52 protein-coding genes and 1 tRNA gene (1 of these 53 only partly in view) are annotated in these 56,727 nt (G+C 66.8%); 17 read left to right on the top strand and 36 right to left on the bottom strand.

The window, feature by feature from the left end:
* Positions 1–237: 237 nt before the first annotated feature.
* Positions 238–714, top strand: a complete 477-nt coding sequence (locus tag K0S66_RS09510; RefSeq protein WP_301075115.1) for a pyridoxamine 5'-phosphate oxidase family protein — start codon at positions 238–240, stop codon at positions 712–714.
* Positions 715–765: 51 nt separating this feature from the next.
* Here the strand turns inward: K0S66_RS09510 and phaZ are convergent, their stop codons facing one another.
* Entirely contained in the window at positions 766–1,983 is a 1,218-nt protein-coding gene (phaZ, locus tag K0S66_RS09515) for a polyhydroxyalkanoate depolymerase (protein WP_301075116.1), read from the bottom strand.
* Between the two features lie 130 nt (positions 1,984–2,113).
* On the opposite strand from phaZ, the gene K0S66_RS09520 reads away from it, so the two are divergent.
* Positions 2,114–3,892, top strand: coding sequence for an ABC transporter transmembrane domain-containing protein (locus tag K0S66_RS09520; RefSeq protein ID WP_301075117.1), 1,779 nt, complete (start codon positions 2,114–2,116; stop codon positions 3,890–3,892).
* Positions 3,893–3,902: 10 nt separating this feature from the next.
* A complete protein-coding gene (locus tag K0S66_RS09525; RefSeq protein WP_301075118.1) occupies positions 3,903–5,063 on the top strand; it encodes a saccharopine dehydrogenase NADP-binding domain-containing protein in 1,161 nt (386 codons plus the stop codon).
* A 66-nt stretch (positions 5,064–5,129) separates the two neighbouring features.
* On the opposite strand, the gene K0S66_RS09530 is transcribed toward K0S66_RS09525, so the two are convergent.
* The 3 genes from K0S66_RS09530 to parE are packed head-to-tail and all read right to left on the bottom strand — an operon-like array spanning position 5,130 to position 9,725.
* Positions 5,130–5,441, bottom strand: a complete 312-nt coding sequence (locus tag K0S66_RS09530; RefSeq protein ID WP_301075119.1) for a hypothetical protein — start codon at positions 5,439–5,441, stop codon at positions 5,130–5,132.
* Positions 5,441–7,714: a VacB/RNase II family 3'-5' exoribonuclease gene (locus tag K0S66_RS09535; RefSeq protein ID WP_301075120.1), complete on the bottom strand. Its 2,274-nt coding sequence runs from the start codon at positions 7,712–7,714 to the stop codon at positions 5,441–5,443. The genes K0S66_RS09530 and K0S66_RS09535 overlap by 1 nt, the downstream gene beginning before the upstream one ends.
* A 31-nt stretch (positions 7,715–7,745) precedes the next feature.
* Complete coding sequence (gene parE, locus K0S66_RS09540; RefSeq protein WP_301075121.1) at positions 7,746–9,725, bottom strand: DNA topoisomerase IV subunit B; 1,980 nt, start codon at positions 9,723–9,725, stop codon at positions 7,746–7,748.
* Between the two features lie 161 nt (positions 9,726–9,886).
* Between parE and K0S66_RS09545 the strand changes: the two genes are divergently transcribed.
* Positions 9,887–10,753, top strand: coding sequence for an outer membrane beta-barrel protein (locus K0S66_RS09545; RefSeq protein ID WP_301075122.1), 867 nt, complete (start codon positions 9,887–9,889; stop codon positions 10,751–10,753).
* A gap of 146 nt (positions 10,754–10,899) precedes the next feature.
* Here the strand turns inward: K0S66_RS09545 and K0S66_RS09550 are convergent, their stop codons facing one another.
* A complete protein-coding gene (locus K0S66_RS09550; RefSeq protein ID WP_301075123.1) occupies positions 10,900–11,637 on the bottom strand; it encodes a GcrA family cell cycle regulator in 738 nt (245 codons plus the stop codon).
* Positions 11,638–11,706: 69 nt separating this feature from the next.
* Between K0S66_RS09550 and K0S66_RS09555 the strand changes: the two genes are divergently transcribed.
* Positions 11,707–12,573, top strand: coding sequence for an ABC transporter permease (locus tag K0S66_RS09555; protein ID WP_301075124.1), 867 nt, complete (start codon positions 11,707–11,709; stop codon positions 12,571–12,573).
* Between the two features lie 31 nt (positions 12,574–12,604).
* On the opposite strand, the gene K0S66_RS09560 is transcribed toward K0S66_RS09555, so the two are convergent.
* From K0S66_RS09560 to K0S66_RS09660, 21 genes are all read right to left on the bottom strand, one after another.
* On the bottom strand, positions 12,605–13,783 hold the full coding sequence (locus tag K0S66_RS09560; protein WP_301075125.1) for a deoxyguanosinetriphosphate triphosphohydrolase: 1,179 nt from the start codon (positions 13,781–13,783) through the stop codon (positions 12,605–12,607).
* Positions 13,780–16,056: an SPOR domain-containing protein gene (locus K0S66_RS09565; RefSeq protein WP_301075126.1), complete on the bottom strand. Its 2,277-nt coding sequence runs from the start codon at positions 16,054–16,056 to the stop codon at positions 13,780–13,782. Before K0S66_RS09565 ends, K0S66_RS09560 begins: the two co-directional genes overlap by 4 nt.
* 131 nt (positions 16,057–16,187) lie before the next feature.
* Entirely contained in the window at positions 16,188–17,723 is a 1,536-nt protein-coding gene (gene ftsZ / locus K0S66_RS09570) for a cell division protein FtsZ (protein WP_301075127.1), read from the bottom strand.
* 108 nt (positions 17,724–17,831) lie between these two features.
* Entirely contained in the window at positions 17,832–19,091 is a 1,260-nt protein-coding gene (ftsA, locus tag K0S66_RS09575) for a cell division protein FtsA (RefSeq protein ID WP_301075128.1), read from the bottom strand.
* Positions 19,092–19,142: 51 nt separating this feature from the next.
* Positions 19,143–20,072, bottom strand: a complete 930-nt coding sequence (locus K0S66_RS09580; protein ID WP_301075129.1) for a cell division protein FtsQ/DivIB — start codon at positions 20,070–20,072, stop codon at positions 19,143–19,145.
* On the bottom strand, positions 20,069–21,034 hold the full coding sequence (locus tag K0S66_RS09585; RefSeq protein WP_301075130.1) for a D-alanine--D-alanine ligase: 966 nt from the start codon (positions 21,032–21,034) through the stop codon (positions 20,069–20,071). Before K0S66_RS09585 ends, K0S66_RS09580 begins: the two co-directional genes overlap by 4 nt.
* Positions 21,001–21,930: a UDP-N-acetylmuramate dehydrogenase gene (gene murB / locus K0S66_RS09590; protein ID WP_301075131.1), complete on the bottom strand. Its 930-nt coding sequence runs from the start codon at positions 21,928–21,930 to the stop codon at positions 21,001–21,003. Before murB ends, K0S66_RS09585 begins: the two co-directional genes overlap by 34 nt.
* A gap of 5 nt (positions 21,931–21,935) precedes the next feature.
* Positions 21,936–23,354 carry a UDP-N-acetylmuramate--L-alanine ligase gene (murC, locus tag K0S66_RS09595; protein WP_301075133.1) on the bottom strand — a complete coding sequence of 473 codons (1,419 nt, stop codon included), beginning with the start codon at positions 23,352–23,354 and terminating at the stop codon, positions 21,936–21,938.
* A complete protein-coding gene (gene murG, locus K0S66_RS09600) occupies positions 23,351–24,496 on the bottom strand; it encodes an undecaprenyldiphospho-muramoylpentapeptide beta-N-acetylglucosaminyltransferase (protein ID WP_301075134.1) in 1,146 nt (381 codons plus the stop codon). The genes murC and murG overlap by 4 nt, the downstream gene beginning before the upstream one ends.
* Positions 24,493–25,710 carry a putative peptidoglycan glycosyltransferase FtsW gene (locus K0S66_RS09605; RefSeq protein WP_301075273.1) on the bottom strand — a complete coding sequence of 406 codons (1,218 nt, stop codon included), beginning with the start codon at positions 25,708–25,710 and terminating at the stop codon, positions 24,493–24,495. The genes murG and K0S66_RS09605 overlap by 4 nt, the downstream gene beginning before the upstream one ends.
* Before the next feature lie 5 nt (positions 25,711–25,715).
* On the bottom strand, positions 25,716–27,020 hold the full coding sequence (gene murD, locus K0S66_RS09610; RefSeq protein ID WP_301075135.1) for a UDP-N-acetylmuramoyl-L-alanine--D-glutamate ligase: 1,305 nt from the start codon (positions 27,018–27,020) through the stop codon (positions 25,716–25,718).
* Complete coding sequence (mraY, locus tag K0S66_RS09615) at positions 27,017–28,087, bottom strand: phospho-N-acetylmuramoyl-pentapeptide-transferase (protein WP_301075136.1); 1,071 nt, start codon at positions 28,085–28,087, stop codon at positions 27,017–27,019. The genes murD and mraY overlap by 4 nt, the downstream gene beginning before the upstream one ends.
* Entirely contained in the window at positions 28,087–29,460 is a 1,374-nt protein-coding gene (gene murF, locus K0S66_RS09620; RefSeq protein WP_301075137.1) for a UDP-N-acetylmuramoyl-tripeptide--D-alanyl-D-alanine ligase, read from the bottom strand. Before murF ends, mraY begins: the two co-directional genes overlap by 1 nt.
* 77 nt (positions 29,461–29,537) lie before the next feature.
* Entirely contained in the window at positions 29,538–29,666 is a 129-nt protein-coding gene (locus tag K0S66_RS09625) for a hypothetical protein (RefSeq protein WP_301075138.1), read from the bottom strand.
* Complete coding sequence (locus K0S66_RS09630) at positions 29,656–31,077, bottom strand: UDP-N-acetylmuramoyl-L-alanyl-D-glutamate--2,6-diaminopimelate ligase (RefSeq protein ID WP_301075140.1); 1,422 nt, start codon at positions 31,075–31,077, stop codon at positions 29,656–29,658. The genes K0S66_RS09625 and K0S66_RS09630 overlap by 11 nt, the downstream gene beginning before the upstream one ends.
* Positions 31,074–32,789: a penicillin-binding protein 2 gene (locus tag K0S66_RS09635; RefSeq protein ID WP_301075141.1), complete on the bottom strand. Its 1,716-nt coding sequence runs from the start codon at positions 32,787–32,789 to the stop codon at positions 31,074–31,076. Before K0S66_RS09635 ends, K0S66_RS09630 begins: the two co-directional genes overlap by 4 nt.
* A gap of 5 nt (positions 32,790–32,794) precedes the next feature.
* Positions 32,795–33,460 carry a hypothetical protein gene (locus K0S66_RS09640; protein ID WP_301075143.1) on the bottom strand — a complete coding sequence of 222 codons (666 nt, stop codon included), beginning with the start codon at positions 33,458–33,460 and terminating at the stop codon, positions 32,795–32,797.
* Complete coding sequence (gene rsmH / locus K0S66_RS09645; RefSeq protein ID WP_301075144.1) at positions 33,457–34,449, bottom strand: 16S rRNA (cytosine(1402)-N(4))-methyltransferase RsmH; 993 nt, start codon at positions 34,447–34,449, stop codon at positions 33,457–33,459. The genes K0S66_RS09640 and rsmH overlap by 4 nt, the downstream gene beginning before the upstream one ends.
* On the bottom strand, positions 34,446–34,949 hold the full coding sequence (locus K0S66_RS09650) for a division/cell wall cluster transcriptional repressor MraZ (protein ID WP_301075146.1): 504 nt from the start codon (positions 34,947–34,949) through the stop codon (positions 34,446–34,448). Before K0S66_RS09650 ends, rsmH begins: the two co-directional genes overlap by 4 nt.
* 309 nt (positions 34,950–35,258) lie before the next feature.
* Positions 35,259–35,549, bottom strand: coding sequence for a hypothetical protein (locus K0S66_RS09655; protein ID WP_301075148.1), 291 nt, complete (start codon positions 35,547–35,549; stop codon positions 35,259–35,261).
* 50 nt (positions 35,550–35,599) lie between these two features.
* Positions 35,600–36,580 carry a cysteine synthase A gene (locus tag K0S66_RS09660; RefSeq protein WP_301075149.1) on the bottom strand — a complete coding sequence of 327 codons (981 nt, stop codon included), beginning with the start codon at positions 36,578–36,580 and terminating at the stop codon, positions 35,600–35,602.
* A gap of 102 nt (positions 36,581–36,682) precedes the next feature.
* Here K0S66_RS09660 and K0S66_RS09665 point away from each other — a divergent pair, with 102 nt between their 5' ends.
* Entirely contained in the window at positions 36,683–37,210 is a 528-nt protein-coding gene (locus K0S66_RS09665) for a DNA-deoxyinosine glycosylase (protein WP_301075151.1), read from the top strand.
* Here the strand turns inward: K0S66_RS09665 and K0S66_RS09670 are convergent.
* Positions 37,207–37,911, bottom strand: a complete 705-nt coding sequence (locus tag K0S66_RS09670) for a glutathione S-transferase N-terminal domain-containing protein (protein WP_301075152.1) — start codon at positions 37,909–37,911, stop codon at positions 37,207–37,209. The genes K0S66_RS09665 and K0S66_RS09670 overlap by 4 nt on opposite strands.
* Before the next feature lie 161 nt (positions 37,912–38,072).
* On the opposite strand from K0S66_RS09670, the gene K0S66_RS09675 reads away from it, so the two are divergent.
* Complete coding sequence (locus K0S66_RS09675) at positions 38,073–38,618, top strand: hypothetical protein (protein WP_301075153.1); 546 nt, start codon at positions 38,073–38,075, stop codon at positions 38,616–38,618.
* A gap of 99 nt (positions 38,619–38,717) precedes the next feature.
* Here K0S66_RS09675 and alaS read toward each other — a convergent pair whose 3' ends face one another.
* Positions 38,718–41,381 carry an alanine--tRNA ligase gene (gene alaS, locus K0S66_RS09680; protein ID WP_301075154.1) on the bottom strand — a complete coding sequence of 888 codons (2,664 nt, stop codon included), beginning with the start codon at positions 41,379–41,381 and terminating at the stop codon, positions 38,718–38,720.
* Between the two features lie 156 nt (positions 41,382–41,537).
* Between alaS and K0S66_RS09685 the strand changes: the two genes are divergently transcribed.
* Together K0S66_RS09685 and K0S66_RS09690 are read left to right on the top strand one after the other, a co-directional pair.
* Positions 41,538–41,861: a YnfA family protein gene (locus tag K0S66_RS09685; RefSeq protein ID WP_301075155.1), complete on the top strand. Its 324-nt coding sequence runs from the start codon at positions 41,538–41,540 to the stop codon at positions 41,859–41,861.
* 212 nt (positions 41,862–42,073) lie between these two features.
* The gene (locus tag K0S66_RS09690; RefSeq protein WP_301075156.1) at positions 42,074–43,423 is read left to right on the top strand and encodes a dicarboxylate/amino acid:cation symporter; all 1,350 of its coding nucleotides are present in this window, start codon (positions 42,074–42,076) and stop codon (positions 43,421–43,423) included.
* A gap of 62 nt (positions 43,424–43,485) precedes the next feature.
* Here the strand turns inward: K0S66_RS09690 and K0S66_RS09695 are convergent, their stop codons facing one another.
* The 6 genes from K0S66_RS09695 to K0S66_RS09720 all read right to left on the bottom strand — a co-directional run bounded on the left by K0S66_RS09695 (position 43,486) and on the right by K0S66_RS09720 (position 49,590).
* Positions 43,486–44,154 carry a hypothetical protein gene (locus K0S66_RS09695; protein WP_301075158.1) on the bottom strand — a complete coding sequence of 223 codons (669 nt, stop codon included), beginning with the start codon at positions 44,152–44,154 and terminating at the stop codon, positions 43,486–43,488.
* 6 nt (positions 44,155–44,160) lie between these two features.
* The gene (locus tag K0S66_RS09700) at positions 44,161–44,793 is read right to left on the bottom strand and encodes a glutathione S-transferase (protein WP_301075159.1); all 633 of its coding nucleotides are present in this window, start codon (positions 44,791–44,793) and stop codon (positions 44,161–44,163) included.
* A complete protein-coding gene (locus tag K0S66_RS09705; RefSeq protein ID WP_301075160.1) occupies positions 44,790–45,635 on the bottom strand; it encodes a class I SAM-dependent methyltransferase in 846 nt (281 codons plus the stop codon). Before K0S66_RS09705 ends, K0S66_RS09700 begins: the two co-directional genes overlap by 4 nt.
* A gap of 184 nt (positions 45,636–45,819) precedes the next feature.
* On the bottom strand, positions 45,820–46,893 hold the full coding sequence (gene recA / locus K0S66_RS09710) for a recombinase RecA (protein WP_301075161.1): 1,074 nt from the start codon (positions 46,891–46,893) through the stop codon (positions 45,820–45,822).
* 148 nt (positions 46,894–47,041) lie between these two features.
* Positions 47,042–48,790 carry a lytic transglycosylase domain-containing protein gene (locus K0S66_RS09715; RefSeq protein WP_301075274.1) on the bottom strand — a complete coding sequence of 583 codons (1,749 nt, stop codon included), beginning with the start codon at positions 48,788–48,790 and terminating at the stop codon, positions 47,042–47,044.
* A gap of 47 nt (positions 48,791–48,837) precedes the next feature.
* Positions 48,838–49,590, bottom strand: a complete 753-nt coding sequence (locus K0S66_RS09720; protein WP_301075162.1) for a uracil-DNA glycosylase — start codon at positions 49,588–49,590, stop codon at positions 48,838–48,840.
* A gap of 112 nt (positions 49,591–49,702) precedes the next feature.
* On the opposite strand from K0S66_RS09720, the gene K0S66_RS09725 reads away from it, so the two are divergent.
* The 6 genes from K0S66_RS09725 to K0S66_RS09750 all read left to right on the top strand — a co-directional run bounded on the left by K0S66_RS09725 (position 49,703) and on the right by K0S66_RS09750 (position 55,454).
* A complete protein-coding gene (locus K0S66_RS09725; RefSeq protein ID WP_301075163.1) occupies positions 49,703–51,361 on the top strand; it encodes an electron transfer flavoprotein-ubiquinone oxidoreductase in 1,659 nt (552 codons plus the stop codon).
* Positions 51,336–52,940, top strand: a complete 1,605-nt coding sequence (locus tag K0S66_RS09730) for a tetratricopeptide repeat protein (protein WP_301075164.1) — start codon at positions 51,336–51,338, stop codon at positions 52,938–52,940. Before K0S66_RS09725 ends, K0S66_RS09730 begins: the two co-directional genes overlap by 26 nt.
* Entirely contained in the window at positions 52,937–53,803 is an 867-nt protein-coding gene (locus K0S66_RS09735) for a 4-(cytidine 5'-diphospho)-2-C-methyl-D-erythritol kinase (RefSeq protein ID WP_301075165.1), read from the top strand. The genes K0S66_RS09730 and K0S66_RS09735 overlap by 4 nt, the downstream gene beginning before the upstream one ends.
* Positions 53,800–54,498, top strand: coding sequence for an enoyl-CoA hydratase/isomerase family protein (locus K0S66_RS09740; RefSeq protein ID WP_301075167.1), 699 nt, complete (start codon positions 53,800–53,802; stop codon positions 54,496–54,498). The genes K0S66_RS09735 and K0S66_RS09740 overlap by 4 nt, the downstream gene beginning before the upstream one ends.
* Positions 54,499–54,528: 30 nt before the next feature.
* On the top strand, positions 54,529–55,056 hold the full coding sequence (gene moaB, locus K0S66_RS09745; protein ID WP_301075169.1) for a molybdenum cofactor biosynthesis protein B: 528 nt from the start codon (positions 54,529–54,531) through the stop codon (positions 55,054–55,056).
* A 158-nt stretch (positions 55,057–55,214) separates the two neighbouring features.
* Positions 55,215–55,454, top strand: a complete 240-nt coding sequence (locus tag K0S66_RS09750; RefSeq protein ID WP_046409335.1) for a hypothetical protein — start codon at positions 55,215–55,217, stop codon at positions 55,452–55,454.
* Positions 55,455–55,595: 141 nt separating this feature from the next.
* Here K0S66_RS09750 and K0S66_RS09755 read toward each other — a convergent pair.
* Positions 55,596–55,672 (bottom strand) — tRNA-Pro (locus K0S66_RS09755).
* Between the two features lie 48 nt (positions 55,673–55,720).
* Positions 55,721–56,026 (bottom strand): antibiotic biosynthesis monooxygenase, encoded by a 306-nt coding sequence (locus K0S66_RS09760; protein WP_301075170.1) that lies wholly within the window; start codon positions 56,024–56,026, stop codon positions 55,721–55,723.
* Positions 56,027–56,165: 139 nt separating this feature from the next.
* Here K0S66_RS09760 and yajC point away from each other — a divergent pair, with 139 nt between their 5' ends.
* Together yajC and secD are read left to right on the top strand one after the other, a co-directional pair.
* The gene (gene yajC / locus K0S66_RS09765) at positions 56,166–56,504 is read left to right on the top strand and encodes a preprotein translocase subunit YajC (RefSeq protein ID WP_301075171.1); all 339 of its coding nucleotides are present in this window, start codon (positions 56,166–56,168) and stop codon (positions 56,502–56,504) included.
* Between the two features lie 14 nt (positions 56,505–56,518).
* Positions 56,519–56,727, top strand: partial view of a protein translocase subunit SecD gene (gene secD, locus K0S66_RS09770; protein ID WP_301075172.1) — the start only. Its footprint extends 1,396 nt past the window's final position; only the first 209 of its 1,605 coding nucleotides appear in the window; it begins with the start codon at positions 56,519–56,521; the stop codon falls past the right edge of the window.

Genomic DNA, 56,727 nt, shown 5'->3' on the forward strand with positions numbered 1-56,727 from the left:
CACGATGTGCGTTGGCGGCGGCATGGGCGCAGCAGGCCTGTTCGAAGTCCTGTGATCCCCAGCGTCGGGGCGGCCGATTGAGCCCGCCCCAACGCTGCCATGACCGATCATCAGAAGCCCCGGTCGCCGCAGCGACCGGGGCTTTTGTTTGTGCGCCCGCTGGCCGCGTGACGCGGCGGCGCAACCAACCGTGTCGCGCCTCGTTCTTCGGCTTGATCCAAAGCAGGAGAGAGTCGCATGGCCGATAAGGACAGTCCGCAGGAAGTCGCCGAAACGTTCCTGAAGAAGCTTGAAGACAGCCCCTATGTGATGATTGGCCTGATGGACGGCCAGCATTCCGAACCGATGAGCGTGAAGCTTGACGAAGCGCAGCCGAACACGCTGTTCATCTTCTCCGCGCACGACAATCGCATCGCCAAGGGTGGTGAGGCCATGGCGCAATTCGTCGGCAAGGGTCATGACTTCTTTGCCTGCCTCGCCGGCCGCGTCTCGCAGGAGACCGATCAGGCGACTTTCGACAAATTGTGGGACAATCAGGTCGAGGCCTGGTTCCCGAACGGCAAGGCCGATGCGCGGCTGAACCGCTTCGACATCACCTCAGCTGAACTGTGGGAAACCGACGTATCGATCGGCGGGCGGCTGAAGATGCTGTTCGGCGGCACGATCAACTCCTCCGAATCCTCGAGCCACGCCAAGGTGGGCTCGGTCGCCTGAGGCCCGCGGGGCGGTTTCGACCGCCCCTTCCGCCTTTGCGTCGCCGCCCCGTCAATCGTGGGCGGCGATCCACTCCTCGACGATCGGCGCGATCCGATCACGCCACTTTGATCCGTTGAAAATGCCGTAATGGCCGACGCCTTCGGCCATATAGTAACGCTTCTTCTCTTCCGGCAGCTGCGTCGCGATCGTCAGCGCCGCCTTCGTCTGGCCAAGCCCCGAGATATCGTCGCGCTCGCCCTCGATCGCCAGAATGCCGATGTCCGTGATCGCTGCCGGATCGACCGCGCGCCCGCGGTGAGTCATCACGCCGCGCGGCAGGGCATGCGCCTGGAACACCTGATCGATCGTCTGCATGTAATATTCCGCCGTCATGTCGCAGACGGAGCGATATTCGTCGTAGAAATCCTTGGTCGCGTCCGCGCTTTCGCCGTCACCGCGGACGAGATGTTTGAACATTTCCCAATGGCTCATCATGTGATTGCCAAGGTTCATCGTCATGAAGCCGGTGAGCTGCAGGAAGCCGGGATACACCCGCCGCCCCGCGCCCGGGTAAGTCGCCGGCACCGTTGCGATGACATTCTGTTCGAACCATGCGTGCGGCCGCTCGGTCGCCAGCGTATTGACCGCGGTGGGCGCCTCACGCGTATCGATCGGGCCGCCCATCATCGTCAGCGTGCGCGGGCGACAGGGGTGATCGTCCGCGCTCATCAGACATGCGGCGGCGTAGCTGGGCACTGACGGCTGGCAGACCGCGAGCATGTGCGCGCCGGGGCCGATCTTCTCCAGAAACGCGACCAGATAATCGACGTAATCGTCGAGATCGAACTGGCCGTCCGCCACCGGCACCATCTTCGCGTCGCGCCAGTCGGTGATATAGACGTCAGCGAACGGCAGCATCCGTTCCACCGTGCCGCGCAGCAGCGTCGCGAAATGCCCCGACATCGGCGCCACGATCAGCAGCCGGGGGCCGCTCTCCACCCCCTCACGCACGAACCGCTTCAACTGCCCGAACGGTAATTGGAGTACGATCTCCTCGTGCACCGGCACGTCGCGACCGTCGATCGTCGTATGGTCCAGCCCGAACGCCGGCTTGCCCCGCGCAGCCGCAGCATGGGCGAACACCTCGAGCGCGGAGGCCATGATCTGCCCGCCGCCGAAATAGGCGAATGGGTTTGCCGGGTTCTGAAGCATTCCCGCGCCAAGATTGGCCATTACGCTGGCCCCTGCGAGCAGCGAACGCTGGAACTCATAGGCATCGTAGAGCATCGGGTATCCTCAAACGCAACGATCGCTCCGGCACCATATAGCTATTGTGCACCCGCACAACGAAGCATTGATCCGATTGAACAAGATGGTGGCCGTTGAGCCACACCGGCCCGGCTGCTAGGTGCCGCGCATGGCCAGCAAAGCGTCGGTGGAGCCGCAACCAACCCGCCGGATCGGCAACCTCGCCCTCGTGTGGCGGCACGCGAAGCGATATCCGTTGCAGATCGCTGCCGCCTGGGCCGCGCTGGCGGTAACCTCGGCGGCGACGATCGCGATCCCGTACAGCTTCAAACGGATCATCGACCGCGGCTTCGCGGCAGATGGCGGCGCAGCGGTGGCCAGCGCGTTCCATTATATGCTGATGATCGTCGCTGTGCTGGCGATCGGCACGGCGATCCGGTTCTACTTCGTCTCCTGGCTGGGTGAGCGAGTGGTGGCGGACATCCGCGAGACGGTGCAGCGCCATTTGCTGAGCCTCAGCCCGCGCTTCTTCGAGGAAAATCGCCCGTCGGAGATCGCCTCGCGCATGACCGCCGACACGGCGCAGATCGAGATGGTGGTCGGCACTACCGTGTCGGTCGCGCTGCGCAACGCGTTCACCGGGATCGGCGGGCTGATCTACCTGTTCGCGATCTCACCCAAACTGGCAGGGCTGCTGTGCCTCGGCATCCCGCTGGTGATCCTGCCGATCATGCTGCTGGGGCGGCGGGTCCGCACCTATTCGCGCACGTCGCAGGACCGGGTCGCCGACGTGGGGTCGATGGTGACCGAGACGCTGGGCGCGATGAAGATCGTCCAGGCATTCGGGCAGGAGAAGCGCGAGAGCGACCGCTTCACCGGCGCGGTCGAAGCGACCATGGTGGCCGCGCAGAAGCGCATCATGCTGCGTGCGCTCATGACCGCGATCGTCATCGCGCTGGTCTTCGGATCGATCACGCTGGTGTTGTGGGAAGGCGCGACGGACGTGGCCGCGGGGCGCATCTCGGGCGGGTCGATCGCTGCGTTCGTCCTGACGGGCGGGATCGTCGCCGGCGCGTTTGGCGCGCTGACCGAAGTATATGGCGAGTTGCTGCGCGGCGCCGGGGCGGCCGGACGGCTGGCGGAACTGCTGTCGGAGACGCCAGAGATTGCCGCGCCGGCAACCCCGGTAGCGCTGCCCGAGCCGCCGCAAGGCGCGGTGACATTCGAGCATGTCGAATTCCGCTATCCCACGCGACCAGACACCGCCGCGCTGCACGATTTCTCGCTGGCCGTGTCGCCTGGTGAGACGGTGGCGCTGGTGGGCCCCTCGGGGGCGGGCAAGACCACCTTGTTCCAGTTGCTTCAGCGCTTCTACGATCCGTCGAACGGCCGCCTGATGGTTGATGGTGTCGACCTGCGCGACGCCGATCCCGCCGCCATTCGCGCCCGAATCGCCATGGTGCCGCAGGAAACGGTGATCTTCGGCGCGTCCGCCCGCGACAATCTGCGCTACGGCCGCTGGGAGGCCAGCGACGCCGAATTGTGGGCGGCGGCGGAGGCGGCCAATGCCGCGGCATTCCTGCGCGACCTTCCCGACGGGCTCGACACATTCCTTGGCGAAGGCGGCGCCCGTCTATCGGGCGGCCAGCGGCAACGGGTTGCGATTGCGCGCGCGCTACTGCGCGATGCGCCGATCCTCCTGCTCGACGAGGCGACCAGCGCGCTGGATGCCGAGAGCGAGCGGCTGGTGCAGGAAGCGCTCGAGCGGTTGATGGCGGATCGCACCACTTTGGTCATTGCCCATCGACTCGCCACGGTACGAGCGGCCAATCGCATCATCGTGATGGACGGGGGGCGGATCGTCGAGCAGGGCAATCATGCGTCGCTAATGGCCCGCAGCGGCCTGTATGCTCGCCTCGCCAGCCTCCAGTTCAGTGAAGCCGCATAGGAGAGACATGATGACGACCGACTTCGACGTGATCGTCTATGGCGCGACCGGCTACACCGGGCGCCTGGTGGCCGAATATATCGCGCAGACCTATCCGACCGGCGTACGCTGGGCGATGGCGGGGCGTTCGCTCACCAAGCTTGAGGAAGTCCGCAGGGAGATGGGGATCGGGGCCGATGTGCCATTGATCACCGCCAACGCCGACGATCCGTCATCGCTGCGCGCGATGTGCGAGCGGACTGATGTGGTGATCAGCACCGTCGGGCCGTATCAGCTGTATGGCAGCGATCTGGTGGCGGCCTGCGCCGCCACGGGGACCGCCTATGTCGACCTGTGCGGCGAGCCGGCGTGGATGCGCCAGATGATCGACGCGCATGAAGCCGAGGCGAAGCGCACGGGCGCACGCATCGTCTTCTCCTGCGGGTTCGATTCGATCCCGTTCGACCTCGGCGTGCTGACGCTGCAGGAAGCGGCAATCGAGCGGTTCGATCGTCCGGCGCCGCGCGTGAAATGCCGCGTGCGCACGATGAAGGGCACGTTCTCGGGCGGCACGGCGGCGAGCCTGAAGGCCACGCTGGCGGCAGCGGCGCGCGACCCGTCGCTCGTACCCCTGCTCGCCAGCCCGTTCGCGCTCACACCGGGCCATAAGGGACCGCATCAGCCGACCGGGCTGATCCCCGAATTCGACAACGCGATCGACGCATGGGTCGCCCCCTTCGTCATGGCGCCGATCAACACCAAGAATGTCCACCGTACCAATTTCCTGCTCGCGCAGCGGTATGGCGCCGATTTCGTCTATGATGAGATGGTCGTCACTGGCCTTGGCGAAATGGGCAAGGCGGCGGCGGAAGCGCTGACGAAGCTGAACCCGTTCGCCGACGACAAGGGGCCGAAGCCCGGCGAGGGCCCATCCAAGGAAGAGCGGGAGGCCGGCCATTACGACGTGCTGTTCATCGGCCTGATGCCCGACGGCACGCGCATCGATGCGGTCGTCACCGGCGATCGCGACCCCGGCTATGGTTCGACCAGCAAGATGCTGGCCGAAAGCGCCTTGTGCCTGGTGCGCGATGTCGAGGGCGACGGCGGCATCTGGACGCCAGGCGCATTGATGGGCGGGGCGTTGCGCGAGCGCCTGATCGCCAATGCCGGCCTGACCTTTACCGCCGGCTGAGTCACGGGATGTCGCAGGCGGGGCCACCCGCCTGCGACATCCATCCTGTGAGGTATCTTCGAGACGTCAGCGCCCGAGGGCGAGTGCCCCTGCCGCGGCAAACCCCGCGACCGCCACCGCGCCCAGCATCCGCGCCAGTTCTTCCTTGCGGAAATGGATCAGGGTGCGCTCATCGAGCCAGTAACGATCATCCCCCTCCGCCACCACGGCGCGGAACTGAACCATCCGGGCGAGCAGCCGCGCCTCGCGGCCGCTTAACTGCTCCATCCTGGTCGCATTCGCCGGCTTGATCGCACCGGCGGCGCGCAGCCGCTCCACCAGCCGATTTTGCGCGCGGGTGGTATAACGCTCCCCCAGGCGCATCACGATGTTCGCCATTATCGTTTTCCCCCCTTGTGCCGGATGTTGCCCGGCCGGCCGCGACGCTTCAGCACGCGCGGCGCATTCGGTTTCGTGCCGTCGCGCCGCTGCGGGCGACCGCCTTTCCCTTCCTCCAGTTCGAAGCGAAGCGCGCCGGAGACCGGGTTCGCATCCGCCAGCCGCAGTTTCAGCCGCATCCCCAGCGTATATTCCTCACCGCTGGTTTCGCCGACCAGGCGCTGGCCGGTTTCGTCGTAGCGGAAATATTCGTTCCCGAGATCGCTGATCGGCATCAGCCCGTCACCGCCGACGCCCTCCACAGTAGCGAAGAAGCCGAAGTTCTGGATGCCAGTGATGCGCGCATCGACTAGCTCCCCAACGCGCTCAGCGAGGAAGGCAGCGACGTACCGATCGATGGTTTCGCGTTCAGCCTCCATCGCGCGCCGCTCGAGCTTGCTGATCGTCTCGCCCAGCCGCTCGAAATCCTCGTCGCCGTTCAGCCCGCCGGGGCCGAGCCCATAGGCGCTGGAGAGCGAGCGATGGACGAGAAGATCGGCATAGCGCCGGATCGGCGAGGTGAAGTGGCCATAGGAGCCGAGCGACAGGCCGAAGTGGCCGTGATTGGCGGGCGCGTAATAGGCCTGAGTCTGCGAGCGCAGGATCTGCTCCATCACCTGCGGACGGAAGTCCGCGTCGCCGATCCGCTCGATGATCCGGTTGAAGGTCGCCGGCTTGACCACCTGGCCCAGCGCGAAGGGCACGTCGAAGGTGTCGAGATACTCCTTGAGCGCGACCAGCTTGGCGCGAGCGGGCGGCTCGTGGACGCGGTACATGACCGGCGCCTTCTTCGCCTCCAGCGCCTTGGCAGCCGCCACATTGGCAGCGATCATGTAATCCTCGACCAGCCGGTGCGAATCCAGTCGCTCACGCGGTGCGACCGACAGCAGGCGGCCCTTTTCGTCCAACGCCACCTGCCGTTCGGGCAGATCGAGCGCGAGTGGCTCCCGCTTGTCACGCGCAGCGGCGAGAAGCGACCAGCAGGCCCAGAGGTCCTTCAGCGCGGCCAGGATCTGCCGATCGTCACCGTCGCCGGCAGCGGGCGATGAGGCGTCGTCACGGCCCGATTGCAGCGGCAGCGGCGAATCCGCGTCGATGGCAGCCTGCGCATCCTCATAGGCGATGTTCTGCGCGATCCGGACCACCGCACGCGAGAAGCGCCAGGACTTGAGCGTGCCGGCCTTGCTGACCTGAAGATGGCAGACCAGCGCCGCGCGGTCCTGCCCCTCTTTCAGCGAGCAAACGTCGGCGGACAGAACCTCGGGTAGCATCGGCACGACGCGATCCGGGAAATATACCGAATTTCCGCGCAGCCGCGCTTCGCGATCGATCGCGCCGCCGGGCCGCACATAGAAACTGACGTCGGCGATCGCGATCAGCGCGCGATAGCCGCCCTCATTCAGGGGATCATCGTCCGGCGCGGCCCAGATCGCGTCATCATGGTCACGCGCGTCGGCGGGATCGATGGCGACGATCGGCAGATGAGTGAGGTCCTCCCGCCCCTCGCCCAGCGGCTGGCCGGCCACGCGCTGGGCCTCCTGCAGCGTGGCCTCATCAAAGACATTGGGGATGTCGTGCTTGTGGATCGCGATCAGCGAGAAGCTGCGCGGGGCAAATGGATCGCCCAGCCGCTCGACCACGCGCGCGGTGATCCGGGGCGGACGGCCGGTACGCTCTGCCAATACCAGATCGCCCGCCTGCGCACCGCCGGCGTCGGAGACGGGGAACTCGCGCCGCTCCTTCTTTTCGACGCCCTGGAGCCAGAGCCGGTCGCCCTCGCCGCGCAGCACGCCGATGATCTGCTCGGCCGCCGGCGCCAGCACCTTCATGGGATGGGCGACCCAGCCGCTGCCGACCTCCTCGGTCCGGGCAAGCAAGCGCATGCCGACGCCCAAGTCACCGCGCCGCCGTTCCCGCACGCGAAGCCGCGGGGCGGGAACGTCCGCCTCCCAGCGATCCGGCATCGCCCAGATATTGCCGCCATCGTCGACATCGACGATGCGCAGAACGGTCACCTTGGGCAGACCGCCCATCTTGTGGAACGCGCGGCCGGGTGCGCTGTCGATCAGCCCCTCGTCGGCCATGTCCTTCAGCAGCGCCTTGAGGCCGATCTTCTCCTGAGCGGTCAGCCCGAAGGCACGGGCAATTTCCCGCTTCCCGGCGGGAATGTCGCTAGTGGCGATGAAATCAAGGATCTGCTGGCGGCTCGGTAGCCCTGCCTTCGGTTTGCGCATCTATACTAGATAGGAACTTGCGCCCCGCGGGTCACGCGTCGATCGCTTCTTCGTCCATTCGCGCCGCATTCTCCTGAATAAAGGCGAAGCGATGGGCGGGGTTCGTACCCATCAGACGATCCACCAGATCCTTCACGCCAGCGCGTTCCTCATATTCCTGCGGCAGCGTGATGCGGATGAGACTGCGGCTTTTCGGGTCCATCGTCGTTTCGCGCAGCTGAATCGGGTTCATCTCGCCCAGCCCCTTGAACCGAGAGACTTCCACTTTCTTGCCGCGGAAAGCTGTGCGCTCGATCTCTGCGCGGTGCGCGTCATCGCGGGCGTAGAGCGACTTCGCGCCCACAGTGATCCGGTAGAGCGGCGGCTGCGCCAGATAGAGGTGACCGCGGCGCACCAGATCGGGCATTTCCTGGAAGAAGAAGGTCATCAGCAAGGTGGCGATATGTGCGCCATCGACATCTGCGTCGGTCATGATGACCACGCGTTCGTAGCGCAGATTGTCGGGACGGCATTCCTTGCGGGTGCCGCAGCCCAGCGCCTGGACGAGATCAGCGATTTCCTGATTGGCGAGAATCTTCGCGCTGGTAGCCGAGGCGACGTTCAGGATCTTGCCCCGGATCGGCAGGATCGCCTGCGTCTTGCGGTCGCGCGCCTGTTTCGCGCTGCCGCCGGCGCTGTCGCCTTCCACGATGAACAATTCAGTGCCGCCGGGTGCACTGGCCGAGCAATCGGTGAGCTTGCCCGGCAGGCGCAGCTTGCGGGAGGACGTCGCAGTCTTGCGCTTGACGTCGCGTTCCTCCTTGCGGCGGAGGCGATCGTCCATACGTTCCAGAACATAGCCCAGCAGCGCGCGGCCACGCTCCATATTGTGGGTCAGAAAGTGGTCGAAATGGTCACGAACGGCCTTTTCCACGAGGCCCGCGGCCTCCGGTGAGGTCAGCCGGTCCTTGGTCTGCGACTGGAATTGCGGTTCGCGGATGAACACGCTGAGCATCAGTTCGCTGCCAACCATGACGTCGTCGGCGGTCAGATCCTTGACCTTCTTTTCCTTCACCAGCTCGCCAAAGGCGCGCAGGCCGCGGACCAGCGCCTGGCGCAGGCCCTGCTCGTGGGTGCCGCCATCGGGGGTCGGGATGGTGTTGCAATACCAGGAATAGCTACCGTCGGACCACAGTGGCCAGGCGACCGCCCATTCGACGCGGCCCGCCTCGCCGGGAAAATCCTGCGAGCCGGTGAAGAAATCGGCGTTGGCACATTCGCGCCCGCCGACCTGTTCTCGCAGATGATCCGCGAGGCCGCCGGGGAACTGGAAGATTGCCTCCGCCGGCGTATCGTCGGTGATCAGTTCTGGCGCGCATTTCCAGCGGATCTCGACCCCGGCGAACAGATAGGCCTTGGACCGGGCGAGCCGGTAAAGCCGCGCCGGCTTGAAGAGCAGATCGGGACCGAAGATCTCCTCGTCAGGTGTAAAAGTGACCGACGTGCCGCGGCGGTTGGGCGCGGCGCCGACATTTTCCAGCGGCCCCAGCGTCTGCCCCTTCGCAAAACGCTGACGGTACAGCTGGCGATCGCGCGCGACCTCGACCACCGTATCGGATGACAGCGCGTTGACCACCGACACGCCGACGCCGTGCAAGCCGCCGCTGGTGGCGTACGCCTTGCCCGCGAACTTGCCGCCCGAGTGAAGCGTGGAGAGGATGACTTCCAGCGCGCTCTTGTCCGGGAACTTCGGGTGCGGATCGACCGGAATGCCGCGGCCGTTGTCGACGACCGTCAGGCGATTGCCCGGCGCCAGCGTGACTTCGATCCGGGTGGCATGGCCGGCCACCGCTTCGTCCATGGCATTGTCGATCACCTCGGCGGCGAGGTGATGGAGCGCGCGCTCATCAGTGCCGCCGACGTACATGCCAGGCCGCCGCCGCACCGGTTCCAACCCCTCCAGAACCTCGATCGACGATGCGTCATAGGCGGGTGAAGGAGCGGCAGCACGGAACAGATCTGGATCAGCCATGTCGTCCATATAGCAGAGGCGGAAGGCATCGCGACCTGTTGCCGCATTGCAACACATTTTCGCGGATCCCGCCCCGGGACGCGTCAACATGCATCCTTTCGACCCGCTTCGCCGTTCGGCCCCCGCATGTGTTTGTTGTGTTTGTAACGAAAGGGTAGCGTATGAAGACCTTGTTTTTGGCGGGTATTGCCGCCGCGTTTTTCGCTCCGTCGATCGCCTCTGCGCAGTCCGCCGATGGCGAAGACGGCTTCTCCGGCGTCTATATCGGCGCAGCTGGCGGCTATGATGTCCAGCCGAACGATCGTGGGTCTTCGATCCTGTTCGACACCAATCTGGACGGCCGGTTCGGCGACGGGGTGAACACCTCGGGCGGCACCAACGCGTTCGCACCGCCGGTCGGCGGCTTCTGCAACGGCCGCGCGCTTGCAGGTACGTCGCCGACGAACCCGACGAACCCGGCGGGTTGCGCCAAGGACAAGGATGGCTGGGCCTATTACGGCCGCGTGGGCTACGACTATCAGCGTGGCGGCCTGGTGGTCGGTGCCGTTGGTGAGTTCGGTAAGAGCGAGATCACCGACAGCGTTTCGGCATTCTCGACCACGCCGGCAGCGTACGTCATGACCCGCTCGATCGACTGGGAAGCATCCATCCGCGGCCGCGTGGGCTACACCCCGAACAACCGCACGCTGTTCTACGGCACGTTCGGCCCGGGCTACGCACGGATCGATCGTGAGTTCACCACCACCAATGCAGTGAACGGCTTCTCCGAATCGGGCAAGCGCAACCACTGGGGCATCACCGGCGGTGGCGGAATCGAGCAGAAGCTCACGAACAACGTCTCGCTCGGCCTCGAGTATATGTACCACCAGTATAAGGACGACGACTATCGCGTCCGTGCGGGCAACAGCGGCACGACCGCTGGGACCAACCCGTTCCTGCTGGTGAACGGCAGCGGCACCGACTTCCGTCGTAGCGACGACAAGTTCCGCTGGCACTCGATCCGCGCGACGGCGGCTTACCGCTTCTGATCGAAACACCGGTGACCGGGCAGCCCATGCTGCCGGGTCACCGATGATCTGTCCCCGCCGTGCGGAGCGACCGATCCAGGACAAGAAAAGGGCCGCAGCGAAGGATATTCGCCGCGGCCCTTTCTTATTTCAGCCTGAGCGATCGCTCAGCGCATGCGCGGACCACCGAAAGGCAGCGGCGCCGCACGACGATCACGGCGTGGCAACTGTGCCTGATAGGCATGGCCGCAATGCTCGACGCAATAAGGGAAGCCCGGGTTCACCTTGTCACCGCAGAAATGGAAATCCGGTTCACCCGGATGACCCAGCGGCCACTTGCAGACCTTGTCGCTCAGATCGAGCAGGCTGGTCTTGCCAGCGATCTCCGGCGACGGCTTCGCCGGCACCAGTCGACGGGGCGGCGCGGGCGAGCTGGGCGGCTGCTGCTCACCGGGTGCCTGGCGGACGAACCCGCCCGGCCCGACCGATCGGACCATGCGCATCGACTCGGGTGACCGCTCGGGTTCGAGCGGAGTCGTGATGGTGATTGGCTTGGGCGCCGACACCTGCGTCACCGCCGGCGTCGGCGAGGCCGCGCGGGTGGGCGGCGGAGCGGGTGGCGCCGGGGGCGGCGGCGCTGGCGGCGGCGGCGCAGGCGGTGCGGCTACGACAGGTTCGGGTGCCGGCGCCGGCGCGGCCGCAGCCGCAGCAGCGGCCGCAGCAGCCTTCGCCTCGGCATCCTTCGACACGACCGGTGACGGGCGGGACTGCAATCCCAGCCGGTGCGCCTTGCCGATCACGGCATTACGGCTGACGCCGCCCAGCGCTTCTGCGATCTGGCTGGCCGTCTGGCCGCCTTCCCACATCTTGCGCAGTGTATCGATCCGTTCCTCGGTCCAGGACATCGGTCTTGTCGTTCCTTCACTTCTTGCGCCGGTTGCAGCGAGCGGCGGCAGCGCCTACGCCATCAAGCGATGAGCAGCCACCCCCCACTTGGCCGGACGTCCGCCGACCATCACCGTTCCTTGATCAGGAGCGCGCCTGGTGTTCCGTTGATCCGCAACGTGAACTGGGGCGGCCTGAAGACCTTATATGTGAAGGAGGTGCGGCGGTTCTTCAAGGTCCAGCTGCAAACGGTGTGGGCGCCGGCGATCACCACCTTGCTGTATCTGGTCATTTTCACCGTTGCGTTGGGCGGACGAAGCGAAGTCCACGTCGGCGGGTCCACCGTTGCCTTTGCCGATTTCGTCGCGCCGGGGCTGATCGTGATGGGGATGCTCAACAATGCCTTCGCCAACGCGAGTTTCTCGCTGCTGGTAGGTAAGATCCAGGGCACGATCGTCGATTATCTGATGCCGCCGCTGTCAACCGCCGAGCTGCTGACCGCGCTGACCGGCGGCGCGGTGACTCGCGCGTTCCTTGTGGGTCTGACGGTGTGGCTGGCCATGTCGCTGTGGCCGGGGGTGCACGTAATGCCCGCGCATCCGCTGGCGGTGCTGTGGTTCGGGCTGCTCGGGTCGGTATTCCTCGCGCTGATCGGGGTGCTGACGTCGATCTGGGCCGAAAAGTTTGATCACGCCGCGGCGGTGACCAATTTCGTGGTCGCACCGCTGACCCTGCTGTCCGGCACCTTCTACTCGGTCGATCGCCTGTCGCCCGTGTTCCAGGCGATCAGCCACGCCAACCCGTTCTTCTACATCATCTCGGGCTTCCGCTACGGGTTCCTGGGCATCGCCGACTCGCCGGTCGCGCTGGGCAGCGCCGTGATCCTGGCGCTCGACATCGTCCTGGCACTGGTCTGCTACACGCTGCTGCGGCGCGGGTGGCGGCTGAAGAACTAAGCCGGGCGCGGCCGCGGCGATACAATAGCGGTCAGAAGCCCTCGGGCATGTCGATCGGCCCGATGACTCGCCCATATTCGCGCACGGCATAGCGATCGGTCATGCCCGCGATGTAATCGGCGATGTGCCGGCTGAGGCCCGGTTCATCGCCGGGCAGCGTGCTCCGCCACTCCGCGGGCAGCGTCTCCGGATCAGCGCGGAAAGCGGCGAACAGGCCCGCCACGATCTGATGGGCAGCCTCAGCGGCCTCCAGTTGGCGCGGGTGGTGGTACAGGTTGGCGTACATGAAGCGCTTCAGGTCGCGCTCGGCCGTGCGCATCGTATCGGAAAAGGCGACCAGTGCCCTGCCCGCGGCGCGGACATCGTCGACGCTCTGGACGCCGGAGCCCTCGATGCGGGCCCGCGTCTCGGCGATCAGATCGTTGACCATCACGCCGATCTGGCTGCGGACGAGTTCGCGCGCCTGGCGACGTTCGCTGACATCGGGGAACAGCGATCGGACGCGATCCCAGCCGGACGCGACGAGCGGCACCGCGAGAAGCTGCTCGACGCACAGCAGCCCGGCGCGCAACCCATCATCAATGTCATGATTGTCGTAGGCGATGTCGTCCGCCAGTGCCGCGACCTGCGCCTCGAGGCTGGCGTAGGTGCCCAGTTCGAGCTGCGCCTCCTCATCGGCCAGCCGAAGCGCCCATCCCGGGTGGCGGGCGGGGCCGTTGTGCTTAGCCAGCCCCTCCAGCGTGTCCCAGGTGAGGTTCAGGCCATCGAAGCGGGGATAGGCGCGCTCGATCCGCATCAGTGTGCGCAGCGTGTGGCCATTGTGATCGAACCCGCCAACGTCGATCATCGCCGCCTTTAGCGCATCTTCACCAGCGTGGCCGAAGGGCGGATGGCCGATGTCGTGCGCCAGGCACAAGGCTTCGGTCAGATCCTCGTTCAGTGCCAGGGCACGCGCGATGGTGCGGCCGATCTGGGCGACCTCCAGACTGTGGGTGAGCCGGACGCGGAAGTGATCGCCGTCGGGCGCCAGAAAGACCTGCGTCTTGTGACGCAGGCGGCGGAACGCGATCGAGTGGACGATGCGATCGCGATCGCGCTGGTAATCGTCGCGCGGCCCGCGCTCTCCGGCCGCCCCGGACTTGCTTTGTTCTTTATGAAGGCGGCCTCTGCTGTGCGCCGGGTCGGAGGCCCAGGGCGCAAGCACCGTCACTTGGCGGGCAGCCTCGTCATCTTCTGGCCCTTCTCGCTGGTGAAGGTGAAGGCAGAGATCCCCTGTTTGGCCAGGGTGTTGACGAACTCGCGCGCCTCCGCATCGGTTTTGAACGGACCGGTCACGACACGATTGGTGAAGCGCAGCGGGGTCGTATAGGCCGTCTTGCCCTTCAACGCGTCCGCCTTCTTTTGCGCCGCGGCCCACGCTTTGGGCAGATCATCCTTGTTCGCGCCGCCAGCGACCTGGACCCAGGTTCGCGCCGGATCCGCCTTGGCGGCCTTGGCCTCCTCGGCAGCTTTTTTGGTCTCTTCCGCCTTCTTCGCGTCCGCAAGCTTCTTGGCGGCCGCCGCCTTGCGCTCGGCAGCGAGTTTCTTGGGATCGGGTGCGGGCGTTTTTTTTTCCTTCGCCGCGGGCGTGGGTTTAACGTCCGGCTTGGGAGACGCAACGGTTGCCTTGGCCGATGCTGGCGACGAGCTGGTCGTCGGTGTCGGCTTTGGCGCCGGCGTGTCGACGCGGGCGGGCAGCGGGTCGGGCGCCGTCGTGCCTACCGATGCGGACACGGCCGGGCGCGGCGGTTCGGGCGGACGGATGGGCGCGACGCCAAGCTCTTCGCCGGGGATGGTGATACCGGCCATGATCCGCGCCAGGATCGTATCCTCGCTGACCGCCGGGCGCGTCGGCGTCGGCGCGACGGCGGCGGAGGGGGCGCCAGGCGCGGCGGCGGTCGAAAGGGCCGTGGTGGTCGAGGGCGAGGTGACCGGCGCGCGCGTCGTGGCAGCGTAGGACGAGGGGGCAGCGCTGGGTGCCGTCGATATAGTTCCGGTCGGCGGAGACGAGACCGGCGACCGCGCGGTGGCAGCGTAGGCGGGCGGCGGGCTGGCGGGTGCTGGTGCCGTCGTGACGAAGCGCGTTGGCGCGGGCACCGAACTGGTCGACGCGCCGGCTGCGCTGCTGGTCGACGGGGCTGTCCGCGCCGGCTGCCAAGCAGGTGTCGGCGCTGCGGCGACCTGCGCGCGCGCGGGCGGCACCGTAGACGGCTTCCATGCCGGCTGGGGCGTGCGCGCGGGCGGCACCGCGGACGGAGTCCATGCGGGCTGCGGCGTGGGCGTGTACGGTGCTGCCGGTGTTGGTTGACGGCTGGCTACTGCGGCCGGCGGCGGTGATGCGAGGGCCTGTACGACCGGCTTTGACGCGGCGAATTCCACGCCGGCATAGCGCGGCGGCTGGAGCGTTTCGGCCGATTGCGGCGCCGACCCGGCCTGCTGCGCGCTTGCCAAGGCCACTGCGGGCGCGGTCGTGCGCGTTGGACGCGAGCGGGCCGCCCGGGCGTCCGCCGCGCGCTGACGCTGCTGCGCCATGGCGAGCTCGCGGGCGCGCTTTGCCTCTTCACGCGCAAGCCGGCGCTTGGTGCGCGCGTCCATCGGCTTGGCGGGGGCGGCTGCCGGAGTCGCGGCTGCGAGCTGGACCGCCGGGCGCGGCTCGGGGGCGAGAGGCGGGAGCGCAGGGGCCATGCGGGCGTCAGCCAACCGCTGCGGCGTCGCGCGCAGTTCGCCAAAGTGGACCGCGAACGCTCGGTCGATCGGCGGCAGCGCCTCAAGCCGGGTGAAGAACGGCGACAGCGCTGCCCCCATCCCCTGCGGCATCATGGTACTTGCAATCTTCTGAGCGCCCGGCACGTCGCCGGTCATCGCAAGAACAAAGGCACGCACGCGCCAGGCGCTGCGATCATTGCGGCGCAGCTGCGCGTCGATCACATCGAGCGCTTCCTTGCGACGCCCGCTGATGCCGAGCGAAAGCGCATAACGGCGCTGAATTTCCTCGTCGTCTGCTGCCTTCAGTGCGACGCGGTAATCGCGCTGGGCCCGTTCCTGTTCACCGATCAGGTCGTACGCAAGGCCGCGATCGCCGGCGAACGTTGTGGCGCTGAGGCCGTAGCCGACCGCCTGGTCGAAATAGCGCAGGGCCTCGCCCGGGCGCTGCTGAGTGACGAGGATGCGTGCCATGCCGGCCTTTACCCGGCCGTTCATCGGATCGACGTTCTCGGCGCGCTTGAACAGCGAGGCGGCGGCGTTGACGTCACCCAGCTTCAACGAGAGCTCGCCGGCGGTGATCAGCGAATTGAGGTCGCGCGGATTCGCACCGATGCGGCGCATCGCGTCGGCAAGCGCATCAGCATCGGGCGTCGCCCGGGGGACGGTCTGCACCATCTGCCCCGGGAAGCTCTGCGCGAGCGCCGGAGCCGAGCCGGCGAGGGCCGCGGCAAGAATCAAAGGGCGAGAAAAAGACATGAGCTCGTTGCGTTAGAGACGAAGCGGGATGAACGGGCAATGAGTCCCGCACCCGCCCGCGCCAAGACGCACGAGGCGGCCGACGAATGCCGGCCGCCCCAAGCTTCGGTTGGTTACTGGTTGTTCTGGCGGTGCAGGAAGCGCGGAATGTCGACCGGATCCTTGCCGTCGCCATCCTCCGCACGCGGCGTACCGCGCGAGGCGTTCTGCATCCGCTCGAACAGCGTGCCGCCGAGCTTCACGCGCGGCTGCGGGGGCACGTCCTCGGCCGCCTCGCTGCCACCCGACAGCCAGCGACGACGCGGCGCGGCTGCGGGTTCTTCCTCACCGAACACACGCGGCTGCGCGGGCGTACCCGACGCGGGCGAGGATGCGGCGGGAGTCGGCACAACCGTGTCGCTGCCCAGCAGCAGTTCGTCCGCAGCCTCGGTCTCGACCGCACGCGCGGTTGGCGACGGTTCGACCGCGGGCGTGGCGCCCGGAGTCGGTACACCACCAGCCATCGCACCAGCAGCCGCGCCGGTGGGCTGCGGTGCAGGCGCCTGCACTGATGCCGGCGCGGCGGGTGCAGCCGGCGTTGCAGCGGCGGCAGCCGCAGCAGCCGGTGCCGGCGTATCGGTACGGCGCGGTGCCGAGAAGCTGAACGCGCGCGCAGGCTCTGCCTCCGGCGTTTCGCTCTGCGGCATCGCCTCGATCCCCGTGGCGACCACGGAAACGCGAATCCGGCCTTCCAGCTCAGGATTGAACGCCGAACCCCAGATGATGTTGGCTTCGGGATCGACCAGTTCGCGAATGTGGTTCGCCGCCTCGTCCACTTCGAGCAGGCGCATGTCCTCGCCACCCGTGATCGAGATGATGACTCCCTTCGCGCCCTGCATCGACACACCGTCGAGCAACGGATTGGCGATCGCCTTCTGCGCGGCCACCAGCGCACGGTCGTCGCCGTCCGCCTCGCCCGTACCCATCATCGCCTTGCCCATCTCCTGCATCACCGAACGAACGTCGGCGAAATCGAGGTTGATGAGGCCAGGCATGACCATCAGGTCGGTGATGCCACGAACGCCCTGCTGCAGCACCTCGTCAGCAAGCTCGAACGCCTGCTTGAAGGTGGTGTTGGCATTGGCGATCAGGAACAGGTTCTGGTTCGGGATGACGATCAGCGTGTCGACGAACTTCTGCAGTTCCTCGATGCCTTGGTCGGCCGACTTTCCGCGACGCTTGCCCTCAAAGGCGAACGGCTTGGTCACGACGCCCACGGTCAGGATGCCCATGTCGCGCGCAGCCTTGGCGATGACCGGTGCGGCGCCCGTGCCGGTACCGCCGCCCATCCCGGCCGCGATAAAGCACATGTGCGCGCCCTCGAGCAGCTTTGCCACCTGCTCGATCGTTTCCTCGGCCGCTGCACGGCCGATCTCCGGCCGGCTGCCTGCACCAAGACCCTGGGTGATCTTTGCTCCCAGCTGGATCTTCTGCGGCGCGATCGACTGCTTCAGCGCCTGCGCATCGGTGTTCGCGACGAGAAACTCGACGCCCTGCACATCGGCACGCATCATGTTGGCAATCGCGTTGCCACCAGCACCACCGACGCCGATCACGGCAATCTTCGGGGTAAGCTCGTCCACGTCGGGTGCAATGAATTCGATGCCCATCGCCAATTTACTCCGTCATTTCGGGCACGAAACACTGGCCCGTCATCGCCATTAATCTTAGTGCAGCATCACGACGCTGCGTGCCAGCGCAAAAGCAGCGTCGCGCAATCAATAATTTGCCTTCGCCGCCTGGAACAAACGCTTCAGCGCGCCGAGCCCCTTCTGCCGCACCACCATCTGCTGCTGCGGCACCAAGCCGCGCAGATCGACGGGATCGGAGGCGGCGAAGAACGCAAGCCCAGCGAGGGTCGCAAAACCGGGTCCGCCATGAGCGTCGGGCAGACCGACAAGGCCGCGCGGGCGGCCGACGCGCACGGTGCGGCCAAGCACCTGCTGCGCGTAATCGGCGATGCCCTTCAGCTCCGCACCGCCGCCGGTGAGAACCACCTGACGACCAACTGGGCCTTCGAACTTCAGCTCCTTCAGCGCGACCTGCACCTCGTTGATCAAATGTTCCAGCCGGGTGCGGATCACCGAGATCAGCGCCGCCTTGGTGATCTGCAGCGGATCGGTGTCGTCGTCCGCGCGACCGGGCCGAACCGCGATCATCTCGTGATTGTCGCGCGGGCTCGCGTTGGCCGAGCCGTGGAAGCACTTCATCCGCTCCGCCTGGCTGCGCGAGGTGCCAAAGGCAGAGGCGATATCGTCGGTGATGTCGCACGCCCCAACTGGGATCGATTTCAGCCCGACCAGCATCCCGCCAGCGAACAGCGAGACGTTGGTCATCCCCGCACCGATCTCTACCAGTGCGACGCCAAGGTCGCGCTCCTCCTCGCTGAGGCAAGCGAGCCCGGTAGCGATCGGCGAGGCGATAATCGACTTCACCTCCAGGTGCGCCGAGCGGACGGTGAGGTCGAGATTGCGGACCGGCGATCCATCGGCGGCGATGACATGGATGTGGACGCCGAGGCGATCGGCATGAAGACCGAGCGGCTTCTTCACGCCGGTGAGGCCGTCGAGCGTGTAGAGCGCCGGCTGCGCGTGGAGTACCATGCGGCCCTGCGGGTCGATCGCGGAGCGGCCCTCCTGCAACAGTGCGTCGATATCCTGCTGCTCGATCCGGTGGCCGTTCAGCTCCACCTCGATGAACGCCTCATCGCTGACCAGCCCGCCGGCGGAGAAGCCAGCCCAGACATTCTCGATGTTGAAGCCGGCAATCCGCTCGGCCTGTGCAACCGCCTCGCGCACGGCGACCTCGGTCAGCGCCATGTCGGCGATATAGCCGCGCTTCACGCCTTTCGATTCGCGCTGGCCAGTACCCAGCACTACCAGTTCGCCGCCATCGCCGCGCTGGGCGATCATCGCGGATACCTTCGACGTACCGATATCGAGCGCGGTGATGATGCCTTCCGGTGCCGCTTTCGCCATACCCTGTACCCCTGTTCCCTGCCCCGAGAATGTGGCCGATTTGCCCGTATTCTAGACTTCGTCGATCCGTGCCAGTCGCGCGCTCTGGATAGCGGGTCCCGCGCCGGCACCCGCGCCGGATTCCGGCACCGGCTGCTCCATATCCGTCCCAGGTTTTCGCGCCACCAGCTTCGCCGGGTCGCGCATGTCGAAGCGCAGCCACCCTTTGCCCAGCAGCGAGCGGGCGCCATCAAGCTCAGCGAACTTGACCAGCGCGGCGGCGGCACCTTCCTGCGGCAAGGCCAGTGTCTCGCCAGTGTCGAAGGTGAGATCCCAACGGCGATTTCCGACCCAGCTTGCCGCCTTGATCCGCGGCTTCAGCGCCGGTGCGGCAGCGAGCAGACGCTGATAATTCGCCTCCTGCCGATCCGCGCCGGGGCCGATCACGAGCGGCAGATCGGGCATATTGTTGCGATCAACTGGCTCCAGCGGCACGCCCTTCGCATCGATCAGCGTCAACTGGCCGCCATTTTGCCAGATTGCCGCGGGTTCCCGCTCGACGATATGGATGAGCAAGCGATCGGGCAGCCGGCGCGAGACATAGGCGTCGGCGATCCAGCCATAGGCGAGCAGCCGATCGCGAATGAGGTTGAGGTCGACGCGCAGCATCGCCTTTGGCTGATCCTCCAGCGCGACGGCATAGACCGTTTCCCGGTTCATTCGCTTGATGCCGGTGATGTCGACGCCCTCGACATTGAGGCCGAGCCGGCCCGTGCTGTCTGCCACGGCGGTGCCAATGGTCGCCGGCACGCCGAACCAGGAAGCAGTGGCGAGCGCCGCAGCGCCGCCGAGCCCAAGGATCGACCATGTGACCGCGCGGCGCAGAGCGGCTTCGCTGAGCGGCAAGGCCGCGATCAGCCGGTCGCCGAGCGACTTCTTCGGCGGGCCGCGCCGCACCGTCGGCCGGCGCTGCGGCGCGCCGCGGGTGATCGAGCGGCTCATCCCCTCACCTCTTCCTTCATCGCTTCGTCGACGATCGCCTGGACGAGTTCGGGATAGCTGATACCGAGGTGGCGCGCCTGCTCGGGCACCAGGCTGAGCGGTGTCATGCCGGGTTGGGTATTCACCTCCAGCAGGAACAGACCCTCGACGCCGCGCTCGTCGTCCCAGCGGAAATCGGCGCGGCTGCACCCCTTGCAGCCCAGCAGCTCGTGCGCGCGCAGGGCCAGCGCCTTGCACGCCTGGGTGATCTCATCCGGAACCGGCGCGGGGAAGATGTGCTCGGTCAGCCCGTCGGTGTACTTGGACTCGTAGTCGTACCAGCCCAGCTTCGGGCGCAATTCGGTGACGCCTAGCGCCTTGTCGCCGAGCACGGCGGTGGTGAGTTCGCGGCCGCGCACATAGGGTTCGGCGAGAAGCGAATCGAATTCCTGCCACGGCCCTTTGGCGTCGCGACTGATCGGGTCGCCATAATTGCTCTCCGCGGTGACGATCGCGACGCCGACCGACGAGCCTTCATTTACCGGTTTCAGCACATAAGGACGCGGCAGCGGATCGGCGAGGTGGAGCTCCTCGGTCGTGACGATGCGCCCGCCGGGCATGGGAATCCCCTGCGGCACCAGCGCCTGCTTCGTCAGCACCTTGTCAATCGCGATGACCGAAGTGGCGAGCCCGCTGTGGGTATAGCGCAGCCCCATGATGTCCATCAGGCCCTGGATCGAGCCATCCTCGCCCGGCGTGCCGTGGAGCGCGTTGAACACGAGATCGGGCGCCGCCTCAGCCAGCCGCATGGCGACATTGCGATCCATGTCGATCCGGGTGACGCGGTGGCCGAGCGACTCGAGCGCATCGGCGATGCCGGCGCCGGACGAGAGCGAGACTTCGCGTTCCGCCGACCAGCCGCCCATCAGCACGACGATATGCAATTGGCTCACGATGCCACCCCCACACGCTGGATTTCCCATTCGAGGGTCACGCCGCTCTTCTCCTTCACGCGCCGACGCACGTCTTCGCCCAGCGCCTCGATATCGGTGCTGGTCGCCTGCCCGAGATTGAGCAGGAAGTTGGTATGTTTCTCGCTGACCTGAGCGTCGCCGCGGCGCAGGCCCCGGCAGCCGGCCTCGTCGACGAGCGCCCAGGCCTTGTGGCCGGGCGGATTCTTGAAGGTCGAGCCGCCGGTCTTGGAACGAAGCGGCTGCGACGCCTCCCGGCTGGCGGCGATGCGGTCCATCTCGGCCTGGATCGCGACGGGATCGCCGGGTTCGCCGCGGAACGTCGCACCGACGACGATCGCGCCGTCGGGCAGTTCCGAATGGCGATAGCTGTAATGAAGGTCGGCGGCGGGCAGCGTCACTTGTTCGCCAGAGCGAAGCACCACGTCGCATTCGACCAGGATGTCAGCCGTCTCGCGGCCATAAGCGCCGCCGTTCATGCGCACAAAGCCGCCGACAGTCCCGGGGATCGAGCGGAGGAATTCGACGCCGGCGACGCCTGCGTCGCGCGCGGTGGACGACACCAGGATGCCGCTGGCGCCGCCGCCGCAGCGGAGCGTGGTGGCGTCGATCGCCTCGACCTTCGCGAAGGGCTTGCCCAGGCGCACGACCACCCCCGGTACGCCGCCGTCGCGGACGATCAGGTTGGACCCGAGACCGAGCGGCATCACTGGTACCGCGGGGTCAAGGTTCGCCAGGAACTTGGCCAGATCGTCGACATTGGCGGGCTCGAACAGCCATTCGGCCGGCCCGCCCGACTTGAACCAGACCAGTGGGGCGAGCGGCGCGTTTTGCGTCAGGCGACTTTGCACCGGCGCCCGCGTGGGCGCGGCATCTTCGGTGCCCGGGGCGGGCGTGTTGTCGTCCATCGCGCTCACCGCCGCGCCTCGATCGCGGGTGCAAGACCAGCGGCCCATTTGGTGATGTCGCCCGCGCCCAGGCAGACCACCTGATCGCCCGGGCGGACCTCCTGCGCCAGCACAGCGGCGAGCGCATCGGCATCGTCCACCATCGCCGCCGCGCGGTGGCCGCGGTGGCGCAGGCCGTTGACCAGCGCCTCCGCATCGACGCCCGCTACAGGTGCCTCGCCCGCTGCATAGACGGGGGTGACATAGACCGCGTCGGCATCGTTGAACGCGCCCTGGAACTCATCCATCAGATTGCCGAGGCGCGAATAGCGATGCGGCTGCACCACGGCGATTACCCGGCCCTGTGCCGACTCACGCGCCGCGGCGAGCACCGCGCGGATTTCCACGGGGTGATGGCCATAATCGTCGATCACGGTGGCGGTACCGCCGTCGGCGAACGAGATCTCGCCCACCTTGGTGAAGCGCCGCTTCACGCCGTTGAACTTCTCGAAGCCCTTTTGGATCGTCGCGTCGTCGATGCCGAGTTCGAGCGCCACGCCGATCGCGGCGAGCGCGTTCTGGACGTTGTGCCGGCCCGGCATCGGCAGATCGATCCCCTCGATCGAGCGGGTGGTACCGTCGCGATGGCGGATGATCGCCTCGAACCGGTTGCCGCCGGGATAGGGCGACACGTTGACGCCGCGCACGTCTGCGCTGGCGGCGAACCCGTAAGTCACGATGCGGCGATCCCGCACGCGTGGAATCAGCGCCTGCACCTCGGGATGGTCGAGGCACAGCAGCGCGGCGCCGTAGAAGGGCACGTTTTCGACAAATTCGACATAAGCGTCCTTCGCTCGATCGAAGCTGCCGTAATGATCGAGATGCTCGGGATCGATGTTGGTCACCACCGCGATGGTGCCGTCGAGCCGCAGGAAGCTGCCGTCGCTTTCGTCCGCCTCGACCACCATCCAGTCGCTGCCGCCCAGCCGCGCGTTGGAGCCATAGCTGTTAATGATGCCGCCGTTGATCACGGTCGGGTCGACCCCGCCCGCATCGAGCAGCGCGGCGACCATCGATGTGGTGGTCGTCTTGCCGTGCGTGCCCGCCACCGCCACGGTCGATTTGAGCCGCATCAGTTCCGCCAGCATCTCCGCGCGACGAACGACGGGGATACGCTGGTTGAGTGCAGCCTCGACCTCCGGGTTGCCGCGCTTCACCGCGGTGGAGGTTACCACCACGGCGACGCCGTCCACGTTCGCCGCGTCATGGCCGATCGTCACCTTGATACCGCGCGCGCGCAGACCCTCGATCACATAGCCCTCGGCCACATCCGATCCCTGCACGGCATAGCCCAGGTTGTGCATCACCTCCGCGATGCCGGACATGCCGATCCCGCCGACACCGACGAAGTGGATCGTTCCAATGTCCGTTGCGACGCCCTTCACGCAAAAGCCTCCTTTGGCTGAGACACGCCGACCGGCAGCTTCGCGCGCGGCGCGTCCAGGCTTTCAACCAAATCCGCCAGATCGCTCGCGGCATGCGGCTTGCCACATCCCTTCGCACGCGCGGCGGCATTTTCGAGCGCAGTCGGATCAAGCCCCAGCTTCTGCATCTGCTTGGCGAGCTCGGCCGGTGTGAAGGCGCTCTGCGGGATCGTGCGTGCGCCGCCAGCGGCGGCAATCTCGCGCGCGTTCGCGGTCTGGTGATCGTCGGTCGCGCCGGGCAGCGGCACCAGGATCGCGGGCCGACCGGCTGCAGTCAGTTCCGAAATGGTCGAGGCGCCGGCGCGCGCGATCACGAGATGTGCCCAGCCGAGCTGCTCGGGCAGATCAGGCAGATAGGTCGCGAGATCGGCCGCAATTTCAAGTTCGGCGTATTTGGCGCGCGCCGCATCGATATCCTCGATCCGCGCCTGATGCGTCACCTGAAGCCGGCGGCGGAACGCGACCGGCAGCATAGCCAGCCCCTCGGGCACGACCTTCGACAGAACGCTGGCGCCCTGCGACCCGCCGGTCACGAGCAAGCGGAAGATGCCGTCTTCCTCCAGCAGCGGATACGGTTGTGCGCGCAGCGCGATCACCGCGTCGCGGACGGGATTGCCGATGTGGTGCGCCTTGCCCTCGAACTTGGGCTTCAGCCGCTCGGTCTCGGCATAGGAGGTCGCGATTGCGTCAACGCGCGGGGCGACCAGGCGATTGACGCGGCCGAGCACGGCGTTCTGCTCATGAACAGCGGTCGGGATCTTCTCAGCAAAGGCAGCGGCGAGCGCCGGGAACGCAGGGTAGCCGCCGAAGCCGATCACCGCCGCCGGCTGGAAGGTGCGATACAGCTGGCGCGCCATGGCACGGCCACGCCACATCTGGCGCGCGGCCTTCGCCCAGCCGAGCGGGCCGCCGGCGATGCGACCGGCGGGAAGGACATGCGTCTGCACATCCTCGAACAGGCCGGGAAAGCGAACGCCGCGATCGTCGCTGACCAGCGCGACCCGGTGGCCGCGCCGCATCAGTTCCTCGGCCAGTGCGGCGGCGGGGACCATGTGCCCGCCGGTGCCGCCGGCGGCGAGAACGAACTGCCGCGGCCGGGTCATGCCGCATTCCCCCAGCGTGCCACATAGGGGCTGCGCAGCAGGAACGGGTTGCGACGGGTAAAGGTGAGCAGCAATCCCATGCCGATCGACAACGCGATCATCGACGAACCACCATAACTGATAAAGGGCAAGGTCATCCCCTTGGATGGCGCAAGGCCGGTATTCACCGCCATCGAGATCAGCGCCTGAAGGCCGAACTGCGTGGCGAGGCCGGAAGCCGCGAGCAGCTTGAAGCTGTCCTGTTCGTCCAGCATCTTCACGAACACGCGGGCGACGATGGCGAGGAACAGGATCGCGATCACCATACAGGCGATCAGGCCGAACTCCTCACCAATCACCGAGAAGATATAATCGGTATGCGCCTCCGGCAGCCCGAACTTCGACGTGCCGGCGCCAGGACCAGTGCCGGTCCAGCCGCCCGAGGTGAGCGTGCGATGGGCGGCGTCGGTCTGGAAGTGTGCGCCCTCCGCCTCGTTGGGATCGCGGAACAGGAAGCTGTCGATACGGGTGCGCGCGGTGCCATAGAACATGTACGCCGCGCCGACGCCGAGCGGCGCCATGGCGATAAAGGCAGCGAGCGTCTTGGTCGGCGTGCCGGCGATGATCAGCAGCGTCATCCAAACGAGGCCGAACACCATCGTCTGGCCGAAGTCCGGCTGAAGCATCAGCAGTGCGCCGACGACGGCCGTCATGCCAAAGGTAATGGCGGTGAGCGGCAGCCCCTCCTCCTTGGTGCGCAGCGACAACAGCCACGCGACCGTGACGATGAAGCAGGGTTTCAGGAACTCCGACGGCTGGAACTGCGCGAAGCCGACGCCGACCCACCGATTCGCGCCGTTCACCTCGACGCCGATGCCGGGGATGAGCACCATGAGCAGCATGACGCCAAACGCCGCCGCGCCCACCACGGCACCACGGCGCGCGACATGGACGGGGAGCATCGAAATGCCGATCAGCACCGGCAGTGAGACGAGCACCCACATGACCTGACGCCAGAAATAATAGAGCGGCGGGATCTTCAGCGCCTCACCCGAGTAGCGCATTGCCGTGGCGGGCGACGCAGCCGCGACCGACAGCAAGCCAACCGCGATCAACGCAAAGGTGAGCAGCAGCAGCACTCGGTCGGTATCCCAGAACCAGGTACCGAGCGGCGAACGATCGCCGCGCCCACCGCGCTCCTTGAACCGGCCGCGCAGCCCCTGCTTGGTCGCCAGATCGGTCAAGACAGCCCCCCCACCGTGTCGCGAAACACCTGGCCGCGATGCTCGTAATCGCGGAACTGGTCAAAGGAGGCGGCAGCCGGCGAGAGCAGGACGGTGTCGCCCGGCTGTGCCTGCCCTGCCGCGCTGCGGACCGCCTGTTCGAGCGTTTCCACCTCTTCCACCGGCACCTTCCCGTCCAGCGCGCGCGCGAACACCGGCCCCGAGGCGCCGAAGGTGTAGGCGCGCACGACATGGCCGAGATGCGGCAGGCAGGCGTCGAGATCCTCGCCCTTGCCCTTGCCGCCCACGATCCAGTGGACTCGATCGAAGGCGGCGAGTGCGGGGGCCGCGCTTTCGGGATTGGTCGCCTTGCTATCGTTGACGAAGGACACGCCGTTCACCTCGCCCAGCCGTTCCATCCGGTGGGGCAAGCCGCGGAAGCTTTCGAGGGCGCGGTCGATCGTTGCTTCGTCGACGCCCAGCGCCTGTGCGACCGCGATCGCGGCGAGCGCGTTCTGCGCGTTATGCGGGCCCTGCAGCGAGGGCCACCGGGACTGGTCCATGCAGACGCCGGGCGCGATCTTCGTCAGATGCTCACCACGCGCCGAGAGGGCCCGGGCGATCTGCGCCGACGGCGCGTCACCGATGCCGATCACCGCTTCGTGCGTTGCAGTCTGCATCGCGAACAGCCGTGCCTTTGACGCGGCGTACGCGTCGAAATTGGCGTAGCGATCGAGGTGGTCGGGGGTGATGTTGAGCAGGACCGCGACGTCGCAGTCTAGGCTGGTCGTCAGATCGATCTGGTAGCTCGACAGTTCGAGGACGTAGACGCCCTCGCCACGTGCATTGGGCGCCAGACCGTCCTGCCCCAGGATGGGCAGCCCGATGTTGCCGCCCATGGTGACGGGGAGTCCGGCGATATCAAGGATGTGGGCAACCAGCGCCGTGGTGGTCGACTTGCCGTTGGTACCGGTGATGCCGACCACCTTGTGCGCGGGCAGTTCGGCCCGCGCCTCAGCGAACAATTCGATGTCACCGATGATCGGGACGCCGGCAGCACGCGCCTGGGCAGCGATCGGGTGGGTGTTGAGCGGCACGCCTGGCGACACGACGAGGCCTGCCGCACCAGTCAGATCCAGCGCCGCAATGTCATGGACGATGACGCCGTCGATCCCTGCGGCCTGCGCACGTGCGGCAGGATCCTGATCCCATGCAACGACATACGCGCCCGCCGCAGCGAGCGCGCGGATGGTCGCGAGGCCGGAGCGCGCGAGCCCCAGCACGGCGTAGCGTTTACCGGCCCAGGGGGTGGAGACGATCACCGCAGCTTCAACGTCGACAGGCCGGCAAGCGCCAGCACGAGGCTGATGATCCAGAAGCGGATCACGACGGTCGGCTCGCTCCAGCCGAGTTGTTCGAAATGGTGGTGGATCGGCGCCATGCGGAACACGCGCCGGCCGGTGCGCTTGTACCAGAACACCTGGATGATGACGCTCATCGCCTCGACCACGAAGAGGCCGCCGATGATGCCGAGGACGATTTCGTGATGCGCCACCACCGCAATGGTGCCGAGCGCCCCGCCCAATGCGAGACTGCCGGTGTCCCCCATGAAGACCGCAGCCGGCGGCGCATTGTACCAGAGGAAGGCCAGGCCGGCACCGATCATCGCGCCGCAGAAGATGGCGAGATCGCCAGCCCGCGCGACATGCGGGATGCCGAGGTAGTCGGCGAACTTCACGTTGCCGACGAGATAAACGATCAGCATGAACGCCACCGAGGCGATGATCACCGGCATGGTCGCCAGCCCGTCGAGCCCGTCGGTCAGGTTCACCGCATTGCCGAAGGCAACGATGGTGAAGGCAGCAAAGACAGGGAACAGCCAGCCCAGTTCCAGATACATGCCATTGGTGAACGGCAGGAACAGCTGAGTCCCATTCTCATAGCTGATGATCCAGGCAGCGATGCCGGCAATGCCAAACTCCAGCAGCAGGCGAACGCGCCCCGGGACACCGGCAGTGCTCGCCTTTCGCACCTTGTCGTAATCGTCGAGGAAGCCGATCGCGCCAAAGCCCAGCGTGACGAACAGGCAGGACCAGACGAACGGATTGCGCAGGTCCATCCAGATCAGGATCGACAGCGCGAGGCTGGTCAGGATCATCAGGCCGCCCATCGTGGGCGTGCCGCGCTTGGCGAGGTGAGTCTGCGGCCCGTCGGCGCGGATCGGCTGGCCCTTGCCCTGCCGCACACGAAGCCAGCCGATGAACCGCGGCCCGATAATTAGGCCGATGAACAGCGCGGTCGCGATCGCACCGCCAGTGCGGAACGACAGATAGCGGATGAGGTTGAAAACACCCGGGAATCCGAGCTGCTCGGCGATCCAGTACAACACTATGCCATGCCCCCGGCGAGTGCCGCGACGACCCGCGACAGCCCGACTCCGTTCGATCCCTTGACGAGTACCGCGTCGCCCGGCGCGAGCATTCCGGGAAGAACCTCAAGCGCCGCTGCGGCGGTGGGCACATGGACGAATTTGACCCGGCCCTCAAGCGCTTGTGCGAGCGGCGCCATCGCTTCGCCGACCAGCAGCGCCGCTTCGACGCGGGCTGCCTCGATCGGGGTGGCGAGCGCCTGATGATAGGTCGCGGAGCCCGCGCCCAGTTCCCGCATCTCGCCAAGAACCGCGACATGCCGCCCAGGCTCGTTCGCCAGCACCGCGAGCGTCGCCGCCATCGAAGCAGGGTTGGCGTTGTAGCTTTCGTCGATCACCACAGCCTCGCCGCCGGCGATCGGCGCCAGCACCCGCGCGCCCCGGCCGGGCAAAGCGCCCAATTCCGCAAGCGCCAGCCCGGCGAGCCCGAGATCACCGCCGGCGGCATCAACCGCAGCAAGCACCGCCAGCGCGTTGGACACCCAATGCGCGCCTGGCTGACCGATGGTCAGGCTGAGTTCCCGGTCGCCCACCTTTGCGGTGATGAAGGTACCGCCCGTGCGCAGCGTCATCGTTTCGATCGGATGCACATCGGCTTGGCGATCGGTGCCGAAGGTGACGATCCGGCCGGCATAAGGCCGTGCGGCCGCGATCAGGCGATCACGATGCGGGCTGTCGTACGGCACGATGGCGATGCCGCCGGGCTCCAGCCCCTGGAAGATCTCGCCCTTGGCATCGGCAATCGCGCTCTCGTCCGGAAAGAACTCCGTGTGCGCCGGCGCAATGGTGGTGATGAGCGCAACGTGCGGGCGCACCAGGGTGGTGAGATGAGCGAGTTCACCCGGGTGGTTCATGCCCATTTCAAGCACGCCAAAGTGGGTCGCAGCGGGCATCCGAGCGAGGCTCAAGGGAACGCCGGTGTGGTTGTTGTAGCTTTTGACCGAGCGATGGGCCTGCCCCGGCTCGCCGCGGTCCAGCGCTGCGAACAGCGCCTCCTTGGTCGAGGTCTTCCCGACCGATCCGGTTACGCCGATGACGCGCGCCGAGGTGCGCGCGCGGGCAGCGCGCGCCAGATCCTCGAGCGCGGCAAAGGTATCCGGCACCTGGACATGCGGGTGATCGGTTGGCGCGGAGACGATGGCGCCTGCCGCGCCCTGGGCGAAAGCCTGATCCAGGAAGCGATGCCCATCGGTTGCCTCGCCTGCCAGCGCGACAAAGAGGTCGCCGCGGCCAACCTCACGCGAATCGAACGCGATCCCGCCGGCCTTGAAGTTGCCGGACGCTTCGCCCCCGGTGGCGGCGGCGATTTCGTTAGAAGTCCAAAGAGAGTCCATGCGGCCCTATACCACCGGGAATGCGCCGGTCGCGCGAAGATCGCGCGGGCCGCGTGCCAGACGGGAAAAGGCGGGCGTCAACGCAGCCCGCTGACAGCGTCGCCGGTGACCAGTTCGTAGCGGACCCCCAGCTTCCGCCGCTCACGAGGCGGCTTCGCACCGTCGGCAACAACAGGTTTGGACGGAACCACGAACTTACGCTTCACCGGCAACCTCCCTGGCTACAGTCACGTCGTCGAACGGCAGGACGAGATCACCGACGATCTGCCCCTGCTCATGCCCCTTGCCCGCGATGAGGACGATGTCATCCGCCGTCGCCATCGCGATTGCCTGCCGGATTGCGCCGCGGCGATCGCCATGTTCGATCGCGTCGGGCGCCCCCTTCAGAATGTCGGACCGGATAGCGGCTGGCTGTTCGCTGCGCGGATTGTCGTCGGTGACGATGACCACATCGGCATGCGCCGCCGCAATCTCGCCCATCGGCTCCCGCTTGCCTTGATCGCGATCACCGCCGGCGCCTAACACCAGGATCAACCGACCGGCGACGTGCGGGCGCAACGCCGCGATCGCGGCCTCCAGCGCGTCGGGGGTATGCGCGTAGTCAACGTATACCGGCGCACCGGCGGGTGAGATCACGGCACGCTCCAGACGGCCGCGGACCGGCTGAAGCCTGCCTAGCCCGGCGATCGTTCTCGCGACGTCGCCACCAGTGGCGATGACGAGACCAGCGGCGATCAGCGCATTCGCCGCCTGATACGCGCCGATCAACGGCAGCGTTACGCGATGCTCCTGGTCCCCGGCTGCAATGACAAGCCCCTGTCCAAGCAAGGTCGGATCGCGGCTGACGAGCCGCAGATCATCGCCATGTTCGCCCACGGTGATGAGGCGATTGCGCCGCTGCCGCGCCAGATCGATCACGCGTTCGGCATGGGGATCATCGACCCAAACCACCGCCGTGCCGTCAGGCGCCAGCACCTCGGAGAAGAGGCGCAGCTTGGCGGTGAAATAGGCCGCCATGTCGCCATGATAATCGAGGTGATCGCGCGACAGGTTGGTAAAGGCTGCGGCGGAGACGCGAAGCCCGTCTGTGCGATATTGCGTCAGCCCGTGGCTAGATGCTTCGAAGGCGAGGTGGGTGACGCCTTCACGCGCGAGGCCAGCGACATTGGACAGGAAAGTGACCACGTCCGGGGTGGTGAGGCCAGTGTTCACCTGATCGGCGGCAGTGGTGACGCCGAGCGTGCCGATGGATGCGGCGTGACGCCCCGCCATGCGCCACAGCTGACGGGTCAGTTCCACCGTGGATGTCTTGCCGTTCGTACCAGTGACGGCGACGGTCGTTTCGGGGAAGGGCGCGAAGAAGCGTGCCGCCAGCGCTGCGAAACGGGCGCGGGGGTTGTCGTCCGCGATATGGACGGCGCCTTCGACCACCGCCTCGTGGCGCGCCACGACGGCAATCGCACCGGAGGCGATCGCCGCCGGGATGAAATCCTCACCATTCACCCGTGCGCCCTCAAATGCACCGAAGATGGTGCCCGGCGCGACCTTGCGATGGTCGATCGCGAAACCCGTGACAGTTGCCGTTTCCGGCCCGCCGGTGAGATCGCCCAGCTTCATTCGGCCTCAACCTTCTTGTCGCCCGGCGCGTGCCAGAGGAGCCCCTGAAGTTCGCGAACGTCGATGTCGCGCTGCGCATCTGGAATGACGCCCAGCATCGCGCCGGTGCGGCTGATCACCCGGCTGACCACCGGCGCCGCGGTATAGGCAGCAGTGGTCTGGAACAGATTGGCCTCCACCCGCTTCGGACTGTCCAACATCGTCAGCACCACATAGCGCGGTGCGTCCATCGGGAAGGCCGCCGCAAAGGTGGAGACGTTGCGGTTGCGCGCATAGCCGCCGCCCTCAGCCGCCTCCGCCGTTCCCGTCTTGCCGCCAACGCGATAGCCCGGCGCTTCCGCCTTGCGGCCGGTGCCGTTCGTGACGATGAGCCGCAGCAACTGACGCATCCGCGCGCTGGTCGTCTCGCTGATCACGCGCCGCCCCTTGGGCGCCTTGCCCGGCTCCACCTTCAGCAGCGTGGTCGGGCGCCAGACGCCGCCGTTGACCAGCGTCGCATAAGCGTTGGCCAAGTGAAGCGGGGTCACCGCAATGCCATGGCCATAGGCCGTGGTCATGACCGTGGTGCGCGCCCAATAATGCGGCCACAGCGGACGGCCCTTCTCCACCAGTTCGATGTCGGGCTTCGTATCGAAACCCATCTTGCGGAACATCGTCTGCATCCGCTCGGCACCGATCTCATCCGCGATCCGCGCGGTTGCAATATTGGACGAATGGATCAGCGTTTCGGGGATGTTGAGCCAGCGGTTCTGCGCGTGATCGTCCTTGATGCGATAGCGGCCGACCTGAAGCGGCGCGGTAGCATCGAAGCGCCGCGAAATGTCGCTGACGACGCCAGTGTCGATTGCCGTCGCCATGGCGATCGGCTTGAATGCGGAGCCAAGCTCATAGACGCTTTGCGTCACCGTGTTCCGCAGCTGCTCGATGCCGGCCATGCCGACGCGGTTCGGATTGAACAGCGGCAGCGACACCATGGCGATAACCTCGCCTGTGTCGACATCCAGCACGACGCCAGCGGCGGCACGCGCCTGCATGGTCGACATCGACTGGCCGAGCTCGCTCTCCATCGCGGCCTGAACGCGGCTGTCGATCGACAGCGTCACCGGCGTGCCGGACAAAGCGGGATTGAGCAGCCGCTCGTCCAGCGCGCGCTCCATGCCCAGACGCCCATGGACGGTGGGGTCGTTCTTGGTCGTCCCGATATAGCCGAGCACGTGCGCAGCCAGCGTGGATTGCGGGTAGAGCCGCTGCGTCTCGCGGTCGAAAACGATGCCCGGCTCACCGATCGCATTCACCGCCTGGACCAGTGCGGGCGAGGCCCGGCGGTTGAGGTAGGTGAAGTTCACGTCGCGCGTGATGAGCCGGTAGAAATGATGCTGGTCGCCGACATCCGGCATGAGGTCGGACAGGCGCTTCGCAATCTCGCTGCGATCACCCAGCAGCCGGCGCGGGTGAACGCCGATGGTCCAGGCGTCGATCGTGCGTGCGAGCTGTTGACCGTTGCGATCGACGATGTCACCGCGCGCCGCCGTGCTGATCGGCGCGGTGCGGCTGGGACCGCCGTCGAACGCCAGCATGGCCAGGCGGCCGATCACCAGCAAGACGCCGCCCGCGAACAGCAGCAGCAGCACCATCAGGCGCATGTGCTGCGTCGCGAGCAACGCCTGACGCTGCTCGCTGACTCGCGTGGGGCGGGTCGTGCGGGCGACCATGGTGTTCAACGCAGGCGACCCCGCTCCGACCGTGCACCGCTCATCAGGTCGCCGAGCGTGGAATCGCTCAGCAACGACTTGTCGAGCATGGCTACCGCATGCGCCTTCCGTAGCGAACCCGTCGAGCTATCCGCTGCACGCACCACCGCCGCCTTGGCGAGGCGTGGCTCGGCCACCGGCTCGGTCACGGCCGACGCCACCTTGACGGTAGTCGTGCGCGGCGCGGGCGCCTTGGCCGCCACCTGGACCGTCGCCGGCTGGGTCGCGGCAGGAACCGTGAGCACGGCGGGGGGTGCGAATTCGGCGGGGCTTGCCGGGACGATCAACTGTGCGGTCTGGATCGCGCCACCAGCGGCACCAGGCATGCCGACACCGGGCCGGAAGCTGATCGCGGCAAGCTGCGCCTCGTCCTTCACGAACTGCCCAGCGGTCGGGGCGACGAGCGCAAGGGTGTTGCCGTTCCAGCGTTCGAGCTGGGCAAGGTTCGACCGCACGTCGAACTCAGTTTCCAGCGATCGGATCTCACGCTCTGCCGCGCTGATCTTGGCGTCGATCTGGGCCAGGCGTTTCCGCTCGGCCGCCACCTGCAGGCTCACCAGATAAAAGCTCAGCGAGACGATCACCACGCCGCTGAACCAACCCAGTCCCTTCAATCGATAGGACGCCGTCATTCACTTTCCTCCACGCGCAGCCCGCCCGCCGCATTCTGCCCCTGGTCACCCCACGCCGGCGCGGTTGTCCGCCGCGCCGTCCGCAATGTCGCGGAGCGCGCGCGCGGATTGCGCGCCACCTCCGCCGCACCGGCGCGCACTGCGCGCCCTACGATCTCGAAAGTCGGTGCCCGCGCGTCGGCGACGGCAGGGCGATGGCGCGATCCCGCCGGCGTCGCCCCGCTACGCTCGCGCAGGAACCGCTTGATCATCCGATCCTCGAGCGAATGAAAGCTAACCACGGCGAGCCGCCCGCCGGGTGCGAGCACCCGTTCGGCCGCTTCCAGCCCGGCCGCCAGTTCGTCGAGCTCACGATTGATGTGGATGCGCACCGCCTGGAACGCGCGGGTGGCCGGATCCTTCTTGTCATGCGGGCGATGGCCCAGCGCCTTGCGCACCACACGGGCGAAATCACCCGTGGTGGCCAGCGGGCGCGCCGCGACGATCGCGCGTGCCACGCGGCGCGACTTCGGTTCCTCACCATAGCGCCACAGGACGTTGGCGATATCTTCCTCTTCGGCGGTGTTCAGGAAGTCGGCCGCGCTTTCGCCCTCCTGGCTCATGCGCATGTCGAGCGGGCCATCCTGCTGGAACGAGAAGCCGCGCTCCGCCTGATCGAGATGCATGGAGGAGACGCCGATATCCATCGTCACGCCATCAACCGGAACGGCGCCGCGTGCCGCAAGCTCGCGATCGAGGCGCGAGAACTCTGCCGGCACCAGCGTCAGGCCGGGCTCGGCCTGCTCCAGGGCGCGGCCGGCGGCGATCGCATCGGGATCCCGATCGAAGGCGAAGACGTGAACGCCTGCACCCAGCAGGGCACGGGTGTAACCGCCGGCACCAAAAGTGGCATCAACCATGGTCTCGCCGCGCTCGGGGGCAAGCGCGGCGAGAACTTCGTCGAGCAGCACCGGAACATGCGGTGCGTCGGCGTCTGAGCGGGAAGTCACAGCGTGATCCCCTTGTCACGGCACAGGATCGTTGCGTGGCGCTTGGCCATCTCATCGACGCCGTCATGGGCGATCAGCGTGCGCGGATCCCAGATCATGAAGCTTTCGTAATCCCCCAGGAAGAAGGCGACGTCGGTGATGCCGGCGAGCTCACGCTCGACTGCGGGAAGGATGAAGCGTCCGCTGCCATCGAACGGCACCGGCTCCACCGAAGCGCCCCGCATACGGGGAGCGTAGAATTCCGCCGAGCCGGTACGAATGCCTGATTCGGCCTGACGCTGAATCAGCTGGTTCTTGGCGTGTTCGACATAGCCACGGTCGTGCGCGATCAGGCACGGAAAGTCAGGATGAACGCCGACGAGGACGGTGCCGCCGTCCTTGCCATCGGGACGCGGAGCATTCTGAGCGAGAGCGGCCCTCAGGGTGTTGGGAATCGCGACCCGGCCCTTGTCATCGACAAGACCGACCCCCTTCCCAAGATAGTCCACCCGTTCCGACACGCCCACCTCGCACAAGGCGCGCAGGAGTTCTCGCCCCGAAAAACGGCCCAGCCGTCATCGGTTGTCACTTTTTATCAAGCAACAGCGGTCCTGCCCCTCTGTCGCTTACTGAAGTATCAGCGACGGTCGGGGATGGGAAGGGAAAATCGGGGAATATCGGGGAAAGAACCTAGCTCGGCGGGAAGATGAGGCTCCCGCCCGACCAAATGAAAGAATGTTCACGACACGTTCCCGGCGCAACGATCGGCCGCCGGACAGACTCGGTAGTTTGTGGGGATGCGTCCCCGAATTTCCCGGGATGGCGCGGGATCACGGCCGCGGTTCCGCAGGCGCGCGCCCGGTTTCGGTCGCGCTGGGGGCGACGCCGAGCTGGGCAAGCGGCTCATTGTCGTCATCGGGAACGGCGGGCGCGGCCACATTGGCGGGGCTGGTGGTGTTCGCCACTTCCTCTACCCGCGGGGCGGCGACAACCGGCTGTTCACGCGAGGCGGCATTGAAGAGCGCACTCGCCAACCCGATCAGCAGGACCACGGCGGCGAGCCCAACCATGCCGACCCGGACACGTTGCATCGCCTGGCTGGGGGGAACAGCACGCTTCATTTCACCGCGCGACTCTAACGACGTGTCGCGCGCTTGTCGAATTCGGGAAGTCAAGAGCGCGACACCGCCAATCCCTTCGCCTCACGCCAGGCCGGATCGTAGAGCGTCGACAGGTAGCGGAACCCCGTGTCGCACAGGATCGTCACCACCCGCTTGCCCGGGCCAAGTTCACGCGCAAGGCGGACCGCACCGGCCACGTTGATGCCCGACGACAGGCCGAGGCACAGCCCCTCCTCCCTCAGCAGGCGATCGACCCACTCCAGCCCTTCGGCGTCCGAAATCCGGAACTGCGTGTCGATTGGCGCGCCCTCCAGATTGCCAGTGATGCGACCCTGCCCGATGCCCTCAGCAACCGATGAACCTTCGCTCTTCAGTTCGCCATGGGCATAATATTCGTACAGTGCAGCACCGTGCGGATCGCTGAGCGCGATGGTGATCGCCTCATTCTTTTCCTTGAGGCCGAGGCCGACGCCGGCAATCGTACCGCCAGTGCCCGCCGCGCAGGTGAACCCATCGATGTTGCCATCCATCTGATTCCAGATCTCTTCCGCTGTTCCAACGATATGGGCGCGGCGATTGGCGATATTGTCGAACTGGTTCGCCCAGACCGCGCCGGGCGTTTCCTCGGCAATGCGGCGTGAGGTGTGCACGAAATGGCAGGGATTAGAATAAGGCGCCGCCGGCACGGTCACCAGCTCAGCGCCGAGCGCGCGCAGCGTGTCCATCTTTTCCTTGGATTGGGTGTCCGGCATCACGATGATGGTCCGATACCCCTTGGCATTGGCCACCAGGGCGAGGCCGATGCCGGTGTTGCCGGCGGTGCCCTCGACGATCGTGCCCCCCGGCTGCAACGCGCCGCGCGCCTCCGCATCCTCGACGATGAACAGGGCCGCGCGATCCTTCACGCTGGCGCCGGGGTTGGCGAATTCGCATTTGCCGAAGATGTCGCAGCCCGTTGCCTCGCTGGGCCCCTTGAGGCGAACGAGCGGGGTATGGCCGATGAGTGAAAGCGTGTCCGAAGCGGTATGCATGATGCCTAGATGGCGCGGCGGCGCAGCAGCGGCAACCGCTGCTCGCGCTTTGTTACGGCCAAGCCGTGCTACTGACGCCGGCTGAAGCAGGACGAGGCAGGGATGAGTGGCGAGCTATCGACGGGCGACACCAACAAGGACGCAGCACGAAAGATCTCCTTTCCGGCCCTTGCGGCGCCCGACGCCAAGCTACTGATTCTGGGTAGCCTTCCCGGCGAACGCAGCCTCGCCGAGCGGCGATATTACGCCCATCCGCAAAACCAGTTCTGGCGGCTGATGAGCCCCGTGGTCGGGCATGACCTGGCGGCGCTGCCCTATACCGAGCGGCTCGACAGCCTGCGCGCGGCTGGCATCGCCCTGTGGGATGTGGTCGCCAGCGCCCGCCGCGTGGGGAGCACCGATGCGACCATCAGGGAAGCGGCGGCAAACGATCTGGCCTCCCTGGTGAGCGAACTACCTGCGCTGCGGGCCGTCGCGTTCAATGGCGGCACAGCGCTGAAGCTGGGCCGCCCGCTGCTCGCCGGGCATGATGTGGCGATCGTCGCCCTCCCCTCCTCCAGCCCGCTTCACACGATCGGGCTCGCGGCGAAACAGCCGGCGTGGAGCGCGCTGGCGGCGTACCTCGCCTAGCCGGCGCTCGGGATCGTCAATCCGCGCTGCACCGCGGGGCGCGCCAGAGCGCGATCGAGCCAGGCAGCCACGTTGCGGAAATCACCGAAGCCGGTGATGTCGCCCGCCTTGTAGAAGTCGACGAGCGCGCGCACCCAGCCGATCAACGCGATGTCCGCGACGGTATATTCTTCGCCGAGGAACCACTTACGACCATCGAGCGCGCCATCCATGACGCCGAGCAGGCGCCGTGCCTCATCGACGTAGCGCTGGAGCGGGCGCTTGTCCTCCCACTCCTTACCGGCGAATTTGTAGAAGAAACCGAGCTGCCCGAACATCGGGCCGACGCCGCCCATCTGGAACATCAGCCATTGCACCGCTTGCCATCGCGCGGACGGGTCGGACGGCAGGAACTTTCCCGACTTTTCCGCGAGATACAGCAGGATCGCGCCGCTTTCGAACAGCGCCAGCGGCGCTCCGCCGGGGCCGTCGGGATCGAGGATCGCCGGGATCTTCCCGTTGGGATTGAGCGACAGGAATTCGGGCGTCTTCTGATCCTGGCGGGCGAAGTCGACGAGATGCGCCTCATAGGGCAACCCAGTCTCTTCCAACATGATCGACACCTTCACGCCGTTGGGCGTCGGCAATCCATAATATTGCAGCCGGTCAGGGTAGCTAGCCAGCCAGCGACGCGTGATCGGGAAGGCGGACAGATCGGTCATCGGCATTGCTCCTGCGCTTTGCTGTCGCAGGTAAGAAGGCCGGTGAGCGCCGCCAAGAGCTCCATTCATCCCCCGCACCATGCAGCTTGCCGACAGGCGCTTGCGTGGAACCTGCCCGGTGCGACGTCGTTGCATCACCGATCCATTCACAAGGAGGGACCATGTACCGTACCGCATTCCTGCTGCTCGCAGCTGCAACGCCGCTGGCCGCCAATGCGCAGACCGCCCCGGCACCGCAGGCGAACGCTGCCGCCGCGACCGGCACCGCTACCGCTGCTGCGCCGACCGTTGGCGCGACCATCGTCGACACGCAGGGCAACCCGGTCGGCACCATCGCCTCGACCGACGGCACCAACGCAGTCGTCGACACGGGCACCGTCAAGGCGGCCGTTCCGCTGTCGTCCTTCGGCACCGGCCCCAAGGGCCCGACGCTGGCCATGACCAAGGCAGAGCTTGAAGCCGCCGCCGGCCAGGGTGCAGCGCAGGCTGCCGCGCAGTTCCAGTCGCAGCTGACCACGGGCGCGACCGTCTATGGTGCCGGTGGCACCTCGGTCGGCACGATCAAGACAGTCGAGGGTGAATTCGTGACGCTGACGACGCCGAAGGGCGACGCGCGTCTGCCCAAGGGTTCGTTCGGCCCTGGTCCGCAGGGCGTGACCATCGGCATGACCGCCGCGCAGCTCGACGCTGCAATGGCCGGCAAGTAAGCGGCCTGACCGCGGGGCTGAATCAGCCCCGCGGTCCCGTTACCCGGCCTGTCGCCGGAGAAGATCGGCCAGTTTTGGCCGTACCCCGGCCAGATCGATTCAGGCGGCCGCTTTCGCCTCTTCCAGCGCCGCACGAACCGCCGCCAACGCCTCATCGGCCTTGTCGCCGTCCGGTCCGCCGCCCTGCGCCATGTCGGGCCGGCCGCCGCCGCCCTGCCCGCCAACAGCGGCCACCGCACGCTTCACCAGATCGACCGCATTGAAGGTTGCGACCAGATCGTCAGTGACGCCGACTGCCACCGTCGCGCGGCCGTCGTTGACCGCGACCAGTGCCGCGACGCCGGACTCGATCCGCTTCTTGGCGTCGTCCACCGCGCCGCGCAGCCCCTTGGCCTCGAAGCCGTTCAGAACCTGACCCACGAAGGCGACGCCACCGACGGTTTCGGGACCAGCCGGGGCAGCCCCGCTGCCGCCGCCCATCGCCAGCGCCTTCTTCGCCTCGGCCAGTTCACGCTCCAGCCGGCGCTTGTCCTCCAGCAGCGAGGCTACGCGGCCGGGCACCTCGTCGGGCGTGGTGCGCAGGGCAGATGCAGCCTCACGCAGCTTGTCGTCGCGCGACGAGAGGTAAGCCCGCGCGGCCTCGCCGGTCAGCGCCTCGACGCGGCGGACGCCGGAGGACACGGCGCCCTCGCCGATCACCTTGAACAGGCCGATGTCGCCCAATGCGTTGACATGAGTGCCGCCGCACAGCTCGACCGAATAGGTCTTGCCGCCGTCATCGGTGCCCATCGAGACGACGCGGACCTCGTCGCCGTACTTTTCGCCGAACAGCGCCATCGCGCCCATCGCGATCGCATCGTCGGGCGTCATCAGCCGGGTGGTGACGGGGCCGTTCTGGCGGATCTTGGCGTTCACCGCAGCCTCTGCGTCAGCCAGTTCCTCGGCGCTCATCGCGCTGGAATGGCTGACGTCGAAGCGCAAGCGATCGGGCGCGACGAGCGAGCCCTTTTGCGCGACATGCGTGCCGAGCCGCTCACGCAGCGCCTCGTGCAGCAGGTGGGTGGCGGAGTGGTTGGCGCGGATCGCAGCGCGGCGCGCGACGTCGATCGCGAGCTTCACCGTATCGCCGACCTTGATCTCGCCCGCGCTGAGCCGGGCGTGATGGACCCACAGCTTGCCAAGCTGCTTCGAGGTGTCGGTCACCTCCGCGGCAAGGCCGGCCTCGCTGCTGATCGTGCCGGCGTCGCCGACCTGGCCGCCGCTTTCGCCATAAAAGGGCGTCTGGTTGACGATCACGTCAACCTGGTCGCCGGCCGCGGCCTTCTCGACCCGCGCGCCATCCTTGACCAGCGCGAGCACGACGCCCTCACCCACATCGCTGGAATAGCCGGTGAATTCGGTTGCACCGACTTCCTCGGCAAGGTCGAACCAGAGGTCGTCCGACGCCTTGGCGCCAGAGCCCTTCCACGCTGCGCGGGCGGCGCGCTTCTGTTCGGCCATCGCGGCGTCGAAGCCGGCGCGGTCGACGCCGAACGACTGGGCGCGCAGCGCGTCCTCGGTCAGGTCGTACGGGAAACCGAAGGTGTCGTAGAGCTTGAAGGCGGTTTCGCCCGGCAACACGTCGCCCGGCTTCATCCCCGCAGTCGCCTCGTCCAGGAGCTTCAGCCCCTTGTCGAGCGTCTGGCGGAAGCGGGTTTCCTCCTGGGCGAGCGTGGCCTCGATCAGCGGCTGCGCGCGGACGAGTTCGGGGTAAGCTGCGCCCATCTCGGCGACGAGTGCCGGCACCAGACGATGCATCAACGGCTGCTTGGCGCCGAGCAGATGGGCGTGGCGCATCGCGCGGCGCATGATGCGGCGAAGGACATAGCCGCGGCCCTCGTTGGCGGGCAGCACGCCGTCAGCCACGAGGAATCCCGAGGTGCGCAGGTGATCGGCGATCACGCGGTGGCTGGCCTGATTGTCGCCGGTCGTGGCGGTGTGGGTCAGCGCGCCCGAGGCAGCGATCAGCGCCTTGAACGTGTCGGTATCATAATTGTCGTGGACGCCCTGCATGACGGCGGCAATCCGCTCCAGCCCCATGCCGGTGTCGATCGACGGGCGTGGCAGATCGCCGACGATCGTGTCGGCTTCCTGCAGGAACTGCATGAACACGAGGTTCCACACCTCGACGAAGCGATCGCCATCCTCGTCCGGCGAGCCGGGAGGACCACCGGGAATGTGCTCGCCGTGATCGTAGAAGATCTCGCTGCACGGCCCGCACGGACCATCCGAGCCCATCGCCCAGAAATTGTCCTTCGTCGGGATGCGGATGATGCGGTGATCGGGCAGGCCGGCGATCTTCTTCCACAGATCGAACGCCTGGTCGTCTGTGTGATAGACGGTCGCGGTCAGCTTGTCCGGGGACAGGCCCCATTCCTTCGTCAGCAACGTCCAGGCGTGGGTGATCGCCTGTTCCTTGAAATAATCGCCGAACGAGAAATTGCCGAGCATCTCGAAGAAAGTGTGATGCCGGGCGGTGTAGCCGACATTGTCGAGATCATTGTGCTTGCCGCCGGCGCGCACGCACTTCTGCGCGCTGACCGCGGTCGAATAGGGGCGCGTTTCGAGCCCGGTGAACACGTTCTTGAACGGCACCATGCCCGCGTTGACGAACATCAGCGTCGGATCGTTCTGCGGCACCAAAGGTGCGGAGGGCACGATGCTGTGCCCGGCCGAGCCGAAGTAATCGAGGAAGCTGCGGCGGATGTCGTTCGTCGAGGTCATGGCGTGCGACTTAATCGGCGGCGGGCGCGCTGACCAGTATCTCTATTCCACAAGATTGCGCGATTGCGCACCATTCGTGCGCAACGATGCGGGTGCGGGCCGGGCGCGGGCCCGATCAGGCTGGCCGCGCCTGCCCGCTTCTGCGACAGCGGTGCCGTGAGCGTGATCGTCTATCTGGCAGCCGCCCTTGCGGAAATCGCCGGCTGCTTTGCCTTCTGGGCGTGGCTTCGGCTCGACCGATCGCCCTGGTGGATCGCGCCCGGGATCGCGTCGCTCTGCCTGTTCGCCTATCTGCTGACGCTGATCGACAGCGATCACGCGGGCCGGGCCTATGCCGCTTATGGCGGGATCTACATCGCCTCCGCCTTGCTGTGGCTGTGGGCGATGGAGGGCGTGCGGCCCGACCGCTGGGACCTGACGGGCGCCGCCGTCTGCCTGATCGGCGCGGCGATCATCCTGTGGGGGCCGCGCGGCGGGTGATGGCGCAATGGGCCGTTTCCACGTCCCGCCGCATAAACAGATGAAGCGCCAGCCATAGCATTTGTGCATCACTGGTGCAGGAAACTGCCTTGTTCACACCTGCACAGAGGCTTGACGACGCGACGGCAATCCCCTTCATCACGCCGGATCGACATTTCCTCCGTTCGCTCTGCGCTTGAACCGGATGGCGGAGGCACATTCCGGGAGCATCCATGGCCAAGCGCCTGACGTTATACATCATGATCGGCCTGGTCGCCGGTATCGTGCTGGGCCTTTCGCTCAACGCGTATTTCGACGACGGCACGCCGGCATCGGCGGCCAAATTGTCGGAAATCGCCGGCTATTTCTCGATCGTCACGACCATCTTCCTGCGACTGATCAAGATGATCATCGCCCCCCTCGTGTTCGCAACGCTGGTCGCCGGCATCGCGCACATGGGCGACACCACAGCATTGGGCCGGATCGGTGGCCGCGCGGTCGGGTGGTTCATCGCCGCCAGCCTCGTCAGCCTGACATTGGGCCTGATCCTGGTGAATCTGTTCCAGCCGGGCGTCGGGCTGAATTTCCCGTTGCCGGCGACTAACGAATCAAGCGGCGTCGAACAGGCCGCGTTCAATCTCACCAATTTCTTCACGCACATCTTCCCCGCCTCCGGCATCGAAGCGATGGCGAAGAACGAGATCCTGCAGATCGTCGTCTTCTCGATCTTCATCGGCGTCGCGATCACCGCGGTCGGCGAGAAGGCCGCCCCACTGGTGCGCGGCATCGAGGCGCTGGTGCAGGTGATGCTGACCGTCACCAATTACGTGATGCGCCTAGCCCCGCTGGCGGTGTTCGCCGCAGTAACCGGCACGCTGACCGAACGTGGCCCGGCGATCATCGGCAACCTCGCCTATTTCATGGGCACCTTTTACGTCGGCATAATCATCCTGTGGCTGCTGCTGATCGGCGTCTGCTACGTGATCGTCGGGCGGCGCACGACACTGCTGGTCCGCTATATCCGCGAACCGCTGCTGCTCGCTTTCTCCACCGCATCGTCCGAGGCGGCCTATCCCCGCACGCTGGAGGCGCTCGACAAGTTCGGCGTGCCGCCGCGCATCGCCAGCTTCGTGCTGCCGCTGGGGTACAGCTTCAACCTCGACGGTTCGATGATCTACATGACCTTCGCGACGATCTTCATCGCGCAGGCCTATGGCATCGACCTGACGCTGTGGCAGGAAATCACCATGCTGCTGGTGCTGATGATCACCAGCAAGGGGATCGCCGGCGTGCCGCGCGCCAGCCTGGTGGTGATCGCGGCGACCCTTGGCTTCTTCAACATCCCGGAGGCCGGGCTGCTGCTGATCATCGGCATCGACCACTTCCTCGACATGGGCCGGAGCGCGACCAACGTCGTGGGCAATGCGGTGGCGAGCGCGGTGATCGCGAAATGGGAGGGCGAGCTCGATCCGCTGGAGCCGGACGTGATCCCCGATCCGCGGGCGCCAGCAGGCGGCGGCCCGGTCCATCCGACGCAAAGCTTTGCCGAGACCCCCACGCTCGATACCGAGAAGCGGGGCTGACCATAAGAAGGGGCGTCGCGGTGCGGCGCCCCTTCTTTCATGGGGCTATCGCCAGGCGGGGATCAGCGCGCAGCGCGGCGGAAGCGCAGTGTGCCCTCCTCGCGGTGAAGCGTCAGCGTATCGCCCTCCACCGTCAGGCGCGCTCCGGTGAGATCGGCGACGCCGAAATCGTTCGGCACCAGCCGGAAGATCGCGGTTCGGCCCGGCGCGCCGTCGAGCGGCAGTCGCGCCGACTGAAGCCGGTAGCGCGGCATCGCGAAGGTGACGAAGCGGGGCGTGCGGTGTTCGTCCGTCGGCAGAACCCAGCGATCGCCCGGCGTGTAGGCCGATAACGGCTCACCACGATCGAACTCGATCACGAAATCCACCCCCGGCACGTCCTGTCCGTTGGGCGCAAGGACGCGAAGTCCGAACGGCGCAGCCGGCGTGTTCTCGACCGCCGCAGCCTCTACAGTGGGCGCACGCGGGCGCGGATCGCTGGTGAGTTCGATCTCCTCGCCGACGACGCGCCATCTTCCCTGCGCGGTTTCATCAAGCGAGCCGACCGTCAGCCCGTAGCGGAACGTGCCGTCGGGGCTGAGGCGCAGGCGGGCGACCAGCTCCATCTGCGAACTGACATAATCACCGGCGAGCGCGGCGGCGGGGCCCGGCGCGCTCTGCCCGGCCGGGGCGGCGGTTGGGGCAAGGTTGGCGGCGCCGAGCAGCAGCGCCGCGGCGGTGCGCCGGATCATGCGCGATCAGGCGTAAGCGTACGGGCCGCCCTTCGCCAGCGCGGTCTGGTAGGCGGGCCGCGCATGGACCTTCTCCAGCCAGGCGATCGTCGCGGGGCGGCTTTCGTCCAGGCCGCCGCGGCTGCGCGCCGCCTCCAGCGGGAAGCTCATCATCACGTCCGCTGCGGTCAGCGCGTCGCCGGCGAACCACGGCCGCCGCGACAGATGCGCCTCGACGAAATCCAGATGGGTGTCGATCATCGGCTGGATGCGCTTTTGCGCCACCTTGCCGAACAGGGGCACGCGCATCAGCACCAGCTTCACCAGCAGCGGCGGCATCAGCGAGCCTTCGGCGTAATGGAGCCAGAAGCGGTAATCGAGCGCACCACCGCGGGTGGCGGGTGCGCCGAGGCGGCCATCGGCCTTGTCGACCAGATATTCGACGATCGCGCCCGTCTCCGCAATCACGCGGTTGTCGTCGGCCGTGTCGACGATCACCGGCGACTTGCCGAGCGGGTGGACCCGCTTGAGCTCAGGCGGGGCGAGCATCGTCTTGGGATCGCGTTCGTAGCGCTGGATCTCGTGCGGCAGGCCGAGTTCCTCGAGTATCCACAGCACCCGCTGCGACCGTGAGTTTTCGAGGTGGTGGACGATGATCATTGACGGTTCCCCTGAGCGCGCGCGGTGACGATCCAGGCCGCCGCGGGGAAATCCAGCGTTGAGCCGGTAACCCGCGTGGCCAGGATCGAACGCAAACGAGTAAGGAGCGCAGGTCGATCCGCCGCCTCCGCCTCCGCGATCACGCGGGCAACCGGGCCGATGCGGGTGAAGAATTCGGCAGCGTCGCTCGCCGGATCGTCCCCTGCGCCGGCATGGTAGAGATAGTCGACCGGCTGGAGCGATACATCGGTGAAGCCGGATGACTCCAGCAGAGCCGTCAGCCGCGCGGGATCGGCAAAGGCGAAGGGGCCGGGAGCGTAGGCGGCGGGGCGATCGAGCCGGCCGCCCATCGCGGCGATCGTCTCACTTGCCCAAGGGTTCGCCGCCGCCGAGCGGAAGCAGGAGAAGACCAGCGGCGCATCCGGCTGAAGCGCGTTGGCGATGCCCCGAAAGGCGCGCTGCGGATCATCGAAGAACATGACGCCGTGCCGCGAGAAGGCGAGATCGAAGGGTGCGCCCTCCCGCAGCGCGTCCGGAACGGCACCGCATATCGCATGGACATTCCCGGCGCCGGCGTGCGCGGCGCGCTGCTGCGCGACGGCGACGAGGGGGGCCGACAGGTCGATGCCGAGGATCGAAAGGCTTGGCCGCGCGGCGGCGAGCGCCAGACTGGTGGCGCCGGCACCGCAGCCAAGATCGACCGCTTTCCCCTGCATCGGAGCGAGCGCCAGGATCGTGGCATCTAACGAGCGCGCGAGATCGGCGAAGCTGCGATCGGTGCGCTGCCATTCCGCGGCCCATACGTCACCGACGCGGGTCTGCCAGAGCGGGGCCGTGGTCATCGCAACATCCTCTTGTCGTGAGGCCTCTGCATGCCCGGCAACCGGGATCCGGGATAGGGGGTAAACCAGCGCCGGGGGGGGCGGCGGAGGCGCTTCCCCGCGGAGGGTCCGGGTGCAAAGAAAAGGGCCGGCGCCTTGTGGCAGCCGGCCCATTCTTGAAGATCAGGATGAAGGGAAAGGCGCCTCAGGCGTCGTCTTCCTCCGATGGGCCAGCCATCAATTCCTCGCCCAACCCTTCCTGGCGGGCGCGGATCTGACGCTCCAGCCGCTCCGCGACTTCGGGGTTCTCGCGCAGATAGGTCTTCGAATTCTCGCGGCCCTGACCGATGCGGATCGAATCGTAGCTGAACCACGAGCCCGACTTCTCGACGAGGCCCGCCTTCACGCCGAGATCGATGATCTCGCCCAGCTTGGAAATGCCCTCACCGAACATGATGTCGAATTCGACCTGCTTGAACGGTGGCGCCACCTTGTTCTTCACCACCTTCACGCGAGTCTGGTTCCCGGTCGCTTCCTCGCGATCCTTGACCGACCCGATGCGGCGCACGTCGAGACGGACCGAGGCGTAGAACTTCAGCGCATTGCCGCCGGTGGTCGTTTCCGGCGAGCCGTACATCACGCCGATCTTCATGCGGATCTGGTTGATGAAGATGACGAGGCAGTTGGAGCGGTTGATCGTGCCGGTCAGCTTGCGCAGCGCCTGGCTCATCAAACGCGCCTGCAGGCCGACGTGGCTGTCGCCCATCTCGCCCTCGATCTCCGCACGCGGCACCAGGGCCGCGACCGAGTCGATCACGAGCACGTCGATCGCGTTCGAGCGAACGAGCGTGTCGACGATCTCCAGCGCCTGCTCACCCGTATCCGGCTGCGAGACGATCAGTTCGTCGATGTTGACGCCCAGCTTCTTGGCGTAAGCAGGATCGAGCGCGTGTTCTGCGTCGACGAAGGCGGCCATGCCGCCAGCCTTTTGCGTTTCGGCAATGGCGTGGAGCGCGAGCGTGGTCTTGCCCGAGGATTCGGGGCCGAAGATCTCGACAATACGGCCCTTGGGCAGGCCGCCGACGCCGAGCGCGATGTCGAGCCCAAGGCTGCCGGTCGACACCGTTTCGACCTTCATCGTCTCCTTCTGGCCCAGCTTCATCGCCGAGCCCTTCCCGAAGGCGCGATCAATCTGCGCAAGGGCGGCGTCGAGCGCCTTCTGACGATCCGTGTTCGCGCTAGCCATGTTGTTGGGGATCACCTTGAGATTGGCGGCCATGAGGAGGTCTCTCGCTAGATCAAGCGCGCGAACCGTTCAACGCACGATCGCAGTCGTATCGACTTTGTTCCAAAAGAACAATAGTGGAACGCGAGATTTCCTACGGCCGCCGCCGACGCCCCGAAGAGCGTCGGCAGCCCGGCCCACTTTACTGTGCGCTGGTGACCTGAGCGCCGGGCGCCGGGGCCACGGCCGCGTTGACCGCGACCGTATTGGCAGCCGGCTTCGCCGCGATGCGCACGGCGGGTTCCCCCTTCATGCCGGGGAAGCGCGGCCACATGCCCTGGGCGAGCGCGGCACGACTGACCGATTTGTCGCGACCGGTCTGTCCTTCGTACATCCAGTAGTTACGCAGCACGGTGACCACGTAACCACGCGTTTCCCAATAAGGGATGCTTTCGATGTAGAGCAGCGGATCGCCGTTATCGCGTACCAGCGAGTTCCATTCGCCGACCGGGCGCGGCCCAGCATTGTAGGCGGCGATCACCTTGGGCAGTAGCCCCTGGGTCAGCCCCATGTCGCGCAGCTTTTCGAGGTGGCGCTGCCCGATGTCGATATTGGTCGAGGGGCGGGTCAGCGCCGTCTTGTCGACCTGAACGCCGCGCTCGCGCATGTAATCCGTCGCCGCGGCCGGCATGATCTGCATCAGGCCATAGGCGCCGGCGGGCGAGACGACCTTGTTGCGGAAGCCCGATTCCTGAAGCGTGTGGGCGTAGACCAGCGCCTTGTCGACGCGCCAGCCGGTGTCAGGGGTCCAGTTCGGCGTCGGATAGCGCGTGTCGGCGGTGGCGACGAAACCCTCGGGACAATTGTGCGCGAGCCAGACGACGCTCGCCGGCAAGTTCATCTGTTCGGTGACGCGCACCAGGCTGGCGAATTCCGCCTTGGGCCCGATCTTTGCCTGCTGGCGGATCACCGTGTCGGCGGCGCCCTCCTCACCGATTTCGATCAGGGCAGCGGCGACGCGGATGTTGGGACGGCGTTCCAGATTGGCCCAGTCGCTCGTCACCTTCTGCGGCTTGACCGCCGCGGTCTGCATGCCGAGCGCCTGGCGGGCGATCTGGCCATAGAAGGTCTCGCCATATTGCGCGGCGTTCTTCAGCCGTGCCTCGATCCGGTCGGGGCGGCCGCACACCATGTCGGCGCGGCTGGCCCAATAAAGCCCGGCGGCGCGCATGTCGGTATCGCCGGCGCGCGCCGAGACCGCTTCGAACCCTTCGCCCGCAGCGCCGCAATCATTCTGGCGCCACGCGGCGAGCGCGGCCGTCCAGCGAGCATGCGTCGCCCAATCGCCCTGCCCGCGCGCGGCCTTGTCACCCAGCCGGCGGGCATCATTGTCGAGGCCCTGAAGGAAATAGATCCAGGCGACGCGCGACTGCCATTCGGTCTGCGCCTCCGGCGTCAGACCGCTGGTCGATTCGAGCAGCGATTCCGCCTCTCGCCCCATGTCAGCCTTCACATAGGGCTGCATCTTGTTCGCGAGATCGGCAGCGATCGTGTCGCTGCGCGTGGCGCGGGCGCGCACGCGGGTCGGTGCGCCATCCTGCCAGATCAGCCGCTGCGCCACCGGCAGCGGCGGCAGATCGGCGGCGCCGCGGGCACGCGCGAGGCGCGCGAGCGATTCGGCCTGCGGCAGTTCGGGCGCATCGGTCAGCAAACGGACCAGCGGCTCCAGCTCGACGCGGGGCGAGCCCTTCGCGGTATAGAGTTCGGCGCGGGCGTAGCTGTGCAGCGGGCCGGGTGCCATGCCGTCGAGCGCGAGCTGCGCATCCTGCCATCGGCTTTCCCGGATCGCGGTGAACACCGCGCGATATTGAGTTCGCTGTTCCGCCGAAAGCTGCGGCGGGATGACGGGTTTGCCGGGCGCCTCGAGGCGTGCCGGTTCAGCCGCGACCATCGTTGGCGCAAGCGCCACGGCCGAAACAGCCGTTAGCAGCATCCGCATCACTCAAGTCCCCTTTTCAGCAATTGCAGATCCCTCCACGCTTCGGCCTTGAGCGCGGGCCTCTCCAGCAACATGCGCGGATGGAAGCTCGCGACGACCTCCGTCGTTTGTGCGACTCTATGGTTAAGTGCATGTAAACGCCCGCGCGCTTCCATGACGTTCGCCGACAGGATGGCACGGCTCGCCGCATCGCCCATCACCAGCAGCCGTTTCGGGGCCGCCAGCGACAGATGATGGCGGGCGATTTCGGCGAGGCGCTGTTCCAGATCGCGCGGCATCCGCCCGGCCGCGGGGCGCGCGGCGCAGACGCTGGCGAGGTGCACATCGTCGCGCGAGCGGCCGATCGCGGCGAGCATGCGATCGAACAGCCGCCCCGCCATGCCGCCAAGCAGCGAATCGGTCGCGTCACGCTCCGGACAGTCGATCAGGATCATCAGGTTCGCGTCAGTGGGCCCGCTGGCGGTGACCAGAGGGACGCCCCATCCGGCCTCCGGCGCGGCGGCACCGATACGCCACGCGAGCAGTTCCTCCAGCGTGGCCGGCAACACCGCCGCAACGTTCGGTTCCATCGGGCGGGCGGCGGCGCGCGGCGGCGCCGGTGACGCTAGGGCAACCGGCTCTTCGCCGCCGAGCCAGTCGAACGGATCATCGCCGACGAGCACGTCGACGCCCGCGTCCTGCCACCATTCGAGGACACTTGCCGCGGCCAATCGCCAATCTGCGTTCTGATCTGCCCCCATGACCCGCTTCATAGCGTTACGGTTGACGTAGCGGTCAATTCGCTCGACAGCCGATGGGGACAAGACGTTGCCGGCGTGCGCCCGATCGCTCGCTTACGATCGGGGCCGGCGAATGGAGAGAATGATGAGCGAACGCGAGTCGATGCCTTATGACGTGGTGATCGTGGGTGCGGGGCCGGCCGGCCTCAGCGCGGCGATCCGCCTGAAACAGCTCGCGGCCGAGAAGGAAGCCGACCTGTCCGTCTGCGTGCTCGAAAAGGGCAGCGAGGTCGGCGCGCATATCCTGTCGGGCGCGGTGATCGATCCCCGGAGCCTGGACGAGCTGCTGCCGAACTGGCGGGACGATGGTTGCCCGCTGGCCGAAGTGCCGGTGACGCAGAACCTCCACTGGGTGCTGAGCAAGCAGGGCAAGTTCAACATGCCCCACCTGCTGACCCCGTCCTTCATGCACAACAAGGGCACCTATACCGGCAGCCTGGGCAATCTGTGCCGCTGGCTGGCGGGCAAGGCCGAAGAGCTGGGCGTGGAAATCTTCCCGGGCTTCGCCGCCGCCGAAATCCTGTTCAACGAAGACGGCAGCGTGAAGGGCGTCGCCACCGGCGACATGGGCGTGGCGCGCGATGGCACGCGCAAGCCCGACTATCAGCCGGGCCTTGAGCTGCACGCGAAATACACATTCTTCTCCGAAGGGTGCCGCGGGCATCTGTCGAAGGAGCTAATGCGCATTTTCGACCTGCGCGCCGACTGCGATCCGCAGTCCTACGGCCTGGGCATCAAGGAATTGTGGGACATCGATCCCGCGATGCACGAGCCGGGCAAGGTGATCCACACGCAGGGGTGGCCGCTGAGCGAAAGCGACACCAACGGTGGCGGCTGGATCTATCACCAGGCGAACGGCCAGGTATCGATCGGCCTCGTCACCTGGCTGAACTATTCCAATCCCTATGTTTTCCCGTTCGCCGAAATGCAGCGCTGGAAGACTCATCCCGAAATCGCCCGGCTGCTGAAGGGCGGCAAGCGCGTGAGCTATGGCGCGCGCGCGATCAGCGACGGCGGGCTTCAGTCGATCCCGAAGCTCGTCTTCCCGGGCGGCGCGCTGATCGGCGACAGCGCCGGCTTCCTCAACGTGCCGCGGATCAAGGGCACGCACACCTCGATGAAGAGCGGCATGATGGCCGCCGAAGCCGCGGTCCATGCGATCCTGTCGCAGCGCCAGAGCGACGAGCTGATTGCTTACCCCGAGGCTTTCGAAGCATCGTGGGTGAAGAAGGAGCTGTCGATCGTCCGCAACGTCGCGCCGCTGGTGAAGAAGTTCGGCGATTTCATGGGTTCGGGCATCGCCGGCATCGCGATGTGGATGGAAAACTTCGGCCTGAAGTGGCCGCTGACCATGAAGCAGCATGCCGACCATGAGACCTTGTGGCGCAAGGATCTGGCGAAGAAGATCGATTATCCCAAGCCCGACGGCGTGCTGACGTTCGATCGCCTGTCCTCGGTGTTCCTGTCGAACACCAATCACGAGGAGGATCAGCCGATCCACCTGACGCTGAAGGACCCGAATATCCCGGTCGAATACGACCTGCCGCTGTATGACGAGCCGGCGCAGCGTTACTGCCCGGCGGGCGTGTACGAGATCGTCGGCGAGGAGACGGGCGATCCGAAGTTCGTGATCAACGCGCAGAATTGCGTCCACTGCAAGACCTGCGACATCAAGGACCCGACGCAGAACATCAACTGGGTGGTGCCAGAGGGCGGTGGTGGGCCGAACTATCCCAACATGTAAGCTGATCGCGCTGGCGATCGGCGCGGCGCTGGGCGGGGCAACGCTTCCCGCCCAGGCCGCCACGCCCGATCTGCTGGCCTATCTGCAGGCGCGCGCCGCCGACGGCGATGGCTCGGCCGACGTTGCCGCGCGGCGCTATGCCGATGCGCTCGCCGCGACGCCGGGCGACAAGGGCGTCGCGGCTTATGCCTATCGCGAGGCGATCAAGGCGGGCGACCTGAAGCTCGCGCTGGACGCAGCGGTGACGCTGGGCAGCGCGGCGCCGCCCGACGCCGATCTGCTGATCCTCGCCAGCGCTGCCGCGCATCACGATCTGGCCGTGGCTGATGCGGCGATCGCCCGGATCGGCAAGGGCCAGTTCGCCGTGATGGCCCCGCCGCTGGCCGCCTGGGCAGCGTTCGAGCGCGGCGAAGACCCCCTTCCCCTGTTGGCCGCAGCGCGCAGCGACACCGTGGCGCGGCGGTTCGCGGGCGAAACACGCGCACTGATCCTGATCGCGCAGGGCAACAGCGTCGAAGGGCTGGCAACGCTGCGCGCGATGCTGGGCACAGGGCAGGCCAGCGAAGATCTGCGCGTGATGGCTGCGCGGCTGCTGATCGGCACTGGCCGGCAGGAAGAGGCGGGCGGGTTGCTGGGCGGCGATGCCGGGCCGATCGCCGCCTTGCGCCGCGAGCCAGGTGCGGGGGTAAAACCATCGCTGGCGTTCGGCGCATCGGCGCTGTTCACGCGGATCGCGAGCGACCTGATCCTGGGGCAGGACAGCCCGCTGCCGCTCGCGCTGGCGCAAGCAGCCGTGATGGCCGACGCCGGCAACGATCGCGCACGCCTGCTGCTGGCGCATACGCTGTCACGCTCGGGCGAACCGCAGCGCGCGATCGCCACGCTGGAGGAGATTCCGGCGACCAGCCCCTATCGTGACGTCGCCAAGGCTGGTCGGGTGCAGATCCTCGCCAGTGCCGATCGCATGGACGAGGCGTTGCAGGAGGCGCAGGCGGCGGCGCGCACAAACACTGCCCTGGCGCTGAACCGTTATGCCGATCTGCTGATGAACGCCGATAGACCGGCCGACGCGGTGCCGGTCTATCGCAAGCTGATCGACATGGGCGCTGCCGGCTGGTCGACATGGCTGCAATATGGCGCGGCGCTCGACGAAGCGGGCGATTGGCCGGGCGCACAGCGCGCGCTGCAGGAAGCGGTGCGGCTAGCACCCGATGAGCCGCTGGCGCTGAACTATCTCGGCTATGCGCAGATCGTCCATGGCGAGCCGGTCGCGCCGGCGCAGGCGCTGCTGGAAAAGGCCAGCGCACTGCGGCCGAACGATGCCGCGATCACCGATTCGCTGGGCTGGGCCTATCATCTGGCGGGCGACACGAAGCGCGCGCTGCCGCTGATCGAGCGTGCCGCGGCGGAATCTCCGGCGGATGTCGAGGTAAACGAGCATCTCGGCGACATTTACTGGACGCTGGGCAGGCGCTTTGACGCGCGATACGCATGGCGCGCGGCGCAGGTCGTCGCCGAACCCGAAACGTCCGCGCGGCTCGCGGCGAAGATCGCGAACGGACCGACGACCAGCCAATGATTTCCAGCGACGTGATTGTGGAGCCGGCCCCGGCCAAGCTGAACCTTGCGCTGCACGTTCGCGCGCGTCGGCCGGACGGCTATCACGATCTGGAGACGCTGTTCGCCTTTTGCCGCGACGGCGACGTGGTGACGATCGCCGACGCGCCGACCGACAGCTTCACGATCACCGGGCCGTTCGCCGGCGCGTTGATGGTGGATGCCGACGAGAGCGGAGCCGCCGGTGCGGACTGGGCGGACAATCTGGTCACCCGCGCGGCCGACGCCTTTCGCAGTACGTTCAGCGTCGCTCAGCGCCACGCGATCGTGTTGGAGAAGAACCTGCCCGTCGCCTCCGGTATCGGCGGGGGGTCGGCGGATGCAGCGGCGACCTTGCGCGCGCTGGGCCGGCGGCATGACATCGCCGGCGACGACGCGCGGCTGGTTGCAATTGCCGCCGCCTTGGGCGCCGACGTGCCCGCCTGTCTCGCCGGGCGAACCGCCTTCGGCACCGGCAAGGGGGATGCGCTTGCCCCGCTCAGCGGCTGGGCGGACACACCGGTCCTGCTGGTCAATCCGCGCGTTGCACTCTCGACCGCCGCGGTATTCGGCGCCTGGGACCGAATCGATCGTGGCCCGCTTGATCCCGCCGATCCGATCGGCGGGCGCAACGATCTCGAGCCCGCGGCGCGCAGCCTTGCGCCTGTGATCGGGCATGTCATCGCCGTGCTCGCCGAACAGCCGGGGGTCACTTTAGCGCGGATGTCGGGATCAGGCGCGACGTGCCTCGCGCTGTTCGAGACCAGTGAGCAGCGCGATCACGCCGCCGCCAGGATCGCCGCGACGGAGCCCGGCTGGTGGTGCATGGCGACGCGGCTCGCATGATATCGCTGGAGATAGATGGGACGATCGCCCGGGTGACGCTCTCGCGCGCGGCCCGGCGCAACGCCATGGCGACCGCGCATTTCCTCGAACTGGCTCGGGTCGTGTCGACCATCCCCCACGACACGGCGGTGGTCGTGCTTCGGTCGGGCGTTCCGGGCATCTTTTCCGCAGGCGCGGATCTTGGCGAGGCAGCGCGGCTGGCCGACGAGCCTGCGCTACGCGCTCCCCTTCGGCTCGCGATCCGCGCGGCGGTCGATTCGCTGCTGGCATTGCCGATGCCGCTGGTCGCAGCGGTCGAGGGCGGGTGTCACGGCGCGGCAGTGGCGCTGATCCTTGCCGCGGACGTCAGGGTCGCGGCGCCCGGTGCGAGCTTTGCAATCCCGCCGGCAAAACTGGGCATCGGCTATCCGGCTGAGGATCTGGCGCGGCTGTCGATGATGATTGGCCCAGGGCAAGCCGCGCGCCTCTTGTTCACCGCCTCCACCATCGACGCAGGAGAAGCGCAGCGAATCGGGCTGGTCGATACGGTCGGTGACCCAGCGGTGGTAGCGGCCACCATCGCGGCCAATGACCCTGCCGCGCTGACCATGTTGAAGGCGATGCTGCGCGATCCGGGCCAGCCCGGCCATGCCCGCGCGTTCGAAGACAGCTTTGCCAGCCCACGCTTTCGCGCCGCGGCTCAGCGCTATCGTTGATCGATCCGCGCGGCCGGGCGATACCGTGCCATGCCGATCGACCAGACCCTCCCGTTCCTTCCCGTCAACATCGCGGTCCTGACCGTGTCGGACACGCGGAGCCTGGCCGAGGACCGGTCAGGCGACACGCTGGTCGATCGGCTGCTGGAGGCCGGCCATCGACTGGCGCAGCGACAGATCCTGCGCGACGATACTGACGCGATCGTCGCCCGGCTTCACGCCTGGATCGAGGACGAGGCGATCGATTGCATCATCACCACCGGCGGGACCGGGGTCACCGGCCGCGACGTCACGCCCGAGGCAGTCGAGCGAGTCGCGGACAAGATGATCCCGGGCTTTGGCGAGCTGTTTCGCTGGCTGTCGTTCCAGACGATCGGCACCTCAACCGTCCAGTCGCGCGCCTGCGCCTGCGTCGCGCGAGGCACCTACATCTTTGCGCTTCCCGGCTCGACTGGCGCAGTCAAGGACGGCTGGGACGGCATCCTCAAGGATCAGCTCGACAGCCGCCATCGCCCCTGCAACTTCGTCGAGCTCATGCCGCGGCTGCTGGAACGCTGATCAAAGCTGGCAACATCACGCAACGCTGCCGCCATCGCCGCGCCATGTTGGACCCCGATTTGTGGCTGTCGTGCGGCGATATTCGCGTGAATTGTCAAAAAGATGATGACCTGGGTTGAACAAAGCAACCAACACGGCTGTCGAACATTTTCCGGTGCATGCCCACCTTCTTCTTCCGTGTCCGTACACCCGATCAAATGACCCGCCGCGCGGAAAGCTTTGAGCTGCCCGATCTCAATGCCGCGCTGATCCAGGCGCAGCGCTCCGCACGATCGCTGGTGCGCACCCCGGCGCGCCGCGGGATCACGACGATGAAGGGCAGCCTGGACATCGAGAACGAGCTGAACCAGCCGCTCGCGCGACTGACGCTGGCCGAAGTGGCGCACCAGATTTCCTGAGAAGCAAGGGCCATCCGCGGAGAGGATGCGCGCGCCGGTAGCCATGCTGCCGGCGCGCAATTGCGTCTGGCCCGCACGTCACGGCGCCGCCGCATAATTCGGCGAGTGAAGACATGATGATGAAGTTTTGGGGGAAATCTCTGGTCGGGGCGACAGGATTCGAACCTGCGACCCCCACACCCCCAGTGTGATGCGCTACCAGGCTGCGCTACGCCCCGACCGAGACGCGCGGCCCTACGCGGGCCGCGCGCCAGATGCAAGCGCGATCAGATAAGCTTGCGCCAATGCTGCCCGTCCCAGGCGTCGATCGACATCTCCGAGGGTGACTGTGCGCGCAGGGCGCGGCCGAATGCCTTCTGATGATCGGCCTGGCCATGGGCGCCAAGCGCCTCGGGGCTGGCCCAGCGTTCCGCGACACGGACCAGATCGGGATCGGCGGCGTCGAACGCGAAGCTGTATTCCTCGCAGCCCTCCTCGGTCTTCACCACCGCGGCATGATCGGCAAACAGCGACGCGGCCTTTGCGCCCTCGCCGGCGCCAAGCTTGATCGTACCCATTACCAGGATCGTCATTACCTCTCCTTCTCTCTACTTATGCACACCTCCTACTGAACCGTGCGAGTTGCGCCAAGGCCGTGGCAGTGATAGCGGCGCACGCTTCCCATGAGGTCCGTTCTGCGGGCCCCATGACCCATGTGCACGCAAGGACGGCATGTTCATCTCACCAGCTTATGCCCAGACGGCCACGGGCGCTTCGTCGCAGGGCGGACTCGCGGGCTTTCTCAGCCTCGCCCCGCTCATCCTGGTATTCATCGTCTTCTACTTCCTGATGATCCGCCCCCAGCAGCGCCGCATGAAGTCGCTGCAGAGCGCGATCGCGGCGGTGAAGAAGGGTGACACGGTCGTGACGGCCGGCGGTCTCGTCGGCAAGGTGACCAAGGTCGAGGACCAGTTCGTCGAGGTCGAGATTGCCGCCAACACCCGCGTAAGGGTCGTCAAGGCGACGCTCGCCGAGGTGACCGCGCTCGGCGCCAAGCCAGCGAACGACTGAGGCGACCCGCTCTTATGCTCGATTTCCCGCGGTGGAAGGTCGTCTCGATCTGGGCGACGATCATAGCGCTCGTCGCGCTGGCGATCCCCAGTTTGCTGCCCCAGCGCATCACCGATTCCTGGGGCGCCTTCCCGCACCCGCGGATCAACCTGGGCCTTGATCTCGCGGGGGGCAGCTACCTGCTGCTCGAAGCCGATGTGAACGACATCGCGACCACCCGGCT

Origin of the sequence: Sphingomonas sp., from assembly GCF_029239295.1 — a bacterium.
GTDB lineage: Bacteria > Pseudomonadota > Alphaproteobacteria > Sphingomonadales > Sphingomonadaceae > Sphingomonas.

What these genes read in the sequence shown, in the direction of transcription:
- K0S66_RS09675 (WP_301075153.1), top strand. Translation starts at nt 38,073, where the DNA reads ATGTACCGTACCGCATTCCTGCTGCTCGCAGCTGCAACGCCGCTGGCC.
- ftsA (WP_301075128.1), bottom strand. Translation starts at nt 19,091, where the DNA reads ATGGCGAAAGCGGCACCGGAAGGCATCATCACCGCGCTCGATATCGGT.
- K0S66_RS09740 (WP_301075167.1), top strand. Translation starts at nt 53,800, where the DNA reads ATGATATCGCTGGAGATAGATGGGACGATCGCCCGGGTGACGCTCTCG.
- K0S66_RS09555 (WP_301075124.1), top strand. Translation starts at nt 11,707, where the DNA reads ATGAGCAGCCACCCCCCACTTGGCCGGACGTCCGCCGACCATCACCGT.
- moaB (WP_301075169.1), top strand. Translation starts at nt 54,529, where the DNA reads ATGCCGATCGACCAGACCCTCCCGTTCCTTCCCGTCAACATCGCGGTC.
- K0S66_RS09690 (WP_301075156.1), top strand. Translation starts at nt 42,074, where the DNA reads ATGGCCAAGCGCCTGACGTTATACATCATGATCGGCCTGGTCGCCGGT.
- K0S66_RS09630 (WP_301075140.1), bottom strand. Translation starts at nt 31,077, where the DNA reads ATGAAGCTGGGCGATCTCACCGGCGGGCCGGAAACGGCAACTGTCACG.
- K0S66_RS09520 (WP_301075117.1), top strand. Translation starts at nt 2,114, where the DNA reads ATGGCCAGCAAAGCGTCGGTGGAGCCGCAACCAACCCGCCGGATCGGC.
- K0S66_RS09700 (WP_301075159.1), bottom strand. Translation starts at nt 44,793, where the DNA reads ATGATCATCGTCCACCACCTCGAAAACTCACGGTCGCAGCGGGTGCTG.
- K0S66_RS09695 (WP_301075158.1), bottom strand. Translation starts at nt 44,154, where the DNA reads ATGATCCGGCGCACCGCCGCGGCGCTGCTGCTCGGCGCCGCCAACCTT.
- K0S66_RS09585 (WP_301075130.1), bottom strand. Translation starts at nt 21,034, where the DNA reads ATGGGAAATCCAGCGTGTGGGGGTGGCATCGTGAGCCAATTGCATATC.
- K0S66_RS09670 (WP_301075152.1), bottom strand. Translation starts at nt 37,911, where the DNA reads ATGACCGATCTGTCCGCCTTCCCGATCACGCGTCGCTGGCTGGCTAGC.
- K0S66_RS09655 (WP_301075148.1), bottom strand. Translation starts at nt 35,549, where the DNA reads ATGAAGCGTGCTGTTCCCCCCAGCCAGGCGATGCAACGTGTCCGGGTC.
- alaS (WP_301075154.1), bottom strand. Translation starts at nt 41,381, where the DNA reads ATGACCTCGACGAACGACATCCGCCGCAGCTTCCTCGATTACTTCGGC.
- K0S66_RS09715 (WP_301075274.1), bottom strand. Translation starts at nt 48,790, where the DNA reads ATGGTCGCGGCTGAACCGGCACGCCTCGAGGCGCCCGGCAAACCCGTC.
- K0S66_RS09760 (WP_301075170.1), bottom strand. Translation starts at nt 56,026, where the DNA reads ATGACGATCCTGGTAATGGGTACGATCAAGCTTGGCGCCGGCGAGGGC.
- parE (WP_301075121.1), bottom strand. Translation starts at nt 9,725, where the DNA reads ATGGCTGATCCAGATCTGTTCCGTGCTGCCGCTCCTTCACCCGCCTAT.
- K0S66_RS09735 (WP_301075165.1), top strand. Translation starts at nt 52,937, where the DNA reads ATGATTTCCAGCGACGTGATTGTGGAGCCGGCCCCGGCCAAGCTGAAC.
- K0S66_RS09750 (WP_046409335.1), top strand. Translation starts at nt 55,215, where the DNA reads ATGCCCACCTTCTTCTTCCGTGTCCGTACACCCGATCAAATGACCCGC.
- ftsZ (WP_301075127.1), bottom strand. Translation starts at nt 17,723, where the DNA reads ATGGGCATCGAATTCATTGCACCCGACGTGGACGAGCTTACCCCGAAG.
- K0S66_RS09705 (WP_301075160.1), bottom strand. Translation starts at nt 45,635, where the DNA reads ATGACCACGGCCCCGCTCTGGCAGACCCGCGTCGGTGACGTATGGGCC.
- K0S66_RS09660 (WP_301075149.1), bottom strand. Translation starts at nt 36,580, where the DNA reads ATGCATACCGCTTCGGACACGCTTTCACTCATCGGCCATACCCCGCTC.
- murB (WP_301075131.1), bottom strand. Translation starts at nt 21,930, where the DNA reads ATGGACGACAACACGCCCGCCCCGGGCACCGAAGATGCCGCGCCCACG.
- murG (WP_301075134.1), bottom strand. Translation starts at nt 24,496, where the DNA reads ATGACCCGGCCGCGGCAGTTCGTTCTCGCCGCCGGCGGCACCGGCGGG.
- phaZ (WP_301075116.1), bottom strand. Translation starts at nt 1,983, where the DNA reads ATGCTCTACGATGCCTATGAGTTCCAGCGTTCGCTGCTCGCAGGGGCC.
- yajC (WP_301075171.1), top strand. Translation starts at nt 56,166, where the DNA reads ATGTTCATCTCACCAGCTTATGCCCAGACGGCCACGGGCGCTTCGTCG.
- recA (WP_301075161.1), bottom strand. Translation starts at nt 46,893, where the DNA reads ATGGCCGCCAATCTCAAGGTGATCCCCAACAACATGGCTAGCGCGAAC.
- K0S66_RS09720 (WP_301075162.1), bottom strand. Translation starts at nt 49,590, where the DNA reads ATGAAGCGGGTCATGGGGGCAGATCAGAACGCAGATTGGCGATTGGCC.
- K0S66_RS09665 (WP_301075151.1), top strand. Translation starts at nt 36,683, where the DNA reads ATGAGTGGCGAGCTATCGACGGGCGACACCAACAAGGACGCAGCACGA.
- K0S66_RS09510 (WP_301075115.1), top strand. Translation starts at nt 238, where the DNA reads ATGGCCGATAAGGACAGTCCGCAGGAAGTCGCCGAAACGTTCCTGAAG.
- K0S66_RS09525 (WP_301075118.1), top strand. Translation starts at nt 3,903, where the DNA reads ATGACGACCGACTTCGACGTGATCGTCTATGGCGCGACCGGCTACACC.
- K0S66_RS09545 (WP_301075122.1), top strand. Translation starts at nt 9,887, where the DNA reads ATGAAGACCTTGTTTTTGGCGGGTATTGCCGCCGCGTTTTTCGCTCCG.
- K0S66_RS09530 (WP_301075119.1), bottom strand. Translation starts at nt 5,441, where the DNA reads ATGGCGAACATCGTGATGCGCCTGGGGGAGCGTTATACCACCCGCGCG.
- murF (WP_301075137.1), bottom strand. Translation starts at nt 29,460, where the DNA reads ATGGACTCTCTTTGGACTTCTAACGAAATCGCCGCCGCCACCGGGGGC.
- K0S66_RS09550 (WP_301075123.1), bottom strand. Translation starts at nt 11,637, where the DNA reads ATGTCCTGGACCGAGGAACGGATCGATACACTGCGCAAGATGTGGGAA.
- K0S66_RS09580 (WP_301075129.1), bottom strand. Translation starts at nt 20,072, where the DNA reads ATGAGCCGCTCGATCACCCGCGGCGCGCCGCAGCGCCGGCCGACGGTG.
- K0S66_RS09725 (WP_301075163.1), top strand. Translation starts at nt 49,703, where the DNA reads ATGAGCGAACGCGAGTCGATGCCTTATGACGTGGTGATCGTGGGTGCG.
- K0S66_RS09640 (WP_301075143.1), bottom strand. Translation starts at nt 33,460, where the DNA reads ATGACGGCGTCCTATCGATTGAAGGGACTGGGTTGGTTCAGCGGCGTG.
- K0S66_RS09635 (WP_301075141.1), bottom strand. Translation starts at nt 32,789, where the DNA reads ATGGTCGCCCGCACGACCCGCCCCACGCGAGTCAGCGAGCAGCGTCAG.
- K0S66_RS09535 (WP_301075120.1), bottom strand. Translation starts at nt 7,714, where the DNA reads ATGCGCAAACCGAAGGCAGGGCTACCGAGCCGCCAGCAGATCCTTGAT.